The organism is Microbacterium sorbitolivorans (genome assembly GCF_003327285.1).
Lineage (GTDB): Bacteria > Actinomycetota > Actinomycetes > Actinomycetales > Microbacteriaceae > Microbacterium > Microbacterium sorbitolivorans.
Map to the genome: position 1 here is coordinate 1 of NZ_KZ848478.1, position 56,063 is coordinate 56,063.

Annotated in this window: 51 protein-coding genes, 3 pseudogenes and 1 riboswitch; of the genes and pseudogenes, 32 read left to right on the plus strand and 22 right to left on the minus strand. The window is 68.6% G+C overall.

The features are described 5' to 3' along the window. Positions 1-130 precede the first annotated feature (130 nt). A pseudogene (locus tag DTO57_RS13735) lies at positions 131-340 on the minus strand (IS6 family transposase); the annotation flags it as partial. Between the two features lie 48 nt (positions 341-388). On the opposite strand from DTO57_RS13735, the gene DTO57_RS14450 reads away from it, so the two are divergent. After that, complete coding sequence (locus DTO57_RS14450) at positions 389-1,168, plus strand: restriction endonuclease (RefSeq protein WP_162785789.1); 780 nt, start codon at positions 389-391, stop codon at positions 1,166-1,168. 232 nt (positions 1,169-1,400) lie between these two features. On the opposite strand, the gene DTO57_RS13745 is transcribed toward DTO57_RS14450, so the two are convergent. The 6 genes and pseudogenes from DTO57_RS13745 to ribD all read right to left on the minus strand — a co-directional run bounded on the left by DTO57_RS13745 (position 1,401) and on the right by ribD (position 6,265). Then, positions 1,401-1,988, minus strand: a complete 588-nt coding sequence (locus tag DTO57_RS13745; protein ID WP_229730668.1) for an SHOCT domain-containing protein — start codon at positions 1,986-1,988, stop codon at positions 1,401-1,403. Positions 1,989-2,070: 82 nt separating this feature from the next. Further along, positions 2,071-2,646 (minus strand): annotated as a pseudogene (locus DTO57_RS14860) (transposase); the annotation flags it as partial. 220 nt (positions 2,647-2,866) lie between these two features. Beyond that, the gene (gene ribH / locus DTO57_RS13755; protein WP_114118819.1) at positions 2,867-3,340 is read right to left on the minus strand and encodes a 6,7-dimethyl-8-ribityllumazine synthase; all 474 of its coding nucleotides are present in this window, start codon (positions 3,338-3,340) and stop codon (positions 2,867-2,869) included. A gap of 2 nt (positions 3,341-3,342) precedes the next feature. Further along, positions 3,343-4,617: a GTP cyclohydrolase II gene (gene ribA / locus DTO57_RS13760; RefSeq protein ID WP_114118820.1), complete on the minus strand. Its 1,275-nt coding sequence runs from the start codon at positions 4,615-4,617 to the stop codon at positions 3,343-3,345. After that, positions 4,614-5,240, minus strand: a complete 627-nt coding sequence (locus DTO57_RS13765; RefSeq protein WP_114118821.1) for a riboflavin synthase — start codon at positions 5,238-5,240, stop codon at positions 4,614-4,616. The genes ribA and DTO57_RS13765 overlap by 4 nt, the downstream gene beginning before the upstream one ends. Then, positions 5,240-6,265 carry a bifunctional diaminohydroxyphosphoribosylaminopyrimidine deaminase/5-amino-6-(5-phosphoribosylamino)uracil reductase RibD gene (ribD, locus tag DTO57_RS13770; RefSeq protein ID WP_114118822.1) on the minus strand — a complete coding sequence of 342 codons (1,026 nt, stop codon included), beginning with the start codon at positions 6,263-6,265 and terminating at the stop codon, positions 5,240-5,242. The genes DTO57_RS13765 and ribD overlap by 1 nt, the downstream gene beginning before the upstream one ends. Before the next feature lie 61 nt (positions 6,266-6,326). Further along, positions 6,327-6,464: riboswitch (FMN riboswitch) on the minus strand. 105 nt (positions 6,465-6,569) lie between these two features. On the opposite strand from ribD, the gene DTO57_RS13775 reads away from it, so the two are divergent. Continuing rightward, on the plus strand, positions 6,570-7,841 hold the full coding sequence (locus DTO57_RS13775) for an OmpA family protein (protein WP_114118823.1): 1,272 nt from the start codon (positions 6,570-6,572) through the stop codon (positions 7,839-7,841). Positions 7,842-7,844: 3 nt separating this feature from the next. On the opposite strand, the gene DTO57_RS13780 is transcribed toward DTO57_RS13775, so the two are convergent. Together DTO57_RS13780 and DTO57_RS13785 are read right to left on the minus strand one after the other, a co-directional pair. Continuing rightward, positions 7,845-8,921 carry a Gfo/Idh/MocA family protein gene (locus DTO57_RS13780; RefSeq protein WP_114118824.1) on the minus strand — a complete coding sequence of 359 codons (1,077 nt, stop codon included), beginning with the start codon at positions 8,919-8,921 and terminating at the stop codon, positions 7,845-7,847. Continuing rightward, on the minus strand, positions 8,918-9,826 hold the full coding sequence (locus tag DTO57_RS13785; protein ID WP_114118825.1) for a DUF6807 domain-containing protein: 909 nt from the start codon (positions 9,824-9,826) through the stop codon (positions 8,918-8,920). Before DTO57_RS13785 ends, DTO57_RS13780 begins: the two co-directional genes overlap by 4 nt. 85 nt (positions 9,827-9,911) lie before the next feature. Between DTO57_RS13785 and DTO57_RS13790 the strand changes: the two genes are divergently transcribed. Beyond that, positions 9,912-10,922, plus strand: coding sequence for a LacI family DNA-binding transcriptional regulator (locus DTO57_RS13790; RefSeq protein WP_162785791.1), 1,011 nt, complete (start codon positions 9,912-9,914; stop codon positions 10,920-10,922). A 16-nt stretch (positions 10,923-10,938) separates the two neighbouring features. Here DTO57_RS13790 and DTO57_RS13795 read toward each other — a convergent pair whose 3' ends face one another. Continuing rightward, positions 10,939-12,426 carry a DUF5597 domain-containing protein gene (locus DTO57_RS13795; RefSeq protein WP_114118827.1) on the minus strand — a complete coding sequence of 496 codons (1,488 nt, stop codon included), beginning with the start codon at positions 12,424-12,426 and terminating at the stop codon, positions 10,939-10,941. Positions 12,427-12,632: 206 nt separating this feature from the next. On the opposite strand from DTO57_RS13795, the gene DTO57_RS13800 reads away from it, so the two are divergent. The 4 genes from DTO57_RS13800 to DTO57_RS13815 are packed head-to-tail and all read left to right on the plus strand — an operon-like array spanning position 12,633 to position 16,956. Then, a complete protein-coding gene (locus DTO57_RS13800; RefSeq protein ID WP_114118828.1) occupies positions 12,633-13,607 on the plus strand; it encodes an ABC transporter permease in 975 nt (324 codons plus the stop codon). Further along, complete coding sequence (locus DTO57_RS13805; protein WP_222843279.1) at positions 13,601-14,533, plus strand: carbohydrate ABC transporter permease; 933 nt, start codon at positions 13,601-13,603, stop codon at positions 14,531-14,533. The genes DTO57_RS13800 and DTO57_RS13805 overlap by 7 nt, the downstream gene beginning before the upstream one ends. A gap of 54 nt (positions 14,534-14,587) precedes the next feature. Then, positions 14,588-16,258: an extracellular solute-binding protein gene (locus tag DTO57_RS13810; protein WP_114118829.1), complete on the plus strand. Its 1,671-nt coding sequence runs from the start codon at positions 14,588-14,590 to the stop codon at positions 16,256-16,258. A gap of 2 nt (positions 16,259-16,260) precedes the next feature. After that, a complete protein-coding gene (locus DTO57_RS13815; RefSeq protein ID WP_114118830.1) occupies positions 16,261-16,956 on the plus strand; it encodes a glycosyltransferase in 696 nt (231 codons plus the stop codon). 4 nt (positions 16,957-16,960) lie between these two features. On the opposite strand, the gene DTO57_RS13820 is transcribed toward DTO57_RS13815, so the two are convergent. Next, positions 16,961-19,063 (minus strand): chorismate-binding protein, encoded by a 2,103-nt coding sequence (locus DTO57_RS13820; RefSeq protein WP_114118831.1) that lies wholly within the window; start codon positions 19,061-19,063, stop codon positions 16,961-16,963. A gap of 17 nt (positions 19,064-19,080) precedes the next feature. Here DTO57_RS13820 and DTO57_RS13825 point away from each other — a divergent pair, with 17 nt between their 5' ends. From DTO57_RS13825 to DTO57_RS13835, 3 genes are all read left to right on the plus strand, one after another. After that, complete coding sequence (locus tag DTO57_RS13825) at positions 19,081-19,860, plus strand: aminotransferase class IV (protein WP_114118832.1); 780 nt, start codon at positions 19,081-19,083, stop codon at positions 19,858-19,860. A 79-nt stretch (positions 19,861-19,939) separates the two neighbouring features. Beyond that, positions 19,940-20,545, plus strand: coding sequence for an acyl-CoA synthetase (locus DTO57_RS13830; RefSeq protein WP_114118833.1), 606 nt, complete (start codon positions 19,940-19,942; stop codon positions 20,543-20,545). Beyond that, complete coding sequence (locus DTO57_RS13835; protein ID WP_114118834.1) at positions 20,542-20,844, plus strand: amino acid transporter; 303 nt, start codon at positions 20,542-20,544, stop codon at positions 20,842-20,844. The genes DTO57_RS13830 and DTO57_RS13835 overlap by 4 nt, the downstream gene beginning before the upstream one ends. A gap of 51 nt (positions 20,845-20,895) precedes the next feature. On the opposite strand, the gene purB is transcribed toward DTO57_RS13835, so the two are convergent. Next, complete coding sequence (gene purB, locus DTO57_RS13840; RefSeq protein ID WP_114118835.1) at positions 20,896-22,287, minus strand: adenylosuccinate lyase; 1,392 nt, start codon at positions 22,285-22,287, stop codon at positions 20,896-20,898. A 158-nt stretch (positions 22,288-22,445) separates the two neighbouring features. Between purB and DTO57_RS13845 the strand changes: the two genes are divergently transcribed. Next, positions 22,446-22,703 (plus strand): hypothetical protein, encoded by a 258-nt coding sequence (locus DTO57_RS13845; RefSeq protein WP_114118837.1) that lies wholly within the window; start codon positions 22,446-22,448, stop codon positions 22,701-22,703. Continuing rightward, the gene (locus DTO57_RS13850) at positions 22,700-24,076 is read left to right on the plus strand and encodes a hypothetical protein (protein WP_114118839.1); all 1,377 of its coding nucleotides are present in this window, start codon (positions 22,700-22,702) and stop codon (positions 24,074-24,076) included. The genes DTO57_RS13845 and DTO57_RS13850 overlap by 4 nt, the downstream gene beginning before the upstream one ends. Here the strand turns inward: DTO57_RS13850 and DTO57_RS13855 are convergent. Beyond that, positions 24,039-24,440, minus strand: a complete 402-nt coding sequence (locus DTO57_RS13855) for a phage holin family protein (RefSeq protein ID WP_114118841.1) — start codon at positions 24,438-24,440, stop codon at positions 24,039-24,041. The genes DTO57_RS13850 and DTO57_RS13855 overlap by 38 nt on opposite strands. Before the next feature lie 75 nt (positions 24,441-24,515). Between DTO57_RS13855 and DTO57_RS13860 the strand changes: the two genes are divergently transcribed. The 4 genes from DTO57_RS13860 (at position 24,516) to DTO57_RS13875 (ending at position 29,212) form a co-directional block, all read left to right on the plus strand. Next, entirely contained in the window at positions 24,516-25,580 is a 1,065-nt protein-coding gene (locus DTO57_RS13860; RefSeq protein ID WP_114118842.1) for a histidinol-phosphate transaminase, read from the plus strand. A gap of 208 nt (positions 25,581-25,788) precedes the next feature. Then, complete coding sequence (locus DTO57_RS13865; protein WP_373285677.1) at positions 25,789-26,919, plus strand: thiamine pyrophosphate-dependent dehydrogenase E1 component subunit alpha; 1,131 nt, start codon at positions 25,789-25,791, stop codon at positions 26,917-26,919. After that, positions 26,916-27,896 carry an alpha-ketoacid dehydrogenase subunit beta gene (locus DTO57_RS13870; RefSeq protein ID WP_114118845.1) on the plus strand — a complete coding sequence of 327 codons (981 nt, stop codon included), beginning with the start codon at positions 26,916-26,918 and terminating at the stop codon, positions 27,894-27,896. The genes DTO57_RS13865 and DTO57_RS13870 overlap by 4 nt, the downstream gene beginning before the upstream one ends. An 11-nt stretch (positions 27,897-27,907) precedes the next feature. Further along, positions 27,908-29,212 carry a dihydrolipoamide acetyltransferase family protein gene (locus DTO57_RS13875; RefSeq protein ID WP_114118847.1) on the plus strand — a complete coding sequence of 435 codons (1,305 nt, stop codon included), beginning with the start codon at positions 27,908-27,910 and terminating at the stop codon, positions 29,210-29,212. 125 nt (positions 29,213-29,337) lie between these two features. On the opposite strand, the gene DTO57_RS13880 is transcribed toward DTO57_RS13875, so the two are convergent. Beyond that, the gene (locus DTO57_RS13880) at positions 29,338-30,222 is read right to left on the minus strand and encodes a sugar-binding transcriptional regulator (protein ID WP_222843280.1); all 885 of its coding nucleotides are present in this window, start codon (positions 30,220-30,222) and stop codon (positions 29,338-29,340) included. Positions 30,223-30,438: 216 nt separating this feature from the next. Here DTO57_RS13880 and DTO57_RS13885 point away from each other — a divergent pair, with 216 nt between their 5' ends. Genes DTO57_RS13885 through DTO57_RS13900 form a run of 4 tightly spaced genes read left to right on the plus strand, consistent with a single transcriptional unit; the run spans position 30,439 to position 35,126 of the window. Next, a complete protein-coding gene (locus DTO57_RS13885) occupies positions 30,439-31,557 on the plus strand; it encodes a zinc-binding dehydrogenase (protein WP_114118849.1) in 1,119 nt (372 codons plus the stop codon). 17 nt (positions 31,558-31,574) lie between these two features. Then, positions 31,575-32,912: an RbtT/DalT/CsbX family MFS transporter gene (locus DTO57_RS13890; RefSeq protein WP_229730666.1), complete on the plus strand. Its 1,338-nt coding sequence runs from the start codon at positions 31,575-31,577 to the stop codon at positions 32,910-32,912. Next, positions 32,909-34,624, plus strand: coding sequence for a dihydroxyacetone kinase family protein (locus DTO57_RS13895; RefSeq protein WP_114118850.1), 1,716 nt, complete (start codon positions 32,909-32,911; stop codon positions 34,622-34,624). The genes DTO57_RS13890 and DTO57_RS13895 overlap by 4 nt, the downstream gene beginning before the upstream one ends. A 31-nt stretch (positions 34,625-34,655) precedes the next feature. Next, the gene (locus DTO57_RS13900) at positions 34,656-35,126 is read left to right on the plus strand and encodes a ribose-5-phosphate isomerase (protein WP_280524159.1); all 471 of its coding nucleotides are present in this window, start codon (positions 34,656-34,658) and stop codon (positions 35,124-35,126) included. A gap of 184 nt (positions 35,127-35,310) precedes the next feature. On the opposite strand, the gene DTO57_RS14865 is transcribed toward DTO57_RS13900, so the two are convergent. The 8 genes and pseudogenes from DTO57_RS14865 to DTO57_RS13935 all read right to left on the minus strand — a co-directional run bounded on the left by DTO57_RS14865 (position 35,311) and on the right by DTO57_RS13935 (position 47,164). Then, entirely contained in the window at positions 35,311-35,736 is a 426-nt protein-coding gene (locus DTO57_RS14865) for a GMC oxidoreductase (RefSeq protein WP_425325785.1), read from the minus strand. 261 nt (positions 35,737-35,997) lie between these two features. Then, positions 35,998-37,008, minus strand: a pseudogene (locus DTO57_RS14870) (GMC family oxidoreductase N-terminal domain-containing protein); the annotation flags it as partial. 316 nt (positions 37,009-37,324) lie between these two features. Then, the gene (locus DTO57_RS13910) at positions 37,325-38,191 is read right to left on the minus strand and encodes a carbohydrate ABC transporter permease (protein ID WP_114118853.1); all 867 of its coding nucleotides are present in this window, start codon (positions 38,189-38,191) and stop codon (positions 37,325-37,327) included. Then, on the minus strand, positions 38,188-39,156 hold the full coding sequence (locus DTO57_RS13915) for a carbohydrate ABC transporter permease (protein WP_114118854.1): 969 nt from the start codon (positions 39,154-39,156) through the stop codon (positions 38,188-38,190). The genes DTO57_RS13910 and DTO57_RS13915 overlap by 4 nt, the downstream gene beginning before the upstream one ends. Before the next feature lie 10 nt (positions 39,157-39,166). Then, positions 39,167-40,483, minus strand: a complete 1,317-nt coding sequence (locus DTO57_RS13920; protein ID WP_114118856.1) for an ABC transporter substrate-binding protein — start codon at positions 40,481-40,483, stop codon at positions 39,167-39,169. A gap of 149 nt (positions 40,484-40,632) precedes the next feature. Beyond that, a complete protein-coding gene (locus tag DTO57_RS13925; protein WP_114118858.1) occupies positions 40,633-43,854 on the minus strand; it encodes a DEAD/DEAH box helicase in 3,222 nt (1,073 codons plus the stop codon). A 39-nt stretch (positions 43,855-43,893) separates the two neighbouring features. Continuing rightward, the gene (locus DTO57_RS13930) at positions 43,894-44,841 is read right to left on the minus strand and encodes an L-lactate dehydrogenase (RefSeq protein ID WP_114118859.1); all 948 of its coding nucleotides are present in this window, start codon (positions 44,839-44,841) and stop codon (positions 43,894-43,896) included. Between the two features lie 139 nt (positions 44,842-44,980). Then, positions 44,981-47,164 (minus strand): MMPL family transporter, encoded by a 2,184-nt coding sequence (locus DTO57_RS13935; RefSeq protein WP_114118860.1) that lies wholly within the window; start codon positions 47,162-47,164, stop codon positions 44,981-44,983. 94 nt (positions 47,165-47,258) lie between these two features. Between DTO57_RS13935 and DTO57_RS13940 the strand changes: the two genes are divergently transcribed. The 12 genes from DTO57_RS13940 to DTO57_RS13995 all read left to right on the plus strand — a co-directional run bounded on the left by DTO57_RS13940 (position 47,259) and on the right by DTO57_RS13995 (position 55,581). Further along, entirely contained in the window at positions 47,259-47,822 is a 564-nt protein-coding gene (locus DTO57_RS13940) for a MarR family winged helix-turn-helix transcriptional regulator (RefSeq protein WP_229730665.1), read from the plus strand. 50 nt (positions 47,823-47,872) lie between these two features. Further along, entirely contained in the window at positions 47,873-48,844 is a 972-nt protein-coding gene (locus DTO57_RS13945; protein ID WP_114118861.1) for a metal ABC transporter solute-binding protein, Zn/Mn family, read from the plus strand. A gap of 104 nt (positions 48,845-48,948) precedes the next feature. Further along, positions 48,949-49,776, plus strand: a complete 828-nt coding sequence (locus DTO57_RS13950) for a metal ABC transporter ATP-binding protein (protein WP_114118863.1) — start codon at positions 48,949-48,951, stop codon at positions 49,774-49,776. Then, positions 49,776-50,651 carry a metal ABC transporter permease gene (locus tag DTO57_RS13955; RefSeq protein WP_114118865.1) on the plus strand — a complete coding sequence of 292 codons (876 nt, stop codon included), beginning with the start codon at positions 49,776-49,778 and terminating at the stop codon, positions 50,649-50,651. Before DTO57_RS13950 ends, DTO57_RS13955 begins: the two co-directional genes overlap by 1 nt. 9 nt (positions 50,652-50,660) lie before the next feature. Then, positions 50,661-51,056 carry a Fur family transcriptional regulator gene (locus DTO57_RS13960; protein WP_114118866.1) on the plus strand — a complete coding sequence of 132 codons (396 nt, stop codon included), beginning with the start codon at positions 50,661-50,663 and terminating at the stop codon, positions 51,054-51,056. A gap of 4 nt (positions 51,057-51,060) precedes the next feature. Beyond that, positions 51,061-52,071, plus strand: a complete 1,011-nt coding sequence (locus DTO57_RS13965) for a permease (protein WP_114118868.1) — start codon at positions 51,061-51,063, stop codon at positions 52,069-52,071. After that, a complete protein-coding gene (locus tag DTO57_RS13970; protein ID WP_114118870.1) occupies positions 52,061-52,753 on the plus strand; it encodes a TIGR03943 family putative permease subunit in 693 nt (230 codons plus the stop codon). Before DTO57_RS13965 ends, DTO57_RS13970 begins: the two co-directional genes overlap by 11 nt. Beyond that, positions 52,743-54,152, plus strand: coding sequence for a hypothetical protein (locus DTO57_RS13975; RefSeq protein WP_114118872.1), 1,410 nt, complete (start codon positions 52,743-52,745; stop codon positions 54,150-54,152). The genes DTO57_RS13970 and DTO57_RS13975 overlap by 11 nt, the downstream gene beginning before the upstream one ends. 181 nt (positions 54,153-54,333) lie before the next feature. Continuing rightward, positions 54,334-54,570 (plus strand): 50S ribosomal protein L28, encoded by a 237-nt coding sequence (gene rpmB, locus DTO57_RS13980; RefSeq protein ID WP_110589931.1) that lies wholly within the window; start codon positions 54,334-54,336, stop codon positions 54,568-54,570. Continuing rightward, the gene (rpmG, locus tag DTO57_RS13985) at positions 54,570-54,740 is read left to right on the plus strand and encodes a 50S ribosomal protein L33 (RefSeq protein WP_029153448.1); all 171 of its coding nucleotides are present in this window, start codon (positions 54,570-54,572) and stop codon (positions 54,738-54,740) included. The genes rpmB and rpmG overlap by 1 nt, the downstream gene beginning before the upstream one ends. Positions 54,741-54,742: 2 nt before the next feature. After that, complete coding sequence (gene rpsN / locus DTO57_RS13990) at positions 54,743-55,048, plus strand: 30S ribosomal protein S14 (protein WP_114118873.1); 306 nt, start codon at positions 54,743-54,745, stop codon at positions 55,046-55,048. Between the two features lie 245 nt (positions 55,049-55,293). Then, a complete protein-coding gene (locus DTO57_RS13995) occupies positions 55,294-55,581 on the plus strand; it encodes an HU family DNA-binding protein (protein ID WP_114118874.1) in 288 nt (95 codons plus the stop codon). Positions 55,582-56,063 lie beyond the last annotated feature (482 nt).

Genomic DNA, 56,063 nt, shown 5'->3' on the forward strand with positions numbered 1-56,063 from the left:
CAACGGACGTCTCGAGCATCTCCGCGGCACCGCCCTGGGGTTCCGGAACCTGACCAACTACATCGCCAGGAGCTTGCTCGAGACCGGCGGCTTCAAACCGCTACTACACCCTCAAACACGATGAGCCATCAAAGCCACGCCGCCAGAACCAGCGCAGCCGCTTCTCCATCTCCGGGGCGTAGCACTGGACCCAGCGATAGATCGTCGTATGGTCGACCGAAATGCCGCGTTCCGCCAGCATTTCCTCAAGGTCGCGATAGCTGATCGGATAGCGACAATACCAGCGCACCGCCCACAGGATCACATCACCCTGGAAATGGCGCCACTTGAAATCCGTCATCGTTCCGTCCGTCCAATCTCCGCCAAGCATGCTCAAGCTTCACGATTTTTGCAACAGAGCCGCTACGAGTATCTCTCGGAGACCGAAGGCCTCAGGCACGTCCGCCGGGTGACATGGGACCGACATGATGTGAGTCGTGCGGCGATCAAGCAAGACCTGCTGTACTCGCTCGGAGCGTTCAGTACGGTGTGCGAGATCAAACGAAACGATGGCGCGTATCGCCTCGCCCGGATTCGTGCTGGTGCAGAGCTCGACCCTGGTGCTCGAGCGAGCGCATTCACCTCGAACCCGCAGAGCGATGATGAGGTGCTCGACTCCGACGAGGCCATCGCGTTCGAAGGTCAAGACGTCATCCGCTATTCGCGTGACCGTATCTTGGCGCGTATCCGCGAGGAGTATGCAGGGCATGCGCTGCAGGACCTCGTTGCGGCGATCCTGCGCGCCGAGGGGATGAAGTGCAAGGTGCAGCCGAAGGGGGCGGATGGTGGCGTGGACATCATCGCCGGTTCTGGTGTCTTGGGCATCTCATCTCCGACGATCATCGTGCAGGTGAAGTCGCAGGACACTCGTGTGGGCTCCGAAGTGCTCGACCAGCTCAGTGGCGTTGTCGGCCAGCATCACGCTGACCACGGGCTCTTGGTCGCGATGGGTGGCCTCACCGCCCAAGCGCAGTTAAAGGTTGACGTGCAACGTCTCCGGGTCGCCGTGTGGAACGCAGAAGAGGTGCTGAACCGTCTGCTGGAACATTACGAACTGATGCCTGACGAGGTGAAGAGAATGATCCCTCTCCGTAAGGCCTGGCTGATCGACGAAAGCGACGTCGTTTAACCACAACATCGATGGCAGCCGGTAGTGATGTTGTGCTGATGGCGTGCCCCTGTCCCATCGTGGCACCCTGGGGCATTGACCCTCGATCGTGGACACGGTGTCGGTTCGTTCCTCACGCCCATCAATGCGAAAACGCCCATGAGGCGAGCGTATGTCTACAGGGCGACCCTCCCTCTGCTGTCCATCACCGAAGCAGATCAAACTCGTTTTGTCATTGAACGTGGACATCGCACTACAGTCGTGCGAGTATTTCAGCCTTCTTCGCGTCGAACTCTTCTTGCGTGAGGATGCCCTGATCGCGGAGCGCGGCAAGCGAGGTCAACTGTGCTGCGATATCGGGCTTCGGCTTATCGGCGATTTTTTTCTGAGCTAGACCGGATACGACTGAGAACGCCTGCTCGACCACGGTCGGCGACTGAGACTCCGGGGCCACGGGCACGATCGGAGTTTCGTCCTCTGCGCGCTGAGTGGCTAGATTCAACGCGAAATGAGTGAAAAGGTCATCCGAGAGCTTAATCAAGGACTGCTTCCCATCAGCCCAATCCACGCGGACCACATGCGTTGCCTTCACGGTCGCGTCGATGGCTGCTCCGACTGCGTCTGACGTGGTCCTACTCAGAAGTCGCGGAGCAACGGCTCCGGCAACGGCTTTACCCACAGCCCGAAACTTGCTGGAATCGGATGACACCAGTGTCCATGATGAGACTCGCTCCGGAATGAGCTTTCTCCATTTAAGTCCGGACTGTACGACGATAGTGCCGCCGAAGAGTGTGTCCACATTGGCGTCTTTGCCGTGCCCGCCGATTACCTTGCCTGCCATGTGGCTAACTCTATCGGCGAGCCGTTCACCGGTGGGTCCGCGCCGGAGATTGCCACCGAACTCCTGAGTCATCACGTCCAAACCGCTCGGCCGCGGGGACACCGTCGTTGAGGTCGGCGGTGATCCTCGGTGCCCCGTAGGCCCGGTCGCCACCCTGCTTCGGGTCCTGCAGCACCCGGATCCGCGCGGCGAGGGCCGCGTCGTCGGCAGCCCTCGCAACCCGTCCCGAAGCTGCCGCCAGCCAGGCGTAGAACGACGACCTCGCGATCTCGATGACCTCGCACAACCGCTTCACGCCGTAGGCGTCCTTGTGGTCCTCGACGAACTGAAAGCGGTCCACCAGTTCGTCTCCCCGGCGAAATACTTCGCCGCCTGACGGAGGATGTCCCGCTCCGTCTCGAGCTTGACCCGCTCCGCTTCCAGCCGCGCGTTCTCGGCCTCGAGTCGGATGATCTTTCGCCGCCGGCGATTCCGAACAACCCGACGCCGACATCGATGCGGTCGTCGCTCCGGTGCCGAGCTTCTCGACCCACTCCCGCAGCGCGACCCGCGAGATCCCCAGATCCGCCGCCATCGCCTTCAACATCGCCCCAGGAGTGGACTCGTACAAGTCCACCGCCCGCTGCGGGAACTCGTCCGTGTAGTCCTTCCTTGCTATCCCTTGGATTCTCGCTTCCCCAGCGTCGCGCTGGAATCAGCGTGTCCAAGGTCAGGGGTCAAGCTCCGTCCTGACGCAGAACTGTCACCTATGTCCTGAGACGTAACAGGGCAAGCTTCCCGGTAGGAACCGAACCCAGGGCGATTCACTCCCCAACGACCGTAATCCGCTGGTCGGAAACAAATACCGCGAGTCTCGATCAGAGCCCGAGCGCTTCAAACTACCCCCGCAGCTCCCGCAACGTCAGCACCGCACGCAGCGCGGCGTCGGCCGCCTCGTAGCCCTTGTCTTCCTTGGATCCGGGGAGGCCCGCGCGGTCGAGGCCCTGCTGCTCATCGTCGATCGTGAGCACGCCGAAGCCGACCGGCTTGCCCGTGTCGAGCGCGACGCGCGTGAGGCCGTCGGTCGTGGCGGCCGAGATGTACTCGAAGTGCGGGGTGCCACCGCGCATGATCACGCCGAGCGCGACGACCGCGTCGGCGCCGGCGTCGAGTGCCGCCTTCGACACGACGGGCAGCTCGAAGGATCCGGCGACCCGCACGAGACGGTAGTCGGCGTTTGCCTCGTCGAGGCAGCGCTGGGCGCCCACGATCATGCCGTCGGTGATGACGTCGTGCCACGTACCCGCCACGATGACGACGCGCACGCCGCTCGCGTCGATGCCGCCCTGGGTGGGCTGTCCGGTTCCGGCCATGGTTATGCTCCCTCGTTCATGTGGGCGATCGCGTCCTGCAGGGCCTCTTCGCCGATGACGTGACCCATGCGGTCGCGCTTCGTCTCGAGGTACTGGTGGTTGTTGGGGCCGACGCCGACGATGAGCGGCACCTGCTCGATCACGTCGAGGCCGTAGCGGCGCAGCTGCTCGACCTTGTCGGTGTTGTTCGTCAGCAGGCGCACCTCGCTCACGCCGAGATCGGCGAGGATCGACGCGGCCGCGGCGTAGTCGCGCGCGTCGGCGGGCAGGCCCAGCTCGAGGTTCGCATCGAGCGTGTCGAAGCCGCGCTCCTGCAGCGAGTATGCGCGCAGCTTGTTGATGAGGCCGATGCCGCGGCCCTCGTGGCCGCGCATGTAGATGACGATGCCACCCTCGCGGTGGATGATGTCGAGTGCCGCGTCGAGCTGTGGGCCGCACTCGCACTTGAGCGAGCCGAAGGCCTCGCCCGTCAGGCACTCCGAGTGCACGCGCACGAGCGGTGCGTCCTCGCCGAGCTCGCCCGACACGATCGCGAGGTGGTCGGTGCCCGTCGCGCGGTCGCGGTATGCCATGAAGCGCAGCTCGCCATGGGAGGTCGGGACGAGGGTGTCGGCGCGCAGGCTCACGCCGCGGGGCGCGGTTTCGACGGGCTCCCGCGGATCCACGCGGTCGAGGTGCGCCGCGAGCGCCTCGATCGTGATGACCGGGATACCCTCGCGCTGGCCGAGCTCGACGAGGCCCGGCAGGCGCATCATCTCGCCGTCCTCCGCGAGCACCTCGCCGATGACGCCGACGGGGCTGAGGTCCGCGAGCTTCATGAGATCGACCGCGGCCTCGGTGTGACCGGCGCGCTGGCGCACGCCGCCCGGGAGGGCGCGCAGCGGCAGGATGTGGCCGGGGCGGATGACGCTCGCGGGCGTCGATTCCGGATCCGCGAGCACGTTGACGGTGCGGGCGCGGTCGCTCGCGCTGATGCCCGTCGTCACGCCCTCGGCGGCGTCAACCGACACCGTGTAGGCGGTTCCGCGGGCGTCCTCGTTGCGGGCCACCATCGGCGCGAGGTCGAGGCGGTCGGCCCACTCCTGCGGCATCGGCGCGCAGAGGTAGCCGGAGGTGTAGCGCACCGTCCAGGCGATGGCCTCGGGCGATGCGAGCTCGGCCGACAGGATCACGTCGCCCTCGTTCTCGCGGTTCTCGTCGTCGGCGACGAGCACGGGGCGCCCGGCGCGCAGGGCCTCGAGGGCCTCGTCGATTGTCGAAAGCTGGAGATCGCTCATCGCGAGGTTCCTTCGGTCTGGGTGAATGCCAAGAGGCGCTGCACGTGGCGGGCAAGGATGTCGGTCTCGACGTTAACGCGGTCGCCGACGCCGCGCTCGCCGAATGTCGTGGCGCGCAGGGTCTCGGGGATGAGCGAGACCTCGAGCCACTGCTGCGGCTCCGACGCGTCGCTCACGGCGCTCACGGTGAGAGACGTGCCGTCGAGGGTCACGGATCCCTTATCGACGACGAGCGGGGCGAGCTCGCGAGAGATCGCGACGCGCACGACCTGCCACTCGGCCCCCGGGCGCACATCGATGATCTCGCCGGTGCCGTCGACGTGGCCCTGCACGATGTGGCCGCCGAGGCGGGTCTCGGACGAGAGCGCGCGCTCGACGTTGACGGTGCGGCCGGGCGCGACGCCCGCGAGCGTGGTCATGTCGAGCGTCTGCTTCATGACGTCGGCCGTGAAGCCGTCGGCGGTCGAGCCCACGACGGTGAGGCACACGCCGCTGATGGCGATCGAGTCGCCGTGGTGCACGCCCTCGACGGCCTTGGGCGCGTGGAGCGTGATCTGCAGTCCATCTCCCGATGGCTCGACGGCGGTGACGCGGCCGATCTCTTCGACGATTCCGGTGAACATCAGTGAGACTCGCTTTCTGACGGGGGGCGGGCAACGATCAGCAGGTCGGATCCGAGACGCTCGATCGCCTCGATATCGAGCCGGCGTTGAGCGGAGATGGTGGGCACGCCGATATCGCCGAGGGCCGCGCGGGGCCCGCCCAGCAGTGTCGGCGCGACGTAGGCGAGCACGCGGTCGGCGAGGCCCGCGGCGACGAAGGCGCTCGCGAGCGTCGGCCCGCCCTCGACGAAGACGCGGTGAAGGCCGCGGTCGTACAGGTCGTCGAGCACCGCCGCGAGGTCGCGCGTCGGGTAGACGAGCGGCGCGTGCGGGTGGCGGTTCACGAGCGCGCCCTCGGGCACGGGCGCGGATCCGATGATCACCGGCACGGGCTGGTGCGGGAAGAGCGCGTCGCCGTCGCGCGCCGTGAGCGCGGGATCGTCGGCGAGGAGGGTTCCGGATCCGACGACGATCGCGTCGGACTCCGCGCGCCGGCGGTGCACGTCGGCGCGGGCGGTGGAACCGGTGATCCACTTGCTCGTGCCGTCGGCGGCCGCGGCCCGGCCGTCGAGGCTCTGTGCCCACTTCACTGTGACGTGCGGGCGGCCGAGCGCGCGCGACGTGAGCCAGGGGTCGAGCAGCTCGCGCGCCTCGCCCTCGAGCACGCCGCCCTCGACCTCGATGCCGGCGGCGCGTAGCCGCTCCGCCCCGCCGCCCGAGTGCTGTCCCGGATCCGCGAGCGCGTAGACGACGCGGGCGACGCCCGCCTCGATGAGGGCGACTGCGCAGGGGCCCGTGCGGCCCGTGTGGTTGCAGGGCTCGAGCGAGACGACGGCGGTCGCACCGCGGGCCGCGCCCCGGGGAAGTCGCGACAGGGCGTCGATCTCGGCGTGTGGCGTGCCGGCGCCGTGGTGCCAGCCGTCGGCGATGACGTCGCCCGCGGGGGAGAGGAGCACGGATCCGACCTGCGGGTTGCGGGAGCGCGGGCCACGCGAGGCGAGCTCAAGCGCGCGACGCATCGCGGCGATCTCGACGTCACTGGCCATGTCGGCTTCCCTTCCGCACCTCGATAATCGGGGTTCACGGAAAGAGCCCATGGCGGGCCTGACCGTGCTGCCTTCCATCCGGACTCGCAGGCGTTGCCTGCATCACCGTCGGTCCCGGAATCTCACCGGATCAACCCCTCCGAGAGGGGGTCGCGGACTATACCGCCGGTTCGGATTCTCACCGACCCCGGAGCACGTGCTATGCCGAGTCTAACGTCGACTCTCACTCGGTATTCCCAACATCGTTACCGAGCGTCATCTGAATGGGTTCGCATCGATCCGTGGCGCTGGATACCCTCGAGGGATGAAGAACTCCGCGCGCACGAGGGTCGCCCTGCTCGGCGCATCCCTCGTCGTGCTCGCGGTCGCGGGGTGCTCCGACGAGCCGATCCTGGATCCGCGGCCCGCCACCACGACGCCCGCCGACCCGACCTCGGCGGGCTCGGACGCGGGGACGGATCCGGCACCCGCGGATCCGGATGAGCCCGCGGACGGCGACGAGCCGGATCCGGAACCCACGGAGCCCGCGGTCGCGACGGTGCCCGGGTACGCGGTGGGCGAGTTCCCGTCGGTGCCGATGTTCGTGCTACCCGACCTCGCGCTCTTCGACGACGATCTCGCGAGCGATGCGACGCGCGAGCTGCACGACGACCTTTCGGGGCTCGCGGGCGTGACGGTGTCGCCGGCGCACTGCGGCGAGGACGGGCGGCCCGAGGCCGGGATCCAGACCTCGCTGCTCTACGGCGACAAGAACGGCAACGTGACGGCCCCCGACGGATCCGAGGCGAGCTACGACACCGGCGCCGGAACGCTCACGGTGAACGGCGAGACCGCGAAGGGCGAGTCCGACGGCTTCGGCTCGTTCTCCGAAGGCGACCTCGCGATCCGCAACTACGGCGACGGATCCGGCAGCTACGTCGACGCCGACGTGTCGATCCAGATCTACGGCAACGGATCCGGCAGCTACGTCAGCGACGGCGCGACGATTCAGAACGACGGCACTGGCGCCGGCAACTACTTCGGCGGCGGCGTCAAGATCCAGAACAACGGCGACGGCTCGGGCAGCTACAGCGACGCTAACGTCACGATCCAGAACATCGGCGACGGCACCGGCTACGTCAACGCCGAACCGGTCGAGATGGATCCGCTGCCGCCGCTGCCGGCGCTCGGCGTGTTCCCGACGCTCGAGGCGCTGCAGCCCACCGAGAGCTGCGGCACGCTCATCACGGTCACCCTCGGCTCGCTCTTCGACCTCGACGAAAGCGAGGTGCGCGGCGACGCCGATGAGATCATCGAGGCGATCGCCGATGTCCTGGGCGACGACGTTCCCGTCGCGGCGGTGAGCGCGCACGGCGACACCGCGGCCGACGATGGGCTCGGCGCCGATCGCGCCGACGCCGTGGTGGCAGCGCTGGCCGATGCGGGCGCGACCGCGAAGCTGGCGTCGGAAGACGCCGGCGACACGCGACCGGTCGCCCCGACCGTGATCGACGGCGAGCTCAACCCCGCGGGGGTCGAGCTCAACCGTCGTATCGAGGTGTACATCCCGTCGTTCGACGAGACGCCGCAGAAGTAGGGCCTACGCCCAGGGGGTTCCGGACCCCTTCATGCTCGTGTAGAACGGGCTCGACTCGTCGATCTCGCCCTTCGCGACCGGGCGTCGGTCGAACGCTGACGCGTAGATCGCGGCGATGAGCTCGAGGGTGTCGCGGGCGTCAGCCGACGTCACCGGCAGAGGGCGGTCGCCCGCCGACAGCGCCGCGTACGTCTGGGCGAACTGGGCCGCGTGACCGGATCCGTGCCCCGTCGCGCTCGAGTCCCAGTCGCCCTCGAGCGACTCGGGCGCCGTCGGTGCCGCGGTGAAGCGCCACGAGTCGTCGCCGTAGCCGTAGAGGTGCTCGAGCTCGACCGTCGCGTGCGTGTAGTCGAAGCGCAGGTAGCTCGTCTCGCGGGGCGAGAGCAGGCTGTTCACGATGCTCACGACGGCGCCAGACTCGAGGGTCACGAGCGCCGCCGAGAAGTCCTCCGTCTCGACGGGGCGCGCCCTGCGGGCCGCGACGGCCGTGACCTCGCGCCAGGGGCCGACGATCGACAGCATCGTGTCGATCTGGTGGATTCCGTGGCCCATCGTCGGGCCGCCGCCCTCGCTGTCCCAGGTGCCGCGCCAGGGCGCGTCGAAGTACTCGTCCGGCCGATACCAGAGCGTGTTGCAGACGGCCGTCATCGTCTCGCCGAGGGATCCGTCGCGCGTGCGCTCGCGGAGCCAGTTGGCGCGACCGCCGAAGCGGTGCTGCGAGATCGTCGCAAACCAGCCGTCCGAGGCCTCCTCGGCGCGGCGGATCCGGTCGAGCTCGGCGAGCGAGAGCGCCGGCGGCTTCTCGCTCAGCACCGAGACGCCCGCCGCGAGGGCGGTCTCGCCCTGAGCGATGTGCAGCGACGGCGGCGAGCACAGGTGCACGATATCGATGCCGCCGGCCTCGAGCATCGCCTCGAGCGAAGCGTCGACGCGGCCGCCGTGGGCGTCCGCGAAGGCGCGGGCGCGATCGGCGTCGATGTCGGTCACGGCGACGATCTCGGCCTCGTCCATGCGGGCGAGGTTGTCGGCGTGCACCGCGGCGATGCCGCCGGTTCCGACGATTCCGACGCGGGTGGTCATCGCGCGTCTCCCTTCTCACGGGCCGAGCGCACGAGGGCCGCGGCACGATCCGCGTCGCTCGCGCCGTCGGCGATGATGACGTCGTAGCGCAGCGTCAGCTCGGTGCCGGGCTCGAACGGCACCTCCTTGTCGAAGAACGGCGCGGGGCCGAGGCACGCGAAGATGCCCGCGCGGACGAACCACTTCGGGGTGTCGTCGAGGTCGGCCATGATGACGGTCGAGGAAGCGTCCTCGCCGTCGTGCTTGCCGACGAAGCCCATCCAGGAGTGTCGGGTGCCGCGCAGATCCTCGGCGTCGCCCACGCCGTCGGCGGTGACGATCTCGCCGTCGCTGAACGAGCGCGGGCCGCGCCAGAACACGCCGCCGTAGCCGGCGTTCTCGCGGCCCTCGGTCGTCGGGGATCCCATCGCGATCGTCTCGCCCGAGACGTTCGTGAGCGTGGTCTCCCAGCGCAGGGCCCAGGCGTCGTCGTCGAGGATCGTGGTCGTGAGGCGGCGCACCTCGGTGAAGACCACCGAGTTATCGCCCTCGGCACGCCACTCGAGCTCGTGCGCGAAGGATCCGGCCGGCGCCTCGAGGGGAGCGGCGTGGGCCTGCGTGCCGTTGTTCGGGAGCTGCTCGTACCAGCCCGCGCGGCGCGTGTACGTGGGGCCGCCCCAGAAGTTGTGCGGACCGGCGTTCGGCAGCGCGAGCGAGATGCCCTTGTGCCAGACGTGGTCGCGCGGGCGGAAGAGACTGACGAGGCGGCCAGCGCGCGTGTGGATCGGGTGGATGTAGGGTTTCGGCGACTCCATCTGGACCGTGTCCGGTCGGTAGACGTAGCGTGCGAGCTCTACATCGTCGGCGATGAGGCGGACGGCGGAATCGTCGTCTTCGACGATAGTTTGCGAAAATGTTTCGATCATGGCAAGGTCGAGCCTAGAGGGCCACTCATCCGAGCGTCAAGGGGTGATGAGATGGTTCCCCGTACCTTTTGAAAGGTCCAAGCCCATGGCAACTCCCAAACCGACCCTCGCGGATGTTGCGCGCGTCGCGGGCGTCTCCGTTCCGACCGTCTCGAAGGCTATCTCCGGCCGATCCGACGTGGCGCAGGCCACGCGCGAGCGCGTGCTGTCGGTCATGAACGATCTGGGCTACGCGGGCCGCGCGCATGCGGGTGTCGAGCGCGACGGCCTCATCGAGCTCGCGATCGGCGGCATCGGCAGCATGTGGGCGCTCGAGATCGTGCGCGGCGCGGAGGAAGCCGCATTCCGCACGGGCCGCTCGCTCGTCGTCGCCAACACCCAGCACGAGACCTTCTCGGTCGAGCGCTGGATCGACTCGATCCTCGCCCGCAAGGTCTCCGGAGTCATCATCGCGGCGGCGCACGTCGACGGCGATCTCTCGCGACTGCACAGCACGGGCGTGCCCGTCATTCACCTCGACGTCGGCCGCACCGAGAGCCGCGACGAGGCGCAGGTCGGCGCGACGAACTGGGCCGGCATGCGCGACGCCACGCGGCACATGATCGAGCTCGGCCACACCCGCATCGGCTTCGTCGGCGGCGAGAGCGACGTGCCGGTCGCGCAGGATCGCCTCGAGGGCTACACGGCGGCGTTGCGACAGGGCGGCCTCGCCGTCGACCCCGCCCTCATCATGCACGGCGACTTCCTCGTCGGTGGTGGCGAGCGAGGTGCCGAGGCCCTCATGAGCCTCGACGACCCGCCCACCGCGATCGTCGCGGCGAGCGACCTCACGGCGATGGGCGTCTACAACGTCGCGCACCAGCGCGGCCTGTCGATCCCGGCTGACCTGTCGGTCTCCGGCTTCGACGACACCGTGCTGTGTGAGTACCTCTCGCCTCCGCTCACGACGGTGCGCCAGCCAATCTCGCAGATGGCGGATCAGGCGGTGCGGCTGCTCGACGACATGGCGCGCGCCGACGGCGGGCCGCAGCCGCGCATCGAGCTCTCGACGGTCCTCGTCGAGCGCGGAAGCACGGCCGCGCCCGCTCAGCGGTAGGGCGCGGCCGCGCCGCTCAGCGGTAGCGGTACAGGGCGATCTTCTGCATCTGGAACTCGCCGGGGACGAGCCGCAGGTGGCGCCCCTGGTGGGTCTCGTCGCCGTTCAGGCGGCGGAGCGTCTGCCACTCGCCGTTCTCGTCAAACCCGCCCTCGTCGCCGCGCAGGATTCCGACGGCATCCGCGCCCTGCGGATCCGGATCGAAGGTGATCGTCACGCCCGTGCCCGCGACGATGAACTCGTCGTCGCCGGTCTGGATCACGATGGCGCCCGCCGGCAGCAGGGCGGTGCTGGCCGAGCGGTCGTCGGCCTCGTTGATGACGCCGTCGGCGAGACCCGGCGACAGCAGGCGCTCGTAGGTGGCGTTCAGTGTGTAGCCGCCGAGCTGGATCCGGTGGGGCGGCCGGTGCGCGCCGTGCGGCGGGAGCAGCCCGCGCGAGCGGCCCGTGCCCGCGACCTCGGCGAGCAGAGGCTCGAGCTGACGCAGGATCTCGTAGCTGGCGGTGAGGCACTCGGCCGCCGGCGCGCCGATGTGGTCGATGCCGAAGGCCGCGAAGCCGAGCGCCGAGTGCTCGCCGAACGCGTAGAGCGCGTTGACCGATGCGTCGGTGCTACGTAGGGCCTCGGGGATGAAGAGCGGGTTCTCGGGCGTCGCATAGCGGCCGGCCCACTCGGCGAAGTTCGGGAAGTAGATGTCGGGCGCCAGGAAGTCGATGCTCGGGGCGTGCTCGCGCCAGACCTCGGCGAGGTGGGGGAGCGGGCCCGCGCCCGGGTACTGCCCCGGCTGCGCGCCCGGGCGGATGAGGGCGGCGTTAACGAACAGCGGCAGGGCGAGCTCGGCGCGTCCGGCGCTCGCCACCCCCTCCACGTAGCGGGCGAAGGCCCGCGCCATGAAGACCTCTTCGTTCTCGGATCTGTCGTAGGCCGCCTCGGCGAGCGCGCTGTGGTCGCGCGCGTCCGGCATGATGCCGATCTCGTTCTCGACCTGCACCATGATCACAGTGCGGGCCTCGTCGACCTCGCGCAGGTGCGCCATGAGGGCGGCGAAGGCGCGGGCGTCGGCGTCGCGGTTGTTATCGCTGAACGGGGTGAGGATCTCGAGGGGGCGGCCGTGCGCGTCGCGGCAGCGGGGGAAGCGCTCGGTGTCGGTCTTCACCCACTCGGGCACGTACGACGACATGCTGTTCTTCCAGCTGCCGAACCACAGCAGCACGATGCGCATGCCGTGTGCGGCGGCATCTTCGATGAGCTCGTCGACGCTCGTCCAGTCGAAGGCGCCCTCGACGGGCTCGATGAGCTCCCACGTCGCGGGCGCGACGATCGCGTTGAGGCCGAGCGAGACGAGCCCGTCCCACTTGTCGGCGAGGTAGCGCCGGTGCGCGGCGGAGTTGCCGAGCTCGCCGCCGCGGACGAAGAACGGTTCGTCGTCGACCATGAGCCGGAACGCGGATCCGGCGCGCTCGATTCGGGGGAGCCTCTCGACGGCGCTGGCGGAGACGGGCATGCGGGGTCCTTTCGTTGCGGGAACCCCGCCAGCTTCCCATAGTGTGCGGCCTTTTCGGAAGAGTTGCGAAATTACTTCGCGAAAATGGTTGACGCTGTTGCGCGTTTCGGCCTAGGGTCAGGGGCGAAGACAGCTACACGCGAGCCGAAAACTTTCGCTCGCGAATACCCGCCTCGGACACAGTGGTGCGAGGCGCAGGAGGATGAATGTCACTGAGGACAGTCACGAAGACGGAGACGGTCACGACCGTCGATCGTCGACGACGCCCCGCGCCCCGGGCGCGCGGATGGCGGCGAGCGCTGAAACGCGATTGGCGCCTGTACTCGCTCGCGGTGCTCCCGGTGGCGTTCCTGCTGCTGTTCAAGTACGTGCCGATGCTCGGCAACGTCATCGCGTTCCGCCGCTACGTGCCGGGCGGCTCGATCTTCGGCGAGCAGTGGGTGGGATTTGCCTACTTCGAGCGCTTCCTCGGAGACGCGAAGTTCTGGGAGGTGTTCAGCAACACCCTCATCATCGGTGCGCTAGCCCTGGTCATCGTCTTCCCGCTGCCGATCATCCTCGCGCTCCTCCTCAACGAGGTGCGGGTGCGGTGGTTCAAGAAGCTCGTCCAGACGGTGAGCTACCTGCCGCACTTCATGTCGATCGTCATCGTCGCGAGCTTCGTGTTCGAGCTGACCTCGCTCGACGGCAGCATCAACGCCATCATCAAGGCGATGGGTGGCGACCCGATCTCGTTCATGCAGGAGGCCTCCTGGTTCCGCACGATCTACGTCGTGTCCGAGGCCTGGCAGACGGTCGGCTGGGGCACGATCCTATATCTCGCGGCCCTCACGACCGTCGACGACCAGTTGTACGAGGCGGCGCGCATCGACGGCGCGAACCGCTGGAAGCAGACGTGGCACGTCACGCTCCCCGGCATCCGCCCCACCATGATGGTGCTGCTCATCCTCAACGTCGGCCAGTTCATGGCGGTGGGCTTCGAGAAGATCTTCCTGCTCTATAACTCGCTCACGTATCCGACGGCCGACGTCATCTCGACGTACGTCTATCGCATCGGCCTGACGGCAGGCCAGCCCAGCTACGCGACGGCCATCGGCCTGTTCGAGGCCCTCATCGGGCTCGTGCTCGTGCTGGGAGCCAACTTCTTCTCGCGCCGAGTGACCGGGAGCTCCCTGTGGTAACCACGACCGAATCGCTGACCGCCGGCCCCGACCTCTCGGGCATCCGCGCCTCGACCCGCGGGATCAAGCCGACCCCGTCGTACCGCGTCTTCACCGTGATCAACATCGTGGTGCTGTGCCTCGTGGGCGCGATCACGCTCTACCCCTTCCTCAACCTGCTCGCGCGGTCGTTCAGCTCGGAGAGCGCGATCCGCGGCGGTGAGGTCTTCGTCTGGCCCGTCGGCTTCAACATGACGACGCTCTTCAGCGTGATCGACCAGAAGCTGTTCTGGATCAACTACGGCAACACCGTCGTCTATACCGTCGTCGCGACCGTCATTGCGATGGTGCTCACGACGACGTTCGCGTACGTGCTCTCGAAGACGCACCTGAAGGGCCGCGGCCTGCTCGTCGGCCTCGCGCTCTTCACGATGTTCTTCTCGGGCGGCCTGATTCCGAACTACATGCTGATCGTCGAGCTGGGCTTCAAGAACACCATCTGGGCGATCGTGCTGCCGCAGGCGATCAACGTGTTCAACCTGCTGATCATGAAGTCGTTCTTCGAGAACTTCCCCACCGAGCTCGAGGAGGCCGCAGCGATCGACGGCCTGAACACCTACGGCATCTTCCTGCGGGTCGTCCTGCCGCTCAGCCGCGCCGTGCTCGCGACGATGGTGCTCTTCTACGCCGTCGCGTTCTGGAACTCGTGGTTCCCCGCGTTCCTCTATATGGACAAGCCCGAGCTGTACCCCGTCACGGTATTCCTGCGCAACATCATCGCGGGCGCCACAGGAACGGGAGAGGGCCTCTCCGACGCCGCCGTGCAGATCGGCGCGAACGTAAAGGCCGTCACCACAGTCCTCACGGTCTTGCCGATCGTGTGCCTCTATCCCTTCATCCAGAAGTACTTCGTCTCGGGCGTCATGCTCGGATCCGTCAAGGGCTAATGCCCGTTCCCCATCACATCTCTTGAACATCGACGTTCTCACAGCGGAGGAATCATGAAGTTCCCAACCAAACCCTTTGCCATCGGCGCCACCGCCGTTCTCGCGCTCGGCCTCGCGTCGTGCTCGGGCGACGGCGGCGACGGCGGATCCGACGCCGCGTCCGGCGAGATCGACGAGGCCCACTCGGTCGGCGCGATGGCCGATTTCGGCGTCGACACCACGTTCGTCGCGACGGAGCCGGTCGAGTTCGGCCTGATGTACCGCGATCACCCGAACTACCCGTTGAAGAAGGACTGGTCGATCCTGCAGCACTTGGCAGACGACCACAACGTCACCTTCGACATCCAGTCGGTGCCGCTCGCCGACTTCGGCCAGAAGCGCTCGCTGCTCATCAGCTCCGGCGAGGCCGCCGACATGATCCCGTCGACCTACACGGCCGACGTGGCGAACCTCACCTCCGGCGGCGCCCTGCTCAAGGTGTCCGACTACCTCGACTACCTGCCCAACTTCCAGGACAAGATCGAGAAGTGGGGCCTGGAGGCAGACCTCGACCGCACGCGCGACGCCGACGGCGACTTCTACGTGCTGCCGGGCCTGCTCGAGATCGCGAAGCCCGACTACACGATCGCGATCCGCGCCGACCTCTGGGAGGAGGCGGGCCTCGAGGATCCGACGACCTGGGACGAGTTCACCGAGCAGCTGAAGGTGATCCAGGACACGTTCCCCGATCTCAGCTACCCCTACACCGAGCGCACGTGGAGCGCCGCGGGCGTCGCGCTTCCCGCGACCCTGCAGGCCGCGTCGGGCGGCTTCGGCACCGAGGCCGGCTGGGGCTACGGCGACGGCGTGACGTGGAACGGATCCGAGTTCGAGTTCAGCGGTGCGCAGGACGGCTACCGCGACATGATCACCTACTTCCACGGCCTGATCGAAGACGGGCTGCTCGACCCCGAGGGCCTGACGCAGGACGAGGACACCGCGAAGGCGAAGTTCACGACCGGCAAGGTCGCGGCGATCTCGACCAACTCGCAGGAGACCACGGGCTACCGCCAGGGCCTCGCCGAGTCGGGCCTCGACGACGCCGTCGTGCGCAACATCGTCGTGCCCGCGGGCCCCGCGGGCAACATCATGGACGCCACGACCGGTGGCCGCTTCGAGTCGGGCATCGCGATCTCGGCGAAGGCCGCCGACAAGCCCTACTTCAAGGCGATGCTGCAGTACATCGACTGGCTCTACTTCAGTGACGAGGGCCTCGAGTTCGCCCGCTGGGGCGTCGAGGGCGAGACGTTCGAGGGCCAGGGCGCCGACCGCAAGCTGCTGCCCGGCATCGACTGGAACGGCGTCAACCCCGACGCCGGCGACAACCCCAAGCTCCTCAACACCGACTTCGGTTACTACAACGGCGTCTGGAGCCTCGCGCACGGCTCGACCGCCGAGGAGCTCGGCATGATGGTCAGCGAGGAGACGGCGAACTTCCGCACCCAGATGAACGAGGAGAAGGAGATCGCCGACGGCGGCCCCGCCGTTCCGCTCGACGCCATGCAGCGCGAGGAGGTCGCGATCACGCAGACCAACCTCGAAGACCTCGTCATGACCGCCACCTCGCAGTTCCTGCGCGGCGACCGCCCGCTGAGCGATTGGGACGCGTACGTCGAGGAGCTCCGCGCCGCGGGCATGGACGAGTACGTCGCCACCATCAACGAGGCCGCGGGAACGGCGTCCTAACGATGGCCGTCGAGACAGCACGCCAGCACACCGACCGTGATCCGGGGTCCGGCGTGCTGTCTCGCGCCGCCGCCTTCGTCTACTGGCACTTGCTCGTCGGCGTGCTCATGTGCGTCGCCGAGCTGCCGGTGGTGGCGCTGCTCTTCTTCCTGGGGCGCGAGGCCGCCAACGCGGCTCTCGTGCCGCTGTGCCTGATCCCGATCGCCCCCGTGCTCTCGGCGGGCCTCTTCGCGATGCGCGCGCGGGCCGGATCCGAGGATCTCGCCCCCGCGCGGTTCTTCCTGCGCGGCCTGCGCCTCGGCTGGGCCGACTCGCTGCGCGCCTGGGCGCCCGCGATGATCGCGCTCGCGGCGGTCGCCGGCGCGATCGTGGCGCTGCGCCCCGCGGGCCTTCCCACGGCCTACGCCGGCGTGCTCGTCGGGATCGGCGTCATCGTCGCGCTGTGGGGGCTGAACGCGCTCGTCATCTCGACGGTGTTCTCGTTCCGCACGCGCGACACCCTGCGCCTCGCGGTGTTCTACCTCGGCCGCAAGTGGCAGGCCTCGCTCGGCGTGCTCGCGCTGCTGATCGTCGCGGTGGGCGTCGTGCTCGTCTCGACCGAGGCCGTGCTCTGGCTGTTCCAGGTCGTCTGGGTCTCGTTCCTCGCCGTCATCACGCAGCCGCTCGTCGCCGCGGTGACGGAGCGGTTTACGGCCTGAGGGATCACGCCCAGGGGTGGGTTGCCCCGAACGCGGCGAGCAGCGGCGTCGACTTCGCGATCGTCTCGTCGAGCTCGGTCTGCGGGTCGCTGTCGATCGTGATGGCGCCGCCGGTGCCGATCGTCGCCTGCCCGCCCTCCAGCACCGCGGTGCGGATGACGACCGACAGGTCGACGGAACCGTCGCGCGAGAAGTACCCGATCGCGCCGGAGTAGACGCCGCGCTCGTCGGGTTCGAGGGCGTCGAGCATCTCGCACGTGCGCTTCTTCGGGGCGCCCGTCATGGATCCGGGAGGGAACAGCGCCTCCGCCGCGCGCACCCCGCTCACGCGGATCCGCGAGCGGATCGTCGTGACCAGCTGGTGCACCGTCGCGTAGCTCTCGACGCGCATGAGCGCGGGCACCTCGACGGATCCGGGCTCGCTGATGCGGCCCAGATCGTTGCGCAGCAGGTCGACGATCATGAGGTTCTCGGCGCGGGTCTTTGGATCCGCCGCGAGCGCGGCCGCGATCTCGCCGTCGCGCTGCGGGTCGCGCCGCGCGGTGCCCTTGATGGGCTTCGTCTCGGCGACGACGCCGCGCACCTGGAGGAAGCGCTCGGGCGAGCACGAGAGGATTTCGCGGGTGCCGGCTTGGTGATGCCCGCCGTCACGGTCGTGCTCGCGGGTGCCGGCGCGTTTGCGCTCGTCGTCGCGGTCGCCGTCGCCGAACCGGAGGTACGCGGCGTAGGGCGCCGCGTTGGCGCGGCGCAGCGCCCGGTATGCGCCGAGCCCGTCGCCGGCGAAGGGCGCCCGAAGCCGGTACGTGTAGCAGGCCTCGTACGAGTCGCCCGCGAGCAGCCACCCGCGAATCTCGCCGATGTGCGCGAGGTACGTCTCCCGCTCGATGCTCGCCACCGCGGTCTGTATGCCGCCCTCGGCATATGTCTCGGGGGTGGGTGCTGGGGCGCGTGCGGCCGCGCCGCGGACGCGGGCGACGGCGTCGCGGATCCATGCCCGGGCCGCCTCCGCATCGGGCCCGACCGCGACGACGTGCGTCACGTGCTCGAGGTGGTCGACGACGAGGAATCGGCTGAGGTGCACGAGGTGCACGGCGCCGGGCCGGCCGATGCCGGATCCGTACTCGATCGCCCCGACGTAGCCGCCCACGAACGGCAACGCGTCGTCGCCCGCGACGGGATGCGCGGCGAGGCGCTGCTCGATCTCGTCCCAGGATCCGCGGATCTCGTCGTCGAGCGGCCCATCCGGCGCCCCCAGGATCGAGTACCTCCCCATCCCGTACGCCTGCTGCGCACTATCGAGCCACACCGCCGAGGGCGCGTCGGCGTAGAGGGCAAGGAACGCCCCCTCGGCATCGTCGAGGTCGAGGGCCTCGCGGTGCACGCGCCACGCGCCCACCTCGCCGACGCCCACATCACCCACGCCGCCGAAAGAACAAGATTTGCGCGAGTGACTACGAAATAACGTGTCCTTTCGCGTAATTCTTGTGCGTTCGGCGGGAAGGGCGGGAAGGCCGGGGGAGGCGGGAGGTGCGGGGACGGGGGCAGACCCGGCGAGCCCCAGGAACGTGGCCAGCATGCGCGCGCCGTCGGGCGTCGCGATCGACTCGGGGTGGAACTGCACGCCGCTCCAGCCCCGCGCCTCGTCGACGCCCGCCATGGCGACGCCGTCGGGGGTGCGGGCCGTGATGCGGAAGGGCGCCGGATCCGCGACGGCGAGCGAGTGGTACCGCACCGCCTCGAAGCGGGCCGGCACGCCGTCGAACATCGCGGATCCGTCGTGGGCAACGGTGTCGACCTGCCCGTGCGCGGGCCGCGGGGCGCGCACGACGCGTCCGCCGGCCGCGACCGCCATCTGCTGGAACCCGAAGCACACCCCGAACACGGGAACCTCGGCGTGGGCAAGGATCGCGAGCCCGCGCCCCGAGTCGGCGGGATCGTGCGGGTCGCCCGGCCCCGGCCCCAGCACGATGTGTGTGTAGCGGCCGAGGGACTCGAGGTCGACGTCTTCGCTCTGCACGAGGTCGGGGCGCACGCCCGTCACCTGCCACAGCACCTGTTCGATGCTGCCGGTGTACGAGTCGTGATTGTCGACGAGGAGAACCCGCATGCTTCTATTGTCGAGATATGGAGCTGATGGATGGCCTTCCGGTGGATCCGGCCGAGATGCGGGCCTACGCGTTCTCGGGCCTCGCGCACTTTACGACGGTGCTCGTCGAGCGCGGGGCGGTGCGTGGCCTCGACCTGCACCTCGCCCGCCTCGTGACCGACGCGCGCGCCCTCTTCGACGCCGAGCTCGACACCGGCCTCGTGCGGCGGCGGATCCTCGAGGCGATCGCCGACGAGCCCGAGCGCGTCATCGTGCGCGTCACGCTCTTCGACCCGGCGCTCACGCTCGAGCGGCCGGGGGCCGATGCGCACCCGCGGATCCTCGTGTCGCCGCGCGCCGCCGGATCCGGATCCGCGGCGCCCCTGCGGCTGCGGTCGGTCGTGTTCGGGCGGCAGCGCCCCGAGATCAAGCACACGGGCCTCTTCGGTTCGCTCTACGAGCGCCGCCTCGCGCAGCGCGCGGGCTTCGACGACGCGGTGTTCGTCGACGCGGGCGGCGCGTTCTCGGAGGGGCCGACCTGGAACCTCGGCTTCATCGATCGCGCGGGCGAGCTCGTCTGGCCCGACGGCGATGCCCTCGACGGCGTGACCCGCGACCTCATCGCGGGCGTCGTGCCGGGGCGGGCGACGCGGGTCACGGATCCGGGCGAGATGGTCGCGGCATTCGCGACCGGATCCGGTGCCGGGATCCGGCCGATCGCGAGCATCGACGAGGTCGAGCTCGACGCGGCCCACCCGCGGCTCGCGGAGATCCGCGAGGCCTACGCGAGGATCCCCGCGCAGGCGATCGCGGGGTAGGGCGTAACGCACGACCCTCGCGAGCGCTCTCAGGTGTGCGGCAATAGGATGGAGGGGCCCGCCACCATAGAGGACAAGCATGCCTACACGCACCGTTTCGCACCGAGCCGCGCGCGCCCTGACGATTGTTCGCGCGCTGATTGCCGCCATCGCCGCGGTGATCGTGACGTTCGTGCAAAACCGGCCGGGCGAGTTCGCCACGGCGGCGCTCCAGGGCTTCCTCGCGGCGATGGTCGTGTACTTCGTCGTCGAGATCGTCGTTCGCGGCGTCGACACGAAGCGCCTGCTGCTGGGCATCATTCACCTGGCCGGCGTGCTGCTTGTCTTCGTCCTGCCCGGCAACGCCGACGCCCGCTTCCACCTGACGCTGCTCCTCTGGGCCGCGGCGGCGGGAGTCGTTGAGCTCGTCGGCGGCCTGATCGGCCGGCGCGGCGGATCCGAGGACGCGCGCGATCACATCGCAGTCGGTGCCCTCACGTGCGTGCTCGCGCTCGCGGCGCTCCTCGTCTCGCCGGAGTACGCGCTCGACTACTTCGTCAAGGACGCGAACCAGAGCTTCACTCTTACCGGCACCATCGTCGGCGTCGGCCTCTTCGGGGGCTGGGCCGCGATCGTCGCCGTCTACCTCGGCATCGGTGCATTCTCGCCGGCGCCGGCGACAACAGTCACGAAGGACGCAGCATGACCGAGAAGAACACCACCCGCCGCGACCTCATGAAGCCCCTGCAGCTCCTCGGCTGGTCGTTCGGCGCAGCGATCTTCGCCGGTTTCGTCACGGCGATGAGCATGGGTGCCTTCACGCAGGCGGGCACCGACATCGTCGGCACCGCCTGGCGCGTGTCGGCGATCGTCGCCGGCATAACCTTCATCGTGGTGGTGCTGTGCCTTGCGCTACTGCTGCTCGTCGTCGACCCGAGCGACCTCGAGAAGGAACACGACAAGGGCGTGCTCCTGCCGGAGGATCCGGAAGACGACAAGAAGTAAGCAACGCAAAAGCGGGCGGGCCTTTCGGCCCGCCCGCTTTTGCGTGGGTGATTACTTCTCGAGCTTCGCGCGCACGACCTTCTCGGCGAGGCCGATGTAGGTCGCGGGCGTGAGGGCTGTGAGGCGCTCCTTGGCGTCGTCGCCGATGTCGAGGCCCGCCACGAACTCGGCGAGGTCTTCGGCGCCGATGCGGTGGCCGCGCGTGAGGTCCTTCAGAAGCGCGTACGGATCCGAGATCTGCGAGCGGCCGGCAACGACCTCGGCGCGGATGACGGTCTGGATCGCCTCGGCGAGGACCTCCCAGTTGCCGTCGAGATCCTTCAGCAGCGTCTCGCGCGAGAGCGAGATCTGGTCGAGGCCGCCCGAGAGGTTCGTGAGGGCGAGGAGCGAGTGGCCGAAGGCGACGCCGATGTTGCGCTGCGTCGTCGAGTCGGTCAGGTCGCGCTGCATGCGCGAGGTGACGAGGGTCTGCGCGAGGGTCGCGAACAGGCCGCCCGCGATCTCGAGGTTCGCCTCGGCGTTTTCGAACTTGATCGGGTTGATCTTGTGAGGCATCGTCGACGAGCCGGTCGCGCCGGCGACGGGGATCTGTGTGAAGAAGCCGAGCGAGATGTACGTCCAGACGTCCTGCGCGAGGTTGTGCAGGATGGCGCCGGCGTGCTTCACGTGGTCGTAGAGCTCGGCCTGCCAGTCGTGCGACTCGATCTGCGTCGTGAGCGGGTTGAACGTGAGGCCCAGGGGGCCCTCGACGAACTCGCGCGTGAGGTTGGGCCACGCGATCTTCGGGTCGGCGGCGAGGTGCGCCGACCAGGTGCCGGTCGCGCCCGAGAACTTGGCCATGTACTCGGTGGCCTCGATGCGCGCGAGCACGCGCTCGAGGCGCCACACGAACACGCCGAACTCCTTGCCCATGGTGCTGGGCGTCGCGGGCTGGCCGTGGGTGCGCGAGAGCATCGCCGCGTCGGCCATGTCGAGCGACATGGCGCGGAGCTTCTCGATGACGCCGCGGAAGGCGGGCAGCCAGGTCGTGGTGACGGCGCGCTTGACCGTGAGGGCGTACGAGGTCGAGTTGACGTCTTCGCTCGTCAGGGCGAAGTGGGTCAGCTCGGCGAGGTGGTCGAGCTCGAGCTGCGACAGGCGGTCGCGCACGAGGTACTCGACGGCCTTGACGTCGTGGCGCGTCACGCGCTCCTTCTCGGCAAGCCAGTCGATCTCGGCCTGACCGAAGTCGAGGTACGCGAGGCGCAGCTTGTCCTGCGTCGCCGCGGGAAGCGGCGAGGTGCCGAACAGGCGGTTGTTGGTGAGGTGAATGAGCCACTCGACCTCAACCTCCACGCGGGCGCGGTTGAGGCCGGCCTCGGAGAGGTGCTCGGCGAGCGACGAGACGGCGGAGCTGTAACGGCCGTCGAGCGGACTCAGCGGCTGGGGAGGAAGAGCGTTCACGTGGGCCTCCGTGATGAGGGGCGTTTGGGCCAGACCAGCCTATTCCGAACTGCCGACATTCTCCCCCAAGCTGTCCACAGGCGCCGTTGCGGTGAAGTTCTCCACGGATCCGAAAAAGCGGGTGCGCCGCCCGCGCCCGAGGGCGCAGGCTAGCGGGCATGACGACGAGTAACCACGATCTCGCCCAGGTCGCCTGGCAGGCGAGGGATCACATGTACCGGGCCGCGGCCGACATCCGCGCCGCGCGAACCGCGCTCCAGGAGGCCGAGCGCGCCATGCAGTGGCGCTCGCGCGCGGCCGACGCGTTCACGTCGCGCGCCGACGACGTGGTCGCCACGACCGACGGCGTCGCGCATCGCTGCGACGAGGCGGCCGACGCGCTGCTGAACATCGGCAACTACCTGGTGACGCGATGAGCGGCGTCGATGTCACGCAGGGGTCGATCGTGGCGGTGGATCCGGAGGAGCTGCGGTACGTCGCCACCCGCGTCGAGAATGCGTCGTATCACGCGTCGTCGGCGAGGGACGAGGTGGGCGCCGCCGACGCGCTGCAGCGCGATAACGCCATCCCCGAGCTGTACTACGTGTGGCCGTGCGGCACCGGCATCTACGTCGAGTGCGAGCGCGTGTACGACGAGTCGCGGGCGCTGTCGGAGGGGCTGCGGCTCGCGGCCGACACCTACGAGATGATCGAGCTGCGCACGCTCATCGCGATGGGCGAGGGTGACGTGCCGACGCACATCCGGCGGATGAAGAGCCTGTACCTGCGCCTGCCCGAGCCGATGAAGCTCTCCGAACACCTGTGGCGCGCGTGGGAGGACCTGACTGGTTCGAAGCTCTCCGATACCTGGGGCAGCTCGAGCGCCCACGCGGGCCTCGTCATGTCGGTCTTCATGAATCAGCTCGTGAAGATGCGTACCGATTACGGCATGGGTCGTGGATCCCTCGGCGAGCCGCGGCGCGCGGAGGCGCGTCAGCCGACGACGCCCGGAACCTCAGATCGCTACGTGCCGATGGTGAAGACGCCGCTCGGCACGAGCAAGGCTCCCGCGTCGCTCGCCGAGTCGGTGCGCCGCACGCCGAGCGGCGAGAGCGATGACCTGTCGGATCGGGCGCGGGTGCGCATCGAGAGGTACCGCATGGCCGACGGATCCGAGAGGTTCGTCGCGTATCTCAGCGGTTCGCGTGAGATGCCGTGGAAGGACGAGGACCCGTTCAGTTGGAGGAACAACGTCGGGCTGTACGTCGGCCTGCCGAACTCGGAGGGCTACAACTTCGTGCTCGAGGCGCTCGAGCGCTCGGGCGCCGAGGCCGGATCCGTCGTCGACGTAACCGCCTTCTCGCAGGGCGGCATGCTCGCGCAGCGGCTCGCGACCGATAGCGACTTCGACGTGCAGCACGTGACCACGCTCGGTTCGCCGCTCCGGATCCCCATGGGCGACGACGTCACCTCGCTAACGCTCGCGCACGACGACGACCCGGTCGCGGCGCTGAGCGACGGCGGCTCGCCCATGAGCCTCGGCGACGACGACAGCCTGCTCATCACGCGCACCTTCGACGACACGGCGACGACGCTCGAGCGATGGAGCGCGAACGCGCACCGCGTGAGCGCCTACGCCGATACGGCGAAGCTCTTCGAGGAGTCGGGCGATATCCGTGGCGGCGCCGTGAGTGACTACTTCGACGAGCTCTCGCGGGCGACGCTGCTCGAGAGCTTCGCCTACGAGGTGCCGGAGGATCAGATCGGCCGGGTTATCGGCGGCTCTTCTTCTTCTGGGGACGAAGAATGATGCCGAAGATCCAGTTGATGACGCTGAGCAGCAGGCCCGCGAGCACGCCCGGCCAGAAGGCCCCGACGTCGAGGCCCCAGCCCCAGCCGCTCGTGATCCACGCCGTGATCATGAGCAGCACTCCATTCAACAGCAGCGAGATGAGGCCGAGCGTGATGACGAACAAGGGGAACGCGACGATCTTGATGACCGTGCCGATGATCGAGTTCACGAGGCCGAAGAGGGCTCCGAGAATCACGAGCGTGAGAATGAACTGCAGGTCGCGCCCCGGCTCGAAGGCCGTGATCGAGATCTGCAGGAACGAGATCAGCGACAGCACCCAGAGGGCGAAACCGTTGACGACCGAACGCACGATGAATCCCATGCGGCGATTCTCACATTCTTTGCCGAGAGCCGGGCCCGTTCCGAGAGACCTGCCAGGCCGCAATAAGATCGAGGCGTGACCACCGAACCCGTTCTGCCCCGAGTCCGCCCCGAGATTGCGGCGCTGCCGCCGTATAAGCAGGGCAAGCCCGCGGCGCCGGATGGGTTCAAGCTCTCGAGCAATGAGAACCCGTTCGAGCCGCTCCCCGGCGTCGTCGAAGCCGTGCGCGGAGCCGTCACCCTCAACCGTTACCCCGACGCGACCGCCGGCCGCCTGCGCCAGGCGCTCGGCGAGCGCTACGGCGTCGAGGCCGACGAGGTCATTGTGGGCGCCGGAAGCGTGGCGCTCATCGCGGCGTTCATCCAGGCCGCCGCGGGCCACGGCGACGAGGTCGTCTACCCGTGGCGCTCGTTCGAGGCGTACCCCGGCCTCGTGATGGTCGCCGGCGCCTCGAGCGTGCAGGTGCCGAACCTCGCCAACGGCCGCCACGACCTCGACGCGATGGCGGCCGCCATCACCGACAAGACGCGCATCGTGATCGTCTGCACGCCCAACAACCCCACGGGCCCGATCGTCACCTCGGCCGAATTCGCCGACTTCGTCGAGAAGGTGCCGAGCGACGTCATGATCCTGCTCGACGAGGCCTACACCGAGTTCGTCACCGACGACGACGCCGTCGACGGCCTGGCCGAGCGCGTCTACGAGTCGCGCCCGAACATCGTCGTGCTGCGCACCTTCTCGAAGGCCTACGGCCTCGCCGCCCTCCGCGTCGGCTACGCCATCGGCCACCGCCGCGTGCTCGATGCGGCCCGCGCGACCCAGATCCCGCTCTCGGTCACGGCGCAGGCCGAGGAGGCCGCGCTCGCGAGCCTCGAATACGAGCCCGAGCTGCGCGCCCGCGTCGCCGAGATCGCCGTGCGCCGCGAGGCCCTCGTCACCGGCCTCCGCGAAGCCGGCTGGCAGGTTCCCGACGCGCAGAGCAACTTCGTCTGGCTCCCGACGACGGATCCCTCGGTTGCGGCGGCCTTCGAGGAGGCCGGCCTCGTGGTGCGCCCGTTCCCCGACGGGATCCGCATCTCGGTCGGCGAGGAGGCCTCGCGCGAGCGGATCCTCGACGTCGCCCGCCGGCTCCGCGCGTAGGCGCGGTTCTCCCATCGACGTGCTGACGCCCGAGCTGATCGGCGCCGTGTACGGCCTCGAGGTGCGCGTGATCCCGGACGAAGATACCGGGCGGCCCGTCGTCGTCCCGCGCCGCGGCTGATGACCCTGTGGATTTCCACCACATGAATCGGGCATCCGTTGTCGAGCGCGTCACGGCCCGCGCATACGCGATTCGGCATAGCGTGGGATCGTGACTTCGGCAGAAACACCTCTCGTGCGCTTCCTCGAGCCCGACGGCTCGTTCGCGCCCACGCCCGAGGCGGAGCCGCTGCGCGAGATCGTCGACGGCCTCGACGATGCGATGCTCGAGCAGCTCTACCGCGACATGGCGGTCATCCGCGCGTTCGATCAGCAGGCGACGATGCTGCAGCGACAGGGTCAGCTGGCACTCTGGCCGCCGTCGCTCGGCCAGGAGGCCGCGCAGGTCGGATCCGCCCGCGCGGCGCGCGCGCAGGACACGATCTTCCCGTCGTACCGCGAGCACGTCGTCGCGAAGATCCGCGGCGTCGACCCCGTCAGCATCCTCGCGCTGATGCGGGGAACGACGCACGGCGGCTGGGATCCGACGGATCCGAAGAACGGCAACACCCGCCTCTACACGCTCGTGCTCGGAACGCAGACCCTGCACGCGACGGGCTTCGCCATGGGCCTGAACTTCGACGGGCGCACCGCGACGGGCAACCCCGAGAAGGACGAGGCGGTCGTCGTCTACTACGGCGACGGCGCCGCGAGCGAGGGCGATGTGCACGAGGCGATGGTCTTCGCCTCGAGCTACAAGACGCCGCAGCTGTTCTTCCTCCAGAACAACCAGTGGGCCATCTCGGTGCCGGTCGCGACGCAGGCATCGGCGCCGCTCGCGAACCGCTCGGCCGGGTACGGGATCCCGACGATGCGCATCGACGGCAACGACGTGCTCGCATCGTATGCCGCAAGCCGCATGTACCTCGAAGAGGCCCGTTCGGGCGGCGGACCGCGCGCCATCGAGGCCGTGACCTACCGCATGGGCGCGCACACGACGAGCGACGACCCGACGAAGTACCGCACCCGCGAGGAAGAGGCGATGTGGGCCGGGCGCGACCCGATCGCCCGCATGCGCGCGTTCCTCGAGAACCGCGGCGCGAGCGAGGCGTTCTTCGCCGACGTCGACGCCGAGGGCGAGGCCGTCGCGGCCGACGCCCGCGAGCGCGTCGTGAAGCTGCCGAATCCGGATCCGGCGAGCATGTTCGCGCACGTGTATTCCGAGCCGAACGCGCTCATGGAGCAGCAGGCGGCCTGGCTCGCCGAGTACGAGGCCTCGTTCGAAGGAGACGCCGCATGACGCTCGAGACGATGCCCTTCGCGAGGGCGATGAACGCCGGCCTCCGCCGCGCCATGGAAGAAGACGGCCGCGTCCTGCTGATGGGCGAGGACATCGGAAAGCTCGGCGGCGTCTTCCGCGTGACCGAGCACCTGCAGCGCGACTTCGGCGAGGACCGCGTGCTCGACACCCCGCTCGCCGAGTCCGGCATCGTCGGCTCGGCCATCGGACTTGCGATGGCGGGCTTCCGCCCGGTCATCGAGATCCAGTTCGACGGCTTCGTGTTCCCCGCCTTCGATCAGATCACGACGCAGCTCGCGAAGCTTACGAACCGTCACGAGGGCGCGCTGCAGATGCCCGTCGTGATCCGCATCCCCTACGGCGGACACATCGGCGCGGTCGAGCACCACCAGGAGAGCCCGGAGGTGTACTTCACGCACACCTCGGGCCTGCGCGTGGTCAGCCCGTCGACGCCGAACGACGCCTACTGGATGATCCAGGACGCCATCGCGTCGAACGACCCCGTGATCTTTATGGAGCCCAAGAGCCGCTATTGGCAGAAGGGCGAGGTCGACACCGAGCGCCGCGGCGCGCCGCTGCACACGAGCCGCGTCGTGCGCAAGGGCACCGACGTGACGCTCGTGGGCCACGGCGCCATGGTGTCGGTGCTGCTGCAGGCCGCCGCGATCGCCGAGGGCGAGGGGCGCAGCTGCGAGGTCATCGACCTGCGCTCGCTATCGCCGATCGACTACGACCCGATCGTCGAGTCGGTGCGCTCGACGGGCCGCATGGTGTGGGCGCAGGAGGCCCCCGGCCACACAAGCATCGGCAGCGAGATCGCCGCGACGGTGACCGAGCGGGCGTTCTATTCGCTCGAGGCGCCCATCATGCGCGTGACGGGCTTCGATACTCCGTTCCCGCCTGCCAAACTTGAGGGTACGTATCTGCCCGACGCCGACCGCGTGCTCGAGGCCGTCGACCGCGCGTTCGCGTACTGAGAGGATCCGCCATGCAGACGTTCCACCTTCCCGACGTGGGCGAGGGCCTGACCGAGGCCGAGCTCGTCGAATGGCGAGTGAAGCCCGGCGATGTGCTCAAGGTCAACGACACGATCGCCGACATCGAGACGGCGAAGAGCATCGTCGAGCTGCCGTCGCCGTTCGAAGGCGTCGTGCGCGAGCTTCTCGTGAACGAGGGTGACACGGTCGACGTGGGTGCCGCGATCCTGACGGTCGAGGCCGAGGGATCCTCGGATCCGGCGCCGGCCTCCGAGGGCGGCGCGACCCCCGCTGCCCCCGCCGACACGAGCGACAATGCCGTTCTCGTCGGCTACGGCAGCGGATCCGAGGCGAAGACCCGCCGCAAGCCGAAGACACACGAGACCGTGCTCACGAGCTCCATCGGCGTCATCACGAAGCCACCGGTGCGCAAGCTCGCGCGCGACCTCGACGTGAACCTGTCGGAGGTCACCGGCACCGGCCCCGCCGGCGAGGTGACCCGCGACGACGTCGTGAAGCACGCCGAGCAGGCCTCGGTGTTCCGCAACCTGTCGACGCCCGCGTGGCCCACGGAGCGCGAGCGCACCGTGCCCGCGCCTCGCGCGAACGTCGACCCGCGCTACGACGCGGTGCCGGTCAAGGGCGTCCGCAAGGCGACCGCGAACGCGATGGTCGGATCCGCGTACACGGCCCCGCACGTGTCGGTCTGGACCGACGTCGACGCGACCCGCACCATGGAGTTCGTCGCGCGCCTGAAGAAGCAGCCGCAGTTCGCCGACATCAAGATCTCGCCGCTGCTCGTCTACGCGCGCGCCGTGCTGTGGGCCGTGCAGCGCACGCCCGAGATCAACTCGACGTGGATCGAGACCGACGCCGGCGCCGAGATTCAGGTGCGCAACTACGTGAACCTGGGCATCGCCGCGGCGACCCCGCGCGGCCTGCTCGTGCCGAACATCAAGGACGCGCAGGACCTGTCGATCCGCGAGCTCGCGAGCGCGCTGCAGGACCTGACGTTCACGGCGCGCGACGGCAAGACCCCGCCCGCCGACCTGTCTGGCGGTACCATCACGATCACCAACATCGGTGTTTTCGGCATGGACGCGGGCACCCCGATCCTCAACCCCGGCGAGGCCGGCATCGTCGCCATGGGCGCGATCCGTCAGAAGCCGTGGGTCGTCGACGGCGAGGTGCGCCCCGCGTGGGTGACGACGGTCTCCGGATCCTTCGACCACCGCATCGTCGACGGCGACAAGATCAGCCGATTCGTCGCAGACGTGGCGGCGGTCCTGGAAGAGCCGGCACTGCTGCTCGACTAGCTCTTGAGGGATGCGTTCGTGTCACTCTGGCCTTTAGGGATGCCGTCGTGTCGTTCTGAGCGTTCAGAACGACACGAACGCATCCCTGAGGCGCGTTATCGCACGAACGCATCCCGCAAGGCGCGTCATAGGGCGTCGAGGATCGCCCTTGCCGTGGCACTATCCGTCACCAATTCATTGATCAGGCCACCTCGCACGGCGCCCGTGATGCTCGACACCTTGTGCGTGCCGACGGCCACGCCAACGGCATGAGGGATGTTCCGGAGCAGCTCCGGGGGAGTACGCACGATCAGGTCGCTGCCCGGGAACTCGATCTCCTGCCCATCGGTGGCGAAGAAGTTCAGGCACACGTCGCCGACCGAGCGATCGAACGCACGGTCGTCGGCGGGGATCCCGCTCGCGAGCACCGCTCGGGTGGGGGTGGCGGCGCCGATGCCGAGCAGCGCGCCGGTCGCGCGTTCCCACAGACCGGAGACGTGCTGGAACGCCGGATCCTGCAGCAGCGACCTGCGCATCTGGGCGCTCGGTAGCGCCTGCGTGAAGAGGAACGCAGGGAAAGCCCCCGACTCCTGCGCCGCGATACGAGTGATCTCGTTGGTCTGGAATTGCGGCAGAGGATCGGCATAGCCGCCGACCGTTGGAGCAATCTGGATGCCGGGGAGGGCTGGCATGCCGTGCTGTGCGAGTTCGTAGGTCGTCTGGCCCGAGGAAATCAGCAACGCGTCGCCCGCGGTGAGATGCATCGCGCGAACGGCTTCTGACACGGGCGCCGCAAGGTCGGCGCCGAGCGTCGAGGGGTGCGTGATCGGTGCGAGGTAAACGGCGTTGAGCCCCAAAGCGTCCCGCAATTCCGTCGCGAGCTGTTTCGACGTGTCAATGAACGGGTCGAGCACCTCGATGCGCACGATCCCTGCGCGTCGCGCATCGGCCAGCAACCTGCTGACGGTGGGGCGAGAGACCCCGAGGCGATCCGCGATGGACGCCTGCGTCGCATCCTCGAGGTAATACATGCGCGCGGCTTGATGTACCTGCTCGAGAGGGAAGCGCGACCGCGCAGCATCGGACGCCGTGGGCGTGCGTGACAGGGGCGGCTCCGGTACGGATGCGGGTGCGGGCATACGTCATGGTACCGCCCGGATGACGAATGTGAACGTTTGTTCTGTACATGTGTGCAGAATTCGTGTAATCTCTTCCCATACCCCCAGCGATGCGAGGAAGCGACACAGATGTCTAGCAGCACCAACACCCCGATCACCGAAGAGCTCCCCGACACCATGCGTGCCGTGGTTGTTTACGGGCCCGGCGACTACCGCCTCGAGGACCGACCGGTTCCCCGCCCCGGAGACGATGACCTCCTCCTCCGCACTGACGCCGTCGGCATCTGCGCGAGTGACCTGAAGGCCTATCACGGCGCCGCGAAGTTCTGGGGCGACGAGAACCGCCCTGCCTGGGCCGAGCGTGACCGCATTCCCGGCCACGAGTTTGTCGGCACGATCGTCGCGGGTGGCGCATCGGCTCTCGCGAAGCGCGGCGTGAACATCGGCGACCGCATCGCCTGCGAGCAGATCGTTCCCTGCTGGGAGTGCCGCTACTGCCTCGAGGGCTCGTACTGGATGTGCGCCGTCCACGACATGTTCGGCTTCAAGGGCTACGACGGCGCAATGGCCGAGTACGTGCTCGTTCCGGCGAAGGCGCTCACGCACCTCGTCGATAAGGAACTCCCCGGCCCCGTCGCGGCCTTCGCGGAGCCGCTGTCCTGCGCCTTCCACGCCGTTGAGCGCGCCGAGATCAAGTTCAACGACACCGTCGTGATCGCCGGTGCGGGCCCCATCGGCCTTTCGGCCATCGCCGGTGCCCGCCAGAAGAACCCGCTGCGCGTCATCGCTCTCGATGCCGTCGACTCGAAGCTCGACCTCGCCCGCCGCGTGGGTGCCGACATCACGATCAACATCGCGAAAGAAGACGCCGTTGCGCGCGTGAAGGAACTGACGGGCGGCTACGGTGCCGACGTTTACATCGAGGCCACGGGTCACCCCTCCGCTGTTCCGCAGGGCCTCAACCTGCTGCGCAAGCTCGGCACCTTCGTCGAGTACTCGGTGTTCAAGGACGCGGTGTCGGTCGACTGGTCGATCATCTCGGACGACAAGGAACTTGACGTGCGCGGCGCCCACCTCGGTCCGCACACCTGGCCCGCCGCCATCAAGCTGCTCGAGGCCGGAACCCTGCCGATGGACGACATCTGCACGCACCAGTTCCCGCTCGAGAAGTTCCAGGAGGCGCTCGACCTGGTCGGCGACTCGGCAGGCTCATCGGTCAAGGTTTCCATCGTTCCCTCGATGAGCTGACCCGAGCAAAAGGGCACATGATGACTTCGTCAACGGTGACGGAACGCCCCGCACGCGAGGGCTTCCTTGACCGCATGGGAATCCCGAGCTCGCTCGCGATCGGTTTCCTTGCCGTTCTGATCTTCATGGCCGGTAACGGCGTGGAATCGAACTTCATTACCCCGCACATGGTTGAGGTCTTGGGTTCGCCCGAGGCGACCGTTGCCGCGATCGTGAGCTTCTACAGCCTCGCGGTGCTCGTCGGTAGCTACCTCTCCGGTGCACTGTCCGACCTCATCGGTCCGCGACGGGTCATGGTGGTGGGATTCGTCGTATGGATCGTGTTCGAGGTGTTGTTCCTCATCGGTCTGTCGATCGGCAGCGTGGGCTTCACCGCGGTCGCCTACGCACTTCGCGGCTTCGGATACCCGCTCTTCGCCTTCGCCTTCCTCGTGTGGGTGAACATCACGGCCCTGCCCGAGCGCAACGGCTCTGCCGTGGGGTGGTTCTATGTCGCGTTCACCGGTGGTCTCCCGACCCTCGGATCCCTGTTCGCGCTGGGAGCGATCCCGACGTTCGGCGGTGGCATCCAGGGTGAGACGGGCGCGATGATCGCGTCGATCGGCCTCGTTGTCATCGGTTTCCTTCTTGCAATGTTTGGCATCCGCGCGAAGAACGGCAGCAGTCGTATCGCCCCCGAGGGCGAGAGCGCGGCGCGCGTTCTTACGAGCGGTCTGCGGTTGACGTTCACCCGTCCGCGCGTGTTGATGGGCTTCATCGTCCGCCTGATCAACACGGCCCCGCAGTACGGCATGTTCATCATCCTGCCGACGATCATCTCGATCGATCGCGGATGGGGACAGGTACGCTGGCTGCTGATGACGGTGTTCGTCTACGCGACCAACATCCTCGTGAACGCCCTGTTCGGCTGGCTCGGCGACCGCATCGGATGGCAGCGGACGGTCAAGTGGTACGGCATCGTCGGCGGCGCCTTGGGCCTGCTCGCCTGGTGGTACGTGCCTCAGCTCGTTCCCGCGGGAAGCGAGTGGGGATACTGGGCTTCGGTTCTTGCCGGGTGTGTGTTTGGTTGCCTGCTCGCGGGCTTCGTGCCGATGGGCGCGATCATGCCCGCGCTCGTTCCCGCGCACAACAAGGGCGCCGCGATGGCGATGTACACGACGGCAGCAGGCGGCGCCGCGTTCCTAGGATCCGCCACCGTCGCTGTCGTGCTCGCGCTTGGCGGCGATGGCGTTGCGGTGACCTGGACCTTCGTGGGCCTCTACGCGCTCGCGTTCGTGTTCATTCAGTTCCTCCAGGTGGATCAGCCTGGGCACGACTTCCTCGGGAAGTCGAAAACTCGAAAGGTGAATGCATGACGACGATCTTCGACAACCCCGAGGAGTTCGCGGAGGATCAGCTCGCCGGATGGCTTGACCTGTACTCGGATCGCGTGCGGGGCGTCACGGGCGGGGTCGTGGCGCTCCCCGTCGCGGGTGCCGCACCGCAGGTTGCCGTCGTCATCGGCGGCGGATCCGGGCACTATCCCGCGTTCTGCGGCACGGTGGGCACCGGATTCGCGACCGGTGCGGTCGTTGGAAACATCTTCACCTCGCCGTCTGCGGCGCAGGTGTACTCCGTCGCGAAGGCCGCGGATCAGGGGCGCGGTGTCGTTCTGAGCTTCGGCAACTATGCCGGTGACAACATGAACTTCGGCCTGGCCGCGGAGCGTCTTCGTCAGGAGGGAATCGACACGCGCATCGTCGTCGTGACGGACGACGTGGCCTCGGCTGACGAGGAAGAACAGCGCCGCGGCATCGCCGGCGACTTCCCCGTATTCAAGGCGATGGGCGCTGCCGCCGCCGCGGGCGCATCGCTCGACGAGGTTGAGCGACTGGGCAACGCGAGCAACCGCGCAACGCGCACGATCGGTGTCGCGTTCTCGGGCTGCACGATGCCGGGCGCGACCGAACCTCTCTTTACCGTTCCGGAGGGGCACCTGGGTCTGGGGCTTGGCATCCACGGCGAGCCCGGGATCCGCGATGTGCCGCTCATGCGAGCAACCGACCTCGCCCGTCTGCTTGTCGATAGCCTGCTCGCGGATCGCCCGGCCACGGCCGGCACGCGAGTGGCGCCGATCGTGAACGGTCTCGGCGACACGAAGTACGAAGAGCTCTTCCTGCTGTGGGGGCGCATCGCGCCGCTGCTCCGCGCCGAAGGCCTCGAGCTTGTCGAGCCCGAGGTGGGCGAACTCGTGACGAGCCTCGACATGGGCGGATGCTCGCTCACGCTGCAGTGGCTGGACGAGGAGCTCGAAGAGCTGTGGCGCGCGGACGCATATACCCCGGCGTACCGCAAGGCTCAGGCACCTGTCGCCGCGCTCGACCGCGACGCGATCGCCGCCACCGAGTCGCGTGCCGCCGAGGAAATGCCCGAGGCGAGTGACGCATCCCGCCACGCCGCGCTGGTGATCCGGGATGTCGTCGGCGCGATGGACGCGGCACTTCGAGGCGCCGAGGAGAACCTCGGACGTATCGATGCCATTGCGGGCGACGGCGACCACGGTCGAGGAATGGTCAAGGGCGTCTCTGCGGCGACGGACGCGGCCGGCCGCGTACCGGAGGAAGCCGGTGCGGCGTTCCTCTTGGGCCGCGTTGGTCAGGCTTGGGCCGCGGAGGCAGGTGGAACGTCTGGCGTGCTCTGGGGTGCGGCTCTGGAGGCGTTCGGGCGAGAGCTCGGTGACGACGCCACCGAGATCGGCGCGGCGGACATCGCCGCAGCGAGCGGCGCGTTCGCGCGTGCGATTCAGCAGCTCGGAGGCGCGAGCCGCGGCGATAAGACGCTGCTCGATGCCCTGTTGCCGTTCGTCGATGAGCTCGAGGCGCGAGTCAGCGCCGGTGACGACCTGGCGACGGCGTGGGGGCAGGCGGCAACGGTCGCGGGCCGCGAGGCCGAAGCGACGGCGTCGCTGCGGCCGAACGTGGGTCGCGCACGCCCGCTCGCCGAGAAGAGCATCGGACACCCCGACGCGGGCGCCATTTCGATGGCGCTGATTCTCGAGACCGTCGGCGGCGTACTCGCCGCCCGGTGACCACACTCACACGAAGAGAAGGACGACAGAGATGACTGCTGAACAGATTCCGTGGCGCGTCGTCGTTGGTTGCGACGACGCCGGATACGACTACAAGGAACGCCTCAAGCGCGACCTGCTCGAGGATCCGCGTGTTGCCAGCGTCGTCGATGTTGGCGTCGACGCCGACGGTCACACGGCCTACCCGCACGTCGCCGTGGATGCCGCTCGACTCGTGGGCAGCGGCGAGGCGGATCGCGCGATCCTCATTTGTGGAACGGGCCTTGGCGTCGCCATCGCGGCGAACAAGGTGCCCGGGATCCGCGCCGTGACCGCGCACGACTCGTTCTCGGTCGAGCGGTCGGTGCTCTCGAACGACGCCCAGGTGCTCTGCATGGGGCAGCGGGTCGTGGGTATCGAGGTCGCCCGCCGGATGGCGCGCGAGTGGCTCGGTTACCGTTTCGATCCGACGAGCGCCTCCAAGGCGAAGGTCGACGCGATCTGCGAGTACGAAGGCGCCTAACCCTTGCGGGATGCGTTCGTGTCATTCTGGCCTTCAGGGATGCCGTCGTGTCGTTCTGAGCGATCAGAACGACACGAACGCATCCCTGGGGCGCGTTATCGCACGAACGCATCCCTGGGGCGCGTTATCGCACGAACGCATCCCTGGGGCGCGTTATCGCACGAACGCATCCCGCAAGGCGCGATTAGCGCGGCCAGCGCTCCATTAGGCGCGTGGCTACGCGTAACGAATTCGCCGTGATCGTCAGCGTCGGGTTGACCGATCCGTTGGTCGGGTGCAGCGACGAATCGGCGACATAGATGCGCTTCGTGCCGTAGAGCCTGCCCTCGGGGCTCGTGGCGCCCGAGGTCTCTGACGCACTCATCCGCGCGGTGCCGCACGAGTGCTCGCCCGCAGCCGACACGGTCGCCCCGCCGCGCTCTTGCACGCGCACATTCCGCGCGCCCGCGGCCTCGAGCCACCGGGATCCCTGCTCGCCCATACCTCGCTCGATATCAAGCGACAGCGGGTGGGAGAGCTTGCGCAGACTTGCGCCCGGGCGGCCCCAGCGGTCGCGGATCGTCGGCGCGAGTCCCACGGCCGAGCCAATGGCGGGGATCTCCTGGCCCATGCCAAAGATGCCGAACAGGTTCGCGCGCCCCGTGCGCATCCACTCCTTGTGCTCGCTGCCCCATCGGGCGACTCCGGGTGCGGGGGCTCCCGCCGAGGTGAGGGGCAGGAAGCCCATGACGTCGACGAGCACGCCGCCGCCGTAGCCGATCGTGTCGCCGTGCACGTGGTCGAGCGTCGCGACCGAGTGCCCGGGGCCGATGAATGGCTTGACCGGTTCATCGACATCGCCGAAGATCGTCGCGGTGCGGTGGTCGTGCAGGCCTTGGCCGAGATGCTCGTTGCCGAGACCGCTGGCGAGCAGCAGCCGCGGCGTCTCGACCGCACCGGCCGACACAACGACCACGTCGGCGCGCACCGTCACCTCGCGCGGCGACGTCGACGCGTCGACCATGAGCACGACCTCGGCGCTGCCGGATCCGTCGCGCACCTCGATCGCCTCCGCGTCCTGCAGGAGGCGAGCACCGTCCGCGACCGCGCGGGCGATTAGCGTGTTGTGGGCGCCGTTCTTGGCGTTCACGGGGCACGCGTGGCCCACACACTGCGGGCATCGCACGCAGGCGGGGCGGCCGTCGTTCGGCACCGAGTTGATCGAGAGCGGGATCGGACCCCATCCCCAGCCGAGGCGATCGGCGCCCGCGGCGAGAAGCTCGCGCGCGGGCTCGGTGCCCATCGGGGGCATCGGATATCCGCGGGTACGCGGGGTACGCGCCGTGAGGGCGCCCTCCTCGCCCGCGACTCCGAGCTCCCACTCGGCGCGCGTGTAGAACGGCTCCATCTCGTCATAGTCGACGGGCCAATCGGCGAGCGTGGATCCCTCGGGGGTGCCGTAGATGCTCGCCATGCGGAAGTCTTCGGGGAAGAACCGCCACGCCATTCCCTGCCAGACGCGGGTGCCGCCGCCCAGCGCGTCCGCGTTGAGGCCGTAGGGGCCGGCATCTCCGGTGCTCTCGACGCGTCGCCCGTTGCCCTCTTCGTCGCGCAGCTCGCGCGGATAACCAGGCCCCGGGCCGACCGTCGGCCAGAACAGCGCGTTGCGCTTGCCGTGTAGGTGGTCACCGCGCAGCTCGGCGTTCGTTTTCGCGGGCGTGCGCTCGACGAGCAGCACGCTCTTGCCCGCCTCGGCGAGCACCCGCGCCGCGGATCCGCCGCCCGGGCCGCTACCGATCACGATCGCGTCGTAGCTCGCTTCGAGCGCGTCCGACGCGATGCTCGGCAGCGGATCCGGTTCGACCGGCACGACCCCTTCGGGGATCGCGTGGTACCCGACCATGCGGATGCCCTCGGGCTCAAGCTCGGGCCGGAGGGCGTAGTAGCCCTCCCAGCAGATGCGGCGCAGGGCCGCGAAGTCGTCCGAGACACCGGGCAGCGTTTCGGCCTCGCGTAGGATCTCGTCGCGCCCCGACTCGTCGAGGTCGAGGAAATTCCGCGCCTCGAGCCAGGCCGAGAACGTCTCGAGCCGCGGAAGAACATCGGGAAGGTCTCGCTGTGCTAGCGGATCCGCGAGGTACGCGCCCACGCCGCCGTCCCAGCCGGCGCGCCAGCCGTCGGCCGGGATGACCCGGTCGACAGCGGCGCGGAGGGCTGTGTCAGCGGCCCGCAAGGGATCCGCCGATGCCGCCGACGCTGAAGTACTTGTTCAGCACGGCGAAGAGGATCACGGGCGGCAGCATCGCGATGACGGCGACCGCCATGACGAGGCCCCAGTTGGTCGCGTTCTGCTGGAAGAACGACTGGAGGCCGACCGAGAGGGTGAAGCTCGTGTCCGAGCGGATGAACACGAGGACCACGAGGTAGTCGTTCCAGGCGAGCAGGAACGAGAAGATCGCGGTCGAGAGCACACCGGGCAGCGAGTTACGCAGCACGATGCGGAGGAAGCCGCCGAAGAGGCTCGCCCCGTCGATCCACGCCGCCTCCTCGAGGGCGATCGGGATCGAGTCGTAGTACGCCGCCATCATCCAGATCGCGACCGACATCGTCGAGCCGACGTAGATGATCGTGAGGCCAACGAGGTTGTCGACGAGGTTCATCTTCGCGAAGAGGATGAACAGCGGGATCACGGCGGTGACGACCGGCAACGACTGGATAATGAACAGCAGCAGCGAGTAGCCCGACACGAGCTTGCCGCGGCCGCGCGAGAGCACGTAGCCCGCGGGGGCGGCGACGGCGACTGAGACGATCACGGTCGCGAGCGTGACCGTGAGGCTGTTGCGCAGCCACGGGAGCACGTTCGTCTCCGAGAAGATCTTGATGTAGTTCTCGAGCGTGAAGCTCGTCGCCGAGCTGCCGAGGGACGGCTGCGTCGACAGGTACAGCACGCCCGCGATGGGCACGATGACGACGGCGGTGATGACGAGCAGCGCCGAGAACTTCCACCAGCGGCCCCGCAGCTGCGCGTCGGTCGCGATGCGGTGACGGTGGCGCGGGGGAACGACGAGGGTCTGTGTTGCGCTCATTCGACCGCCGCCTTCTGTACGCCCTTAAAGAGCACGACCGAGATGACCACGAGCACGATCGTCATGAGGAACGCGATCGCGACGCCGGGCCCGGTGCGGAACTCGAGGAACACCGTCTGGTACGCCTTGACGACGAGGGTCTGCGTCGCGTTCACAGGGCCACCATGCGTCAGCAGGAAGACCGTCGGGAAGTCGTTGACGCAGAAGATCGTCATGAGGATCCAGCTGATGTACGTCGAGCGGGCCGTGAGCGGCAGGGTCATGTGGCGGAACATCTGCCACCCCGTCGCGCCGTCGACGCGGGCCGCCTCGTAGACGTTGGTGTCGACCGAGGCGAGGGCCGCGCTCATCATCATCATCATGAACGGGAAGCTGATCCAGACCTTGAACACGCACACGACGATCTGTGCGAGCAGCGGATCCGCGAGGAAGAGCACGTTTCCGAAACCGAGCGCCTTCGCGAGCACGGGCAGGGGGCTCTGCGGGGTCGCGACGAGCCAGTTCCAGGCCGTCGCCGACACGACCGTGGGAACGACCCACGGCAGCAGCAGGAGCACCTTGAAGAAGCCGCCGAGCGGCACCTTGCCGCGCAGCAGCAACGCGACGCCGAGGCCGACGGCCCAGCTGCCGAAGACGCCGACGAGCGTGAAGACGAGGGTGAAGCGGGCCGAGGCCCAGAACGACGGGTCGGTGAGCACCGAGGTGTAGTTCTTGAGGCCGATGAAGTCGCCCGAGGCGATGAGGTCGCCGTTTCGCAGCGACTGAATGCCGGCGTAGATGACCGGGTAGGCGTTCAGCAGCAGGACGAGGATGATCGACGGGAGCACGAGGAACGTCAGCGTGCGCGCGCGGCCCGGCGCGATGCCGCGGCGGCGGGATCCGGGCGGTCTGCCCGATCCGCCGACGCCGACACCGCGCCGCGCTCGCTCCATCGACCCCGCGAAAGTGGAGGAGGAGGTCGTCATGGTGATGTTCCTAGGCCGTGGCCTCGAGCGCCTTCTGCAGCGTCTCGAGCGCGTCCTTCGCGCCCGCCTGGCCCGAGTAGATCGACTGCGTGAACGCGTCCATCGCCGGGGTGCCGTCGACCTTCGTGACGCCGAGGAACAGCGAGCTGCCGCCCCAGGTCTGAGCGATCGGCTGCCACTCCTCGATGATCTTGACGGCGTTGGGGTCGGAGCGGAACTCGTCGGTCTCGGCGATCGACTTCAGCGGCGGCAGGCCGATGCCCGTGTGCTCCGTCCAAAGCGGCGCCATGTTCTGGTAGTAGTACGTGAGGAAGTCCTCCGACGCCGACTGGTCGGGGGTGTTCGTGTACATCATGATGCTGTTCGGGAAGTACAGCGAACCCTTGTCGCCGTGCGGGCCCGCGAGGGGGCTGACGACCTCGAGCTCGGCCGCGACATCGCCGCCGACGTTCGCGGCGAGGCCCGCGCCGTCCCAGCCCATGCCGAAGAGGTGCTCGCGCCACTGCGTCTGCACGTTGTCGCTCGTGTAGCTGACGGTGCCGGGGTCGACGTAGCCCTTCGAGACCATCTCGAGCACGAACTCCATCGCCTCGATGTTGGCGTCGGTGACGACCTCGGGCTGCTGGTCGGCGTTGAACAGGCCACCGCCGTTGTTGATCATGAAGCTCGTGAGGATGTGGCCGCCCGTGAAGCTACCGGCACCCGCGCCGACGCCGAAGGCGTAGGCGCCGATCGCCTTGAGCTTCTCGGCGGCGGCGAGGTAGCTGTCCCAGTCGGTCGGCACGTCGGCGCCGGCCTGCTCCATGAGCGCCTTGTTCATCCACATGACGCGCATGTCGAGGTTGTAGGGGATGGCGGCGTAGCCGCCCTCGACCTTCATCGCGTCGATCAGGCCGGGGAGGAAGTCGTCGTAGAGGCCGTTCGACTTCCACGACTCGAACAGCGCGTCGGCGTAGGCGATCTTGCCCTGTGACTCGAAGAGGAAAGCCTGCGTGCCACCGCCCGACGAGACGGCGGGGCCGGTGTTACTCGCGACGGCCGACGAGAACGTCTGCGTGAAGTTCGCCCACTGGATCTCCTGGTACGTGGCGCTGAAGTCGCCCGACGTGGGCTTCCAGGCCTCGGTGATCTTCTTGTCGAGCGGGTTGAACTCGGTGCCGCCCCAGGGCATGTTCCAGAACTTGAGGGTGTTTCCGCCGCCGCCCCCGCTTCCGCCGGATCCGCCGTCGGCCGAGCAGGCGACCAGCACCGCGGCTGCGGCGACGCCGCCCGCGATTGACAGGAATCCGCGTCGGGTGAAACCCGACCCTGATGTGATCGAAGACATGCTGTGCTTCCTTCCCACCGCTCGGGTCATTCCGAGCGTCGTTCTTCGTCGAACCGTGGCGAAAATCCTCGCCGCAGGGGCCCCTCAGCGTTGAGTGGTGATCCATGTCTAGTCGACATTGTTGGGAGCGTCAACCATTCTGGGCGGGGTTACGAGAGCAGCTCCCGGTAGTCGTCGCTCGTGAGCGTCGAGGTCACGTCGCCGCTCAGCACATCGTCGAAGAGACGGCGCTTCTTTTCCTGCAGGTCGCGCACCTTTTGTTCGATCGTGCCGGCCGAGATGAGCCGGTAGACCATGACGGGTTTGTCTTGCCCGATGCGGTGCGCGCGGTCGATCGCCTGCTCCTCGGCGGCGGGGTTCCACCACGGGTCGAGCAGGATCACGTAGTCGGCGGCCGTGAGGTTCAGCCCCGTGCCGCCCGCCTTCAGCGAGATGAAGAACGCCGGATCCTCGCCGTTCGTGAACCGCTCGACCATGCGGCTACGGGCGCGCGCGGTCGTGGATCCGTCGAGGTACGAGAAGCGCAGCCCCTTCTTCTCGGCGACCTCGGCCGCGCGGCCGAGGAAGTCGGTGAACTGGCTGAACACGAGGGCGCGGTGGCCGTCGGCCGTGATCTCGTCGAGGAGGTCGGCGAGCGCCGTGAGCTTCGCGCTCGTGACGCCCGGCAGATCGGCGGCGTCGCCGAACGCCGGATCGAGCGCCTCGCGCCGCAGCCGCGTGAGCGAGGCGAGGATCTGGATCTGGTTCTTCTTCACGTCGTCGAGCAGCCCGAGGAGCTTCTGCTGCTCGCGGCGGAAGCGCCGCTCGTAGGCGCGCATATGCGTGGGGTGCAGGGGAACCTCGAGCACCTGCACCGTCTTGGGCGGCAGCTCGGGCGCGACCTGCTCCTTCGTGCGCCGCAGCAGGAAGGGGCGGATCCGCTGGCGCAGGACCTCGAGCCGGCGCGAGTTGCCGTCTTTGCTGATGGCCTTCGAGTACTGCTCGCGGAAGCTCTCGCGGGTGCCGAGCAGGCCAGGGGTCGCGAGCGAGGCGAGGGCGTAGAGCTCCATGAGGTTGTTCTCGAGCGGGGTGCCGCTCACTGCGAACACCGTCGGAGCGCCGACGAGGGCGGCCGCGGCGTAGCCCTTCGACGACGAGTTCTTGACGTTCTGCGCCTCGTCGAGCACGAGCACGCGCACGCCGAGCTCGCGGAACTGCTCGGCATCGAGCCGCAGAATCGCGTAGCTCGTGACGATGAGCGATGCGCCCTCGGCAGCCTCTGCGACGCTCGTGCCGCGCTTGGTGCTCGTCGACGTGAGGCCCACGACCGGCAGCTCGGGCGCGAAACGCTCGGCCTCGGCGAGCCAGTGGCCGACGACGCTCGTCGGGGTGACGACGAGGAAGCGGGCGCCGGGCTCGTCGAGCCGCGCGTGCTCGAGCGCCGCGAGGATCTGCACCGTCTTGCCGAGGCCCATGTCGTCGGCGAGGATGCCGCCCAGCCGGTGCCGGCGCAGGAAGTCGAGCCAGCTGTAGCCCGCCTGCTGGTAGTCGCGCAGCGTCGCCCGGAACGACGCGGGCGCCTCGACGGGCGTCACGGCGTCGTCGCCGAGCGCGCGCATCGCGTCGAGCCACCGCGTGTGCTGGGCGTCGAGCACGCCGATCTCGGCGAGCTCGTACCAGAGGTCGAATTGGTAGCGCGGGATCGAGGGCTTGTCCGGCGGATCGTCGCGCAGCGCCTTCGCCTCGGTCAGGACGTCGCGGAGCCGCGCGAAGTTCTCGTCAACGAGCGGGAACACCGTGCCGCTCAGCAGCCGGAAGTAGGTCTGGCCACGCGACAGGGCGCGGATGAGCTTGCTCGACGACACCGGCTCGCCCTGGATCGTCACGACGATCTCGAGCTCGAACCAGTCTTCGCCCGAGGGGCTGACGCCAAAGCTGATCTGCGGCGCCTCGGTCGCGAACTCGAGCGCGGGCACCTCGTCGTGCGCCTCGATTCTGAGGCCCTCGACCTCGCGGATCGCGGGGAGCACGTGCGCGAGGAACTCGACCGTCTGATCGCGGTCGAGGTCGACCGCGGGGAAGAGCGGGTCGGCCCGGCGGCGGCGCAGCAGCGGCGCCCACCGGCCTGCCGCGCGCTCGACGGCCTGGATCAGCTCGCGCTCGGCCGCGCGGTCGCGGCGGGCGCCGGGCTCGTACTCCCACTCCCAGTAGAGCCGCGCGACGGGCCCGGCGTTCGCGAGCGCGAGCACGAGCTCGGGCCGGGGCGCCGCCGGAACGTCGAAGCTCTCGTCGCTCGAGACGAGGGGCGCGACCTCGCGGAGGCCCGGCAGGTAGTCGTTCGCGAAGTCGGCGATGCGCGTCGCGGGGACCGAGAGGTGGCCCTTGCTGAAGAGCGCGTCCCACCCCGTCGTCGCGGGGCGCGAGAGCGGCAGGATCGCGTCGACCTCGCCGTCCGAGACCATCGCGAGCGCGGCGGTCGGCGCCCCGATCGGCAGCAGCGTGAAGCCCTCGTCGAGGTCGCGGATGCGCGCCTCGACCCACAGCCGCTCGCCCGACACCCTCAGGTCGACGACCGCCTCGCGCGACTCCTGCTCCATCCCGACCACCCGCTGCGCCGACGAGTCGGCGACGAACTCGACGCCCGCGTCGTGCGCCGCCAGCAGCGCGTCCCACAGCCCGGGGGAGGGGGTCGCATCGAGTCGGATCCAATCGGGCAGCCCCCACGACTGCTCGTAGCCGCCGGGGCCGCGCCGGATCCGCTCGGCCGCGGCCGGGAAGTTGTGCCGCCCCTCGAACAGCCCCGCGATGTCGGCGAGGGCGCGCCAGCCCGCGTCGGGGTTCGTCGACTCGGCGACCGCCCGCCAGCCGATCCCCGACCGGATCCAGTTGCCCGCGGATCCGCGAGAACCCCGTACCGCGGGCCGGATCGCGATCCCCGCGCCCGCGGGGTCGCCGCCCGCGCTCTTACGGACGTCGAACAATAGCGCGATCGCGCCCGGCGGATCCGCATCGTCGAGGTCTTCGGAGGGCGAGATAAGGCCGCGCAGCGCGCGCTCCCACGGCTCGCCATCGGGCCGCTGTCGCGCCCCGCGGCCCACCCCGCCGACGCCGAAGGGCTGCTCGGACTCGGCGAGCGCGTAGAGCGCCGCGGCCGCGTGCGCGCACGCCGAGCGCGAGTCGTGGGTGCACCAGGTGTTGATGCGCCCCGAATCGTCCATCTCGATCTCGATGCTCAGCGCGCCGACGCTCACGAGCGCCGCCGAGAACACCCGCCCCGTCTCGGCCCGCAACACCCGCACCGGCAGCTGCGACAGGATCGCACGCCCATCGTCGGCATCTTCTTCCGTGAAGAGCGAGTCGACGAGCGCCTCGGTGAGCCGAATGGAGGTCATGAAACGAGGCTATGGGCAACCCCTGACAAACGAATCGCGCTACAGAACCGCCCGCACCGCCGCGGCCGTCTCGCCGAGCGTCGCGGCCGAGCGCGCGAGCAGCTCCTGCTCGGCGTCCGAGAGGCGGATCCGGTCGAGCGGTACCGCGCCCGCGGATCCCACGATCGACGGCAGCGAGAGCGCGACGCCGTCGACGCCGAGGGTTCCGGAGAGCACGGTCGAGACCGGCAGGATGGCCCGCTCGTCGCGCAGTACCGCCTCGACGATGCGGGTCGACGAGAGCCCGATGGCGTAGTTCGTCGCGCCCTTGCCCTCGATGATCGTGTAGGCCGCCGTGCGCACCTCGGTCGCGATGGCCTCGAGCTCTTCGGGGGTGAACTGCTCGCCCCAGTCCTCGACCGGCAGCGGCCCGATGCGGGCGCTCGACCACAGCGGAAACTCCGAGTCGCCGTGCTCGCCGATGATGTGGGCGTGCACCGAGCGCGGATCCACCTGCGCGCGGATCGCGATCGCGCGCCGCAGGCGCGAGGTGTCGAGCACGCATCCCGACGCGAACATGCGGGCCGGATCCGCGCCCGTCTGCTCGACGGCGAGGGTTGCGAGCACGTCGCAGGGGTTCGAGACGATGATGACGATGGCCCGCGGCGATGCCTCGACGAGGCTCGGGATGAGCGAGGCCATGATGCGGGCGTTCGTCTCGACGAGCTCAAGGCGCGTCTGGCCGGGGCGCTGCGCGGCGCCGGCGGTGACGACGATGACGTGCGACGCGGCCGTGCGCTCGATGTTGCTCGTGCCTGTGACCTCGCTCGCGCCCGTGAACATGGCGCCGTGCGCGAGGTCGAGGGCCTCGGCGCTCGCCCTCTTCTCGTCGATGTCGTAGAGCACGACCTCCCGCGCGGATCCGCGGATCATCAGGGCGTACGCGGTCGCGGATCCCACCGCACCCGCGCCGACGACGGTTACCTTCGCGTTCTCGATGACGGCCATGGGGTCATCGTGTCACGCGCGGCGCGCGGCGCGCGAGCGCGCGGACGAAACTGCGGAGATCGCCCCGAAGTGCGGACCTGCGGTGTGATCCGATCCGCATCTCCGGGCCATCTCCGAAGTTCGGGCGCGCGGCCGCGACTCACCGCATCTTCGCCGGCCACCAGATCTTCCGTCCGATGTCGTAGGCCAGCGCCGGCACGAGTAGCGAGCGCACGACGAACGTGTCGAGTAGAACGCCGAAGGCGACGATAAACGCCAGCTGCGCGAGGAACAGGATCGGGATGACGCCGAGCGCCGCGAAGGTTGCCGCGAGCACGATTCCGGCGGAGGTGATGACGCCGCCCGTCGCCGACAGACCCCTGAGAATGCCCGAGCGCGTTCCGTAGGCGAGCGACTCCTCGCGCACGCGCGTCATGAGGAAAATGTTGTAGTCGATGCCGAGGGCGACGAGGAAGACGAAGCCGTAGAGCGGGACCGCCGGGTCGGCGCCGGGGAAGCCCAGCACGTGGTTGAAGATGAGAGCCGAGACGCCCATCGCCGTTCCGAACGACAGGACGGTCGTGAGGATCAGCAGGATCGGCGCGAGGATCGATCGCAGGAGCAGCATCAGGATCACGAGGATCACCCCCAGCACCACGGGGATGATGAGGTTGCGGTCGTGGACCGATGCGTCGTTCGTGTCGATCGCGGTCGCCGTGACGCCGCCGACGATCGCGCCCGTGTCGTGAAGGGAATCGCGAAGGGCACGCACGGTCTCCGCTGCGGCCTCCGAATCCGCCGCGTCCGTCAGCGTCGCCTGCAGCAGCACGTCGCCGCCGGACACGGTCGGGGTCGGGGTGGATCCGCCGAAGCCCGTTATCCCGTCCTCCGTCACGGGTGCGGATCCGCTGGGCGAGTCGGTCGAGGAGATCGACACGTCCGAGACGCCGTCCGCGGCGAGCAGAATGTCGGCCGCGTCCTGCCAAGCGGTCTCCGGGACGACGATCGATGCGGGACTGCCGGATCCCCCGGGGAAGTGCTCGCCGAGCGCCGCTTGACCGTCGCGCGCCTCGGATGCGCCGAGCACGAGATCCGACTGCGGCACGCCGTCCGCCTTTAACTGGGGCACGGCGGCGACACCCGCGAGCAGGACGAGCGTGGTTGCGATCCAGATCACGCGAGGGCGGCGGGCGATGAGGGAGCCGAGTCTCCCCCAGAGGCCGGTCGGCCGCGGATCCGATGCGGTGCGGGGTGCGGGAAGGGTGCGCGCCGCGGGGAGTCCGGCACCCTCGCGAGAAGCGCGGGCGCTTGCGAGAGTCGCGGACTCGACCGGGTCCGCATCTCTTTCCGGGCGGTCTTCGGAGATCCGGCGCGGCCAGAACACAGCACGCCCGAACGTGTAGAGCAGGGCGGGGAGGAGTGTGAGAGCCGAGAGCATGGCGAACACGATGCCGATCGCGGCGACGGGGCCGAGCGTGCTGTTCGACTTCAGGTCGCTCAGGAGGAGACAGAGCAGTCCGGCGATGACGGTACCGCCAGAGGCGGCGATCGGCTCGAGCGAGCCCCTCCATGCCGTGCGGATCGCGTGCGCCCGGTCGGTGGTGTGCCGCAGAGCCTCGCGGAAACGCGAGACGAACAGGAGCGCATAGTCGGTCGCGGCGCCGATCACCAGGATGAAGAGGATCCCCTGCGTCTGCCCGCTGAGCAGCAGGACGTCCCATTTCGCGAGCCACCACACCACCAGCAGCGCCACGCAGAGGGCGAAGAGGCTCGTCGCGAGCACGACGAAGGGCAGGAACGCCGAGCGGTACACGAGCACGAGGATCACGAGCACGGCACCGAGTGCGACCCCGAGCAGGAGGCCGTCAATGCCCGCGAAGCCAGACTTCAGGTCGGCCGAGAATCCGGCGGGCCCCGTAATCTGCACCGTCACGCCGGCGGGGGCGTCCGCGCGGAGCGTCTCGCCGAGCTGGGGCACGTCATCGGGCGAATCGAGCGGAACGAACGCCTGCATCGCGAGGCCGTCGTCGGAGATCAGGGCGGGCGAGGCGTCTGCGCTCGCCGCGGAGACGGCGTCTCCGATGAGCCCCTGCGCCTCGTCGTCGAGCGGGGTCTCCGAGGTGAAGACCGCGATCGCCGGGATCTGGTCCGAGTCGTTGAACTCGTCGAGTCGTTGCTGCACCTCCGTCGCTTCGGCCGACGAGGGCAGGTAGGCCGTCTGATCGTTCGACGAGACCTCGTCGATCTTCCCGAAGAGGGGGCCGCCGAAGGACGCCCCCGCGAGCCAGGCGACGATGAGCAGGGCGGGAACGACGACGCGGAGGACGGCGCGAATGCGTGGCATGACTGCCCCTTCGTTTGGGTGGCGTACTCGATGCTATTGCTAGATAGGCGAGAAATCAACTGAGTTTTATATCGAGGAGATCTAGAGTGTGGGGGTGCGAAACGCTTCCCGCGACCCCGGATCCGCGCGCCCGATGTTCGACATCGCGTCCAACGACCCCGACCAGAGTCTCGTCGACAGGTCGTCGATGGGCGAGCGCGACGTTCATCAGATCGGCGAGCTGATGAACGCCCTCGGCGGGCTGCGCGAGGCCGAGCGCCGACTCAACGAAGCGGCGCGCCGCTACATGCGTCTCAACGAGACCGATATGCGGGCGCTGCACTTCCTGATCGTCACGGGCCATGCGGGCGAGCAGGTGACGCCGGGTCAGCTCGCTCAGCACCTCGGCATCTCCACGGCATCCACGACGAAGCTGCTCGATCGCCTGGAGCGCGGCGGTCACGTCGTGCGCGCGCCCCATCCCACCGACCGACGGGCGCTCACGGTGTCGATCACGCCGGACACTGCTCGCGCGGCGCGCGAGAGCGTCGGACGCCAGCAGGCCCGCCGTGTGCGCTCGGCCGCGCGCCTCTCGACCTCGGAGCGCGACATCGTGATCCGCTTCCTGCGGGAGATGACTGACGACTTGGAGGGCGACGACCCTGAACAGATCACGTGAATCCGCGCTCTCGGTTTTGATAACCATTGTCATTTACGTACGCTGGACCCATGCGAACCCGCCGAATTTTGACCCCCGTCGCCGTCGCGGCGCTCCCCGCACTCGCCCTCGCAGGCTGCTCGTCCACGGGTGACGACGCGACGGCCTCGGGCGACAGCACCTTCCAGATCGTCACGTCGACGAGCGTCTACGCCGACATCGCCAAGCAGATCGTCGGCGACGCCGCGAACGTCGAGGCCGTCATCGACTCGGCCTCCGTCGACCCGCACGACTACGAGGCGACGGCGCGCGATGGCCTCACGGTTCAGGACGCCGATCTCGCGATCATGAACGGCGGCGGCTACGACCAGTTCATGGAGAACCTCCTCGATAGCGCCGACGTCCCGCACGTCATGAACGTCGTCGAGTACTCCGACGCCTACCCGGGCGAGGACGGCGAAGAGCACGACCACGACCACGACCATGACCACGCCGAAGAAGAAGATGGCCACGACCACATCGAGGGCTTCAACGAGCACGTCTGGTACGACCCCCACACGATCGAGCACTTCACCGAGGCGCTCCGCGACGAGCTCGTCGAACTGATCCCGGATTCGAAGGACGAGATCGAGGCGGGCGCGCAGAGCGTGCTCGACCAGGCGGCCGCGCTGGAAGACAAGCTCGAGGCCATAGCCGCCGACCACACGGGCGACACGGCGTTCTTCACCGAGCCGGTCGGCGCGTACTTCACCGAGGCCGCGGGCCTCACCGACGTCACGACCGAGGGGTTCGCCGAGGCGGTCGAGCACGGCGAGGATGTTGCCCCGGCGACGCTCAATGCCGCCATCAAGTCGATCGAGGGTGGCGAGGTGACGGTTCTCGTTGCGAACGCCCAGACCGGCGGATCCGAGACCGAGCGCGTCATCCAGGCCGCGGAGGGCGCCAGCGTGCCGGTGCTCGAGTTCACCGAGACGATCCCGGACGGCGACGGCTTCTTCGGCTGGATGAACGACAACGCAGACGCGCTCGCCGCGGCACTCTAAGTAACTGAGACCCGCCGTGCGGGGCCGGATGGGGCCGGCCTCGCACGGTTTTCTCGTGCCCGCACTCAAAGCAATCGATAATCGATCCCGAATAGAATGGCCCGATGACTGATCCCGTGCTCGACATCTCCGGCGCCTCGCTGCGGCTGCGCGGCCGCGAGCTGTGGAGCGGCCTCGACCTGCAGGTCGCGCCCGGCGAGTTCGTCGCGGTGCTCGGGCCGAGCGGATCCGGAAAAACGACGCTGCTCCGCGCGATCCTCGGCCTTCGGCAGCTGAGCGAGGGGCGGATCCAGGTCGACTCGCGGCCCGTCCGCCGCGGCAACAAGCGGGTCGGGTACATCCCGCAGCAGCGGCCATTCCCGCTCGGGACGAGCCTGCGCGCCCGCGGCCTCGTCGCGCTCGGCGTCAGCGGAACGCGCTTCGGCGTGCCCCTCCCGCGTCGCGGCGACCGCGCGCGCGTCGACGAACTCTTGGAGGCGGTGGGCGCCGCGCCCTACGCCGATGACCCCGTCGGATCCCTGTCGGGCGGCGAGCAGCAGCGCCTGCGCATCGGCCAGGCGCTCGCCGACAGGCCCTCGCTCCTACTCTGCGACGAGCCGCTGTCGAGCCTCGACCTCAAGAACCAGCGCGCCGTCGTGAGCATCATCGACGAGCAGCGCCGCGCCACGGGTGCGGGCGTCGTGTTCGTCACGCACGACATCAACCCGGTCCTCGGATCCGTCGACCGGATCCTGTACCTCGCCGGCGGCCGGTTCCGGCTCGGCACCCCGGACGAGGTGCTGCGCAGCGACGTGCTGAGTGACCTCTACGGCGCGCCCGTCGAGGTCGTCCGCACCGCCGGGCGACTGCTGGTGGCGGGGATCCCCGAGGGTGAACCGCACCACCCGCACCACGAACACGATCACGACGACGACGAGAGCGAGGGCTTCTGATGGGAGCGCTGATCCAGCCCGCCATCGCCTGGTCCGACGTCTTCTCGTTCGAGAACTACGGCGAGCTTCTCGTGCTCATGCGCAACCCGCTCATCGCGGCGATCGCGCTCGGAATCGTCGGCGGCCTCATCGGCACCTTCGTCATGCAGCGCGACATGGCGTTCGCGGTGCACGGCATCAGCGAGCTCTCGTTCGCGGGCGCGGCGCTCGCGCTGCTGCTCGGCGGATCCATCGTCATGGGCTCGCTCGCGGGCGCGATCGTCGCGGCGCTCATCATCGGCCTGTTGGGGGCGAGGGCGCGAGATCGCAACTCGATCGTGGGCGTGCTGATGCCCTTCGGCCTCGGCCTCGGCATCCTGTTCCTCTCGCTCTACGAGGGGCGCTCGGCCAACCGCTTCAGCCTGCTCACGGGCCAGATCGTGGCGGTCTCCGACACCGATATGTGGTGGCTCGTCGGCATCAGCGCGGTCGTGTTTATCGGCCTCATCCTCGTGTGGAACCCGCTGCGGTTCGATTCGACGGATCCACAATCGGCCGAGGCGCGCGGCATCCCGGTGCAGGGGCTCAGCCTCGTCTTCATGCTGCTCCTCGGCGCGATCGTCGCCGCGGCCGTGCACATCATCGGTGCCCTGCTCGTCATGGCGCTTCTCGTGACACCGGCGGCCTCGGCGATGCGCGTCGCGCACGGCCCGCTCTCGGTGCCGCTGCTCTCGGCGCTCTTCGGCCTCGTCTCCGCGGCGGGCGGGATCCTGCTCGCGATCGCGGGCACGCTGCCCGTCAGCCCCTACATCACCACGATCTCGTTCGTCATCTATATCGTCTGCCGATTGATTGCCTGGCGACGCGGACGGGCCGTGCACACCCACGCGAAGTAGGCTCTTGGCATGGCTATTCAGCGGAACACGTGGCAGCGCGAGGCGGTGCGCGAAGCGCTCGCCGAAAGCGGCGGTTTCGTGAGCGCGCAGGACCTTCATGCGCGACTTCGCGACGAGACGGGCATCGGGCTTGCGACGGTCTACCGAACCCTCGCGAACTTCGCCAAGTCGGGCGAGGCCGATAGCCTGCAGAGCCCCGAGGGCGAGAACCTCTTCCGAGCCTGCGCGACGGCCGATCATCACCACCACCTCATCTGCCGCCGCTGCGGTAAGACGGTCGAGATCGAGGCGAGCAGCATCGAGAAGTGGGCGCGCGATGTCGCGGCCGAGAACGGCTTCCACGACGCCGAGCACGTGATCGACATCTTCGGCCTCTGCGCAGAGTGCGCCGCCAAGGGCGACTAACTCGATGACGCACGCGCACACACGCCGCGGATCCCGGACCAATCCGCTCGTGATGCTCGGCATCGCGGCGGCGCTCGTCGCGGCGCTGTTCGCGGCGAACGCGTTCTTGCCGAACCTCTTCGACAAGCCGCTGCCCGATCGCGCGCAGGATGGGCTGACGCTCACGCTGAGCGTGCTCATCGAGTCGCTGCCGTTCGTGGCGCTCGGCGTGATCTTGTCGATCGCGATCCAGGTGTGGGTGCCGGCGTCGTTCATCCACCGCGTGCTGCCGAAGCGCGAGTGGCCGAGGCGGCTCGCGCTCGCGGCGCTCGGGATACTGATCCCGGTCTGCGAGTGCGGAAACGTGCCCTTCGCGCGCGGCCTCATGATGCGGGGCATCGGCCCCGCCGACACGCTCGCGTTCCTCGTCGCGGCGCCGATCGTCAACCCCGTCGTCATCATCACGACGCACCAGGCCTTCGGGATGTCGGGCGGGATCCTCGTCGCGCGCCTTCTCGGCGGGTACGCGATCGCGGTGCTGATCGGCTGGCTGTTCAGCCGCCACCCGGATCCGGATCGCATGCTCACCGAGCGCTTCCGCGTCGCGTGCGACCACGCGCACGACGCCCGCGGATCCGTGCTCGAGCGCAGCCTCTCGCAGTTCGTCGTCGAGCTGCGCGCCGTCATGCCGGCCCTCATCATCGGATCCGCCCTCGCGGGCGCGGTGCAGGTGATCGTGCCGCGCTCGGCGCTCGTCGCCATCGGATCCAACCCGGTGCTGTCGATCGTCGCGATGATCATCCTCGCCGTCACGGTGTCGCTGTGCTCGAACGTCGATAGCTTCTTCGCGCTGAGCTTCGCGTCGACCTTCACGACCGGATCCCTCGTCGCCTTCCTGCTCGTCGGCCCCATCGTCGACATCAAGATGATCGCGCTGCTGCGCACCACCTTCTCGGGCCGCGTGATCGCGGTCATCTCGGCCGTGACGATCCTCGCGGCGTTCGCGATCGGGGCGGTGATGAACCTTGTCGTTTAAGTACCTCGGCGTGGGCCTCGCCTCGGCGCTCTCGGTCCTCACGATCATGCTGACCGTCACGGGCCGCCTGCAGCTCTACATCAACACGAGCCAGGCGTGGTTCGCGTGCGGCATGGCGGTGCTCATCCTGCTCGGATCCATCGCCGCGATCGCGATCCGGCCGTCGGATCACGACGATCACGATCACGGGTCCCCCTCCCGCGCCGGCGCGGTCGCCGGCGTCGTCGGCGCCGCGGTCGCGACCGTCGTCGCCGTCGGCGCGCTGATCCTGCCGCCCGCGACGCTCTCGGCCGAGCTGGCCATGGAGCGCGACACCGGCACGCCGCCGCTCTTCGCGGGCGCCGACGACGTGCAGTTGGGTGTTGTTGACACCTCGAAGTTCGGCGTCGGCGACTGGTCGGCGGTCTTCGCGACCGCGACGAACCCCGAGCGCTACGCGGGGCAGACCGTGACGCTCACGGGCTTCATGACCGACGGATCCCTCAGCCGCCTCGTCATCACCCACTGCGTCGTCGACGCACAGACCGCGACGCTGCCGCTCGACGGCGACGTGTCGGGGCTTGCGACGGGCGACTGGGTCGAGATCACGGGCGACGTCGAGGTCGACTCCGACGGGCGACTCACCATCGCGGCGACGGGCATCACCCCGATCGACGAGCCGGAGGATCCGTATGAGTACTGATTCTCGAGGCGCCGCCCGCCGCGCGCGCGGCCGCGGCCGCTACACGCGCGGCGTCGCGATCGCGATCGGCGCGCTCGTCGTGATCGGCGGTGCGGCCGCCGGAACCGGCCTCACGCAGGGGCCGCGCGCGACCTCGATCCAACAGGATCCGCAGGCCGCCGCCGTGCAATCGGGCAGCCGCGTCATCTTCACCGCGAACGAGGCGCTGACCGACATCGACCCGTCGCAGGTCACGGTCGAGCCCGCCACCGACTTTACGCTCGACGCCGCCGGCCGCACCGTCGGCGTCCGCTTCCCGACGGCCCTCGACGCCGACACCGACTACACCGTCACGATCGACGGCGTGCAGGGCATCGGCGGCGGCCCGACCTCGACGCTCACGACGAGCTTCACGACGCCGAAGGCGAGCGTGCTCATGCTCGAGCGCGATGCGACGGGCGACGACCGCATCGTGAGCCACACCGTCGGCGGATCCGACGGCGACGCGGTGTTCACGGCCGCGCAGATCGACGACTTCCGCGCCACGAGCGCCTACCTCATCGCCACAACCGTCGACGGCGACGGCACGATGCACGTCACCGTCGTCAACCGGGGTAACGGATCCACGCACGAGATCGCGCTCCCCGGATCCGGGATCGTCACGGGGCTGCAGGTCTCCGAGCGCGGGCAGCTCTACGGGTTCACCTTCACCGACGCGAACCTCTCTGCGGCCGGCGGCCGCGAGAACGTCCTGTTTACCGGATCCCTCGCGTCGTCGGACGACCCCGCGCCCGTCGTCGTCGGCGGATCCGAACCCAGCATCGATCGCTGGCGCTTCGTGCCCGAGACGTCGTCGCTGCTGCTCAACTCGTTCAACGGCGACCTCACGCTCGTCGACCGACAGGATCCGGACGGGGAGGTGTCGTCGTTCGGCACGGCTCTCGGAATCGAGGGCGTCGCGCGTTCGACCTATACCGCGCTCATCGACCGCCTCGAGGAGGGCTTCGTCGAGCTCGACCTCGCGTCGGGCGAGCAGCGCGTGCTCACCGACGCGCACCTCGACGGCGACGCGCTGCTGGGGCACATCCTGCCCCTGCCGAACGGCGACACGCTGCGCTCGTACGCGATGCTCGAGGACGGGATCCCAACGACCTCGCGCATCGTCACGATGAACCAGGACGGCGACGTACACGACATCGCCGAGACCGAGGACGGCGACGTGCTGCAGCAGGTGTGCGCGTCGCCGAGCGCGCAGTACATCGCGCTCACGGTCTCCGACTCGTCGGGCGCCGCGTACGACGGGGGAGTGCAATCGCTCCCCGAGATTATGGAGACCCGCATTTACGATGCCGCCACCGGCGACGAGGTCGAGACCTGGGACGGCTTCGACATCAGCTGGTGCGAGGTCGGCCCCTGGTGAAAAACTGAGAGCCAACACGCCCGGCCTCTGGTAGAGTCTCTCCTTGGCCGTGCGCACTCCTGTGCACGGATCGTGCATCTCACCCCTGAACACAGCTCGGAAACGGGCGGGGGTCGCGGTGCGCAGACAAGAGATCTTGGGTGACCCCGTCGCGGGTCACGGTATTGAAGGAGAGTGAACTATGGCTGCTGTGTGCCAGGTGACGGGAACCACCCCCGGTTTCGGTCACAACGTCTCGCACTCGCACCGTCGCACGAAGCGCCGGTTCGACCCGAACGTGCAGAAGAAGACCTACTTCGTCCCCTCGCTGGGTCGTAAGATCACGCTGAATGTTTCGGCAAAGGGCATCAAGGTTATCGACGCTCGCGGCATTGAGTCGGTCGTCAAGGACCTGATCGCGAAGGGTGTGAAGCTCTAATGGCGAAGAAGTCGCAGGACGTTCGTCCGATCATCAAGCTCCGTTCGACGGCGGGCACCGGTTTCACGTACGTGACCAAGAAGAACCGTCGCAACAACCCTGACCGCCTTGTGCTCAAGAAGTACGACCCGGTCGTCCGCAAGCACGTTGACTTCCGCGAGGAGCGCTAAGCATGGCTAAGAAGAGCAAGATTGCGCGCAACGAGCAGCGCAAGGTTGTCGTCGCCCGTTACGCCGAGAAGCGTCTCGAGCTGAAGAAGACCCTCGTTGACCCGAACGCGACCGACGAGCAGCGCGAAGCTGCCCGCATCGGCCTGCAGAAGCTGCCCCGCAACGCTTCGCCGGTGCGCGTGCGCTCGCGCGACGTCATCGATGGTCGCCCCCGCGGTGTCCTCACGAAGTACGGCATCTCGCGTGTCCGCTTCCGTGACATGGCTCACCGTGGCGAGCTGCCCGGCATCACCAAGTCGAGCTGGTAAGCACCACTTTCGCCGAGCGGGCGGGATCCTCTTTCGAGGGTCCCGCCCGCTCGCTTTTTGGCTCTTGTTTTCGCTCTTGGGCCCGGTTTTTGGCGACACGCCGACCCGATCCGCCGAAAAACCGCGGAAATACGCCGTTTCAAGGGGGAACGCGTTAGTTTTGTGCTCGGTCGCATGACCGAGCCGGGGGCGGGCGCTCTCGGTCCCACGATTCGTCACGGCGCTCCGCGTCGATGGAGGAAACCATGGCCGACAAGAACATCACCAAGACCGAGCTCGTCGCAAGCATCGCCAGCGCCACGGGCCAGAGCCAGGCCACCGTCTCGGGTGTGCTCGACTCGCTCTTCACGACCGTCTCCGAGGCTGTTGCCAAGGGCTCGAAGGTCTCGATCCCCGGTTGGATCGCCTTCGAGAAGGTCGCCACCGCTGCCCGCACGGGCCGCAACCCCCGCACCGAAGAGGTCATCGAGATCCCCGCTGGTCACCGCGTCAAGGTGACCGCCGGCTCGAAGCTCAAGGCTGCCGTCAAGTAATTCGACGACGACGTCGCTCAAGGCGAGCCCCCGCGTGGGGCTCGCCTTTTGCTTTGTTGCCGGGGCGGGCCCCGCCCTCCGCGAGATCTCACCCTTTTCGTGAGGTCTCACTCTTTTCGTGAGGTCTCACTCTTTTCGTGAGGTCTCACTCTTTTCGTCAGGTCTCACTCTTTTGTCGACGCCGCACGAATCTCGGAGAAATCACGAGTCTCGGGTCCCTGGGGCGAATCCTTCCGATTCTCGTGATTCCTCCGATTTTGGTGCGCCGGGGCCCGGGCCCCGGATCCGCGCTGCGCGCCTCCGCGTGGTCCCGGATCTGGTCATGCCGCGCCCGGATCTCGGAGAAATCATGAGTCTCGGGGATCCTGCCCGAATCCCTCCGATTCTCGTGACTCTTGCGATTATGGTGCCCGGACCCCGATCCTGGCCCCGCCCTGGCCCGCGCGGTGCGGCCGGGGCCCCACACAAATCTCGGAGAAATC

What these genes read in the sequence shown, in the direction of transcription:
- DTO57_RS13745 (WP_229730668.1), bottom strand. Translation starts at nt 1,988, where the DNA reads ATGGCAGGCAAGGTAATCGGCGGGCACGGCAAAGACGCCAATGTGGAC.
- ribH (WP_114118819.1), bottom strand. Translation starts at nt 3,340, where the DNA reads ATGGCCGGAACCGGACAGCCCACCCAGGGCGGCATCGACGCGAGCGGC.
- ribA (WP_114118820.1), bottom strand. Translation starts at nt 4,617, where the DNA reads ATGAGCGATCTCCAGCTTTCGACAATCGACGAGGCCCTCGAGGCCCTG.
- DTO57_RS13765 (WP_114118821.1), bottom strand. Translation starts at nt 5,240, where the DNA reads ATGTTCACCGGAATCGTCGAAGAGATCGGCCGCGTCACCGCCGTCGAG.
- ribD (WP_114118822.1), bottom strand. Translation starts at nt 6,265, where the DNA reads ATGGCCAGTGACGTCGAGATCGCCGCGATGCGTCGCGCGCTTGAGCTC.
- DTO57_RS13775 (WP_114118823.1), top strand. Translation starts at nt 6,570, where the DNA reads ATGAAGAACTCCGCGCGCACGAGGGTCGCCCTGCTCGGCGCATCCCTC.
- DTO57_RS13780 (WP_114118824.1), bottom strand. Translation starts at nt 8,921, where the DNA reads ATGACCACCCGCGTCGGAATCGTCGGAACCGGCGGCATCGCCGCGGTG.
- DTO57_RS13785 (WP_114118825.1), bottom strand. Translation starts at nt 9,826, where the DNA reads ATGATCGAAACATTTTCGCAAACTATCGTCGAAGACGACGATTCCGCC.
- DTO57_RS13790 (WP_162785791.1), top strand. Translation starts at nt 9,912, where the DNA reads ATGGCAACTCCCAAACCGACCCTCGCGGATGTTGCGCGCGTCGCGGGC.
- DTO57_RS13795 (WP_114118827.1), bottom strand. Translation starts at nt 12,426, where the DNA reads ATGCCCGTCTCCGCCAGCGCCGTCGAGAGGCTCCCCCGAATCGAGCGC.
- DTO57_RS13800 (WP_114118828.1), top strand. Translation starts at nt 12,633, where the DNA reads ATGTCACTGAGGACAGTCACGAAGACGGAGACGGTCACGACCGTCGAT.
- DTO57_RS13810 (WP_114118829.1), top strand. Translation starts at nt 14,588, where the DNA reads ATGAAGTTCCCAACCAAACCCTTTGCCATCGGCGCCACCGCCGTTCTC.
- DTO57_RS13815 (WP_114118830.1), top strand. Translation starts at nt 16,261, where the DNA reads ATGGCCGTCGAGACAGCACGCCAGCACACCGACCGTGATCCGGGGTCC.
- DTO57_RS13820 (WP_114118831.1), bottom strand. Translation starts at nt 19,063, where the DNA reads ATGCGGGTTCTCCTCGTCGACAATCACGACTCGTACACCGGCAGCATC.
- DTO57_RS13825 (WP_114118832.1), top strand. Translation starts at nt 19,081, where the DNA reads ATGGAGCTGATGGATGGCCTTCCGGTGGATCCGGCCGAGATGCGGGCC.
- DTO57_RS13830 (WP_114118833.1), top strand. Translation starts at nt 19,940, where the DNA reads ATGCCTACACGCACCGTTTCGCACCGAGCCGCGCGCGCCCTGACGATT.
- DTO57_RS13835 (WP_114118834.1), top strand. Translation starts at nt 20,542, where the DNA reads ATGACCGAGAAGAACACCACCCGCCGCGACCTCATGAAGCCCCTGCAG.
- DTO57_RS13845 (WP_114118837.1), top strand. Translation starts at nt 22,446, where the DNA reads ATGACGACGAGTAACCACGATCTCGCCCAGGTCGCCTGGCAGGCGAGG.
- DTO57_RS13850 (WP_114118839.1), top strand. Translation starts at nt 22,700, where the DNA reads ATGAGCGGCGTCGATGTCACGCAGGGGTCGATCGTGGCGGTGGATCCG.
- DTO57_RS13855 (WP_114118841.1), bottom strand. Translation starts at nt 24,440, where the DNA reads ATGGGATTCATCGTGCGTTCGGTCGTCAACGGTTTCGCCCTCTGGGTG.
- DTO57_RS13870 (WP_114118845.1), top strand. Translation starts at nt 26,916, where the DNA reads ATGACGCTCGAGACGATGCCCTTCGCGAGGGCGATGAACGCCGGCCTC.
- DTO57_RS13875 (WP_114118847.1), top strand. Translation starts at nt 27,908, where the DNA reads ATGCAGACGTTCCACCTTCCCGACGTGGGCGAGGGCCTGACCGAGGCC.
- DTO57_RS13880 (WP_222843280.1), bottom strand. Translation starts at nt 30,222, where the DNA reads ATGTATTACCTCGAGGATGCGACGCAGGCGTCCATCGCGGATCGCCTC.
- DTO57_RS13885 (WP_114118849.1), top strand. Translation starts at nt 30,439, where the DNA reads ATGTCTAGCAGCACCAACACCCCGATCACCGAAGAGCTCCCCGACACC.
- DTO57_RS13890 (WP_229730666.1), top strand. Translation starts at nt 31,575, where the DNA reads ATGATGACTTCGTCAACGGTGACGGAACGCCCCGCACGCGAGGGCTTC.
- DTO57_RS13895 (WP_114118850.1), top strand. Translation starts at nt 32,909, where the DNA reads ATGACGACGATCTTCGACAACCCCGAGGAGTTCGCGGAGGATCAGCTC.
- DTO57_RS13900 (WP_280524159.1), top strand. Translation starts at nt 34,656, where the DNA reads ATGACTGCTGAACAGATTCCGTGGCGCGTCGTCGTTGGTTGCGACGAC.
- DTO57_RS14865 (WP_425325785.1), bottom strand. Translation starts at nt 35,736, where the DNA reads ATGGGCCAGGAGATCCCCGCCATTGGCTCGGCCGTGGGACTCGCGCCG.
- DTO57_RS13910 (WP_114118853.1), bottom strand. Translation starts at nt 38,191, where the DNA reads ATGAGCGCAACACAGACCCTCGTCGTTCCCCCGCGCCACCGTCACCGC.
- DTO57_RS13915 (WP_114118854.1), bottom strand. Translation starts at nt 39,156, where the DNA reads ATGACGACCTCCTCCTCCACTTTCGCGGGGTCGATGGAGCGAGCGCGG.
- DTO57_RS13920 (WP_114118856.1), bottom strand. Translation starts at nt 40,483, where the DNA reads ATGTCTTCGATCACATCAGGGTCGGGTTTCACCCGACGCGGATTCCTG.
- DTO57_RS13925 (WP_114118858.1), bottom strand. Translation starts at nt 43,854, where the DNA reads ATGACCTCCATTCGGCTCACCGAGGCGCTCGTCGACTCGCTCTTCACG.
- DTO57_RS13930 (WP_114118859.1), bottom strand. Translation starts at nt 44,841, where the DNA reads ATGGCCGTCATCGAGAACGCGAAGGTAACCGTCGTCGGCGCGGGTGCG.
- DTO57_RS13935 (WP_114118860.1), bottom strand. Translation starts at nt 47,164, where the DNA reads ATGCCACGCATTCGCGCCGTCCTCCGCGTCGTCGTTCCCGCCCTGCTC.
- DTO57_RS13945 (WP_114118861.1), top strand. Translation starts at nt 47,873, where the DNA reads ATGCGAACCCGCCGAATTTTGACCCCCGTCGCCGTCGCGGCGCTCCCC.
- DTO57_RS13950 (WP_114118863.1), top strand. Translation starts at nt 48,949, where the DNA reads ATGACTGATCCCGTGCTCGACATCTCCGGCGCCTCGCTGCGGCTGCGC.
- DTO57_RS13955 (WP_114118865.1), top strand. Translation starts at nt 49,776, where the DNA reads ATGGGAGCGCTGATCCAGCCCGCCATCGCCTGGTCCGACGTCTTCTCG.
- DTO57_RS13960 (WP_114118866.1), top strand. Translation starts at nt 50,661, where the DNA reads ATGGCTATTCAGCGGAACACGTGGCAGCGCGAGGCGGTGCGCGAAGCG.
- DTO57_RS13965 (WP_114118868.1), top strand. Translation starts at nt 51,061, where the DNA reads ATGACGCACGCGCACACACGCCGCGGATCCCGGACCAATCCGCTCGTG.
- DTO57_RS13975 (WP_114118872.1), top strand. Translation starts at nt 52,743, where the DNA reads ATGAGTACTGATTCTCGAGGCGCCGCCCGCCGCGCGCGCGGCCGCGGC.
- rpmB (WP_110589931.1), top strand. Translation starts at nt 54,334, where the DNA reads ATGGCTGCTGTGTGCCAGGTGACGGGAACCACCCCCGGTTTCGGTCAC.
- rpmG (WP_029153448.1), top strand. Translation starts at nt 54,570, where the DNA reads ATGGCGAAGAAGTCGCAGGACGTTCGTCCGATCATCAAGCTCCGTTCG.
- rpsN (WP_114118873.1), top strand. Translation starts at nt 54,743, where the DNA reads ATGGCTAAGAAGAGCAAGATTGCGCGCAACGAGCAGCGCAAGGTTGTC.
- DTO57_RS13995 (WP_114118874.1), top strand. Translation starts at nt 55,294, where the DNA reads ATGGCCGACAAGAACATCACCAAGACCGAGCTCGTCGCAAGCATCGCC.